The organism is Leptotrichia trevisanii DSM 22070, from assembly GCF_000482505.1.
GTDB classification, from domain to species: Bacteria; Fusobacteriota; Fusobacteriia; order Fusobacteriales; family Leptotrichiaceae; genus Leptotrichia; species Leptotrichia trevisanii.
In genome coordinates, this window is sequence record NZ_AXVL01000022.1 from 1 (window position 1) to 57,671 (window position 57,671).

A 57,671-nucleotide genomic window follows, 5' to 3' on the forward strand; every position below is an offset into this window, starting at 1 on the left:
TTATTACTAGACTTTCTGTATAATGTACATCTTTACATCTCTTTGCATAAGCACGTAAATCCTGCTTTATTTTTCTGATGTTATTTGTCATTTTTTTACCTCTCCTTATATTTTTTTATAGTAAAGTTTTAATTCACAAAATTAAAAAATCTGTTATTTATTATGATTGATATGAAATTAAAAAATAGTATTTTAAATATGATAAAATTGCATTAAAGTTAATATTCAATATCTCGTATAACCTTAAAGCAATTTTTGATAAGTGATTTTTTAGTGATTTAAAATGATTTTTTTATTAAAATACATTTTTTATTTTAATATCTCACATAAATTTATAATTTTTAAAGCTGTCTAAAACATATTCAAATTAATTTAAAATTCAGACAAAATAATTATATTATTTTTTTTAATAATATACAAATTATTCATCATAAAATTTTTAAATATAAAATAAATTACAAAAATATGATTTTATAACAACAAAATTTCGTGAATACGCTCAAATTTCTTTAGAAGTGAAACAATAAAAACTAAGCAAATTTGAGACTTAATATAGTTTTTAAGTTCCACTTCAAAGGATTTCACTATAACTTTATTACATTTCTATTTTACCAAAAAATTTTAAAAAGTCAATTATTTTTTTCGTTCAAAACATATTTTTCTATTTTTTTTTTTTTGTTTTTCATTATAGAATTAAAATAAAATTTAATAAAAAACGAAAAAATCAACTTTAAAAATTTAAACTTTCTAAATGCTAAGTATTATATAAAAAAAATTTTTAATTTTTTTATATTTCCCTATATTTCATGATAATTCCCTTATCTTAAAATTTTTAAAAAAAATTCTATTTTTTCTATTTGAATTTATTTTTAAATTAAACCAATAATAAATTTATTCTAATAACAAATTCTAAAATTTATTTAATTCTTGTTATTTCACTTTTGATGGATTCATACTAAACTCTATTTAAAAAATAGAAATAAAATTCTATAACAATTAATACTAAACTCCATTTAAATAACGAATTTATTACAAACTTTTCCAACACAGGATAAAACCCTAGTATTTCCAAATAATTAAAATATAATTTTTATTTTTTAAACAGATTTTAGTATAAATTAATCCGTCGGAGCATTTTTCTATGCTGGCAAAATTGTTTGAGCATAATGAGTTTTTTGTCAGTGCAGAAAAATGTCGTAACCATAGGTTATTGCGTAGTAATTTTGCCATAATTTTAATTATTAGGATAAACCTTTACTGCAAGATAAGGATTTTCGGCAATGAGCAATTCTACGAAAACAAGGAAAACAAAAGGTTTTTCTTTAACGTTGGCGATGGTAATATTAACAGCACAAAAGGTATTATCAAATGCAAAATTTTTTATTACAAACATTAAAATCAACTAAGAACTACAAGTTGACAGAGGAAGACAAGGAATATAACTCGGCTATTTCAAAACAGAGAATTTACATAGAGCATGTGAACAGGCATATTAAGAGATTCAGGATATTATCCACATGTTACAGAAACAAAAGAAGAAAATTTATTATGAGATTCTCGTTGATTTGTTGAATTTATAATTTTGAATTGTAAAGTTGTCGAACAGGTCTAATGGATTTAGCATTAATTTAATTTTCAAATAATTTATTGTTTAAATTATTATTTATTATTGACAAGATAGAGAAATGTAATATAAAATTAAATAAGAGGTGAAAATTAATAGACAACCCCTCCTATAATAAATGCATATTTAGCAACTAATGGAGGTATTAAAATGGTTATATTTCAGATTTTAGCTATATTTTTTTCAATTATAATATATTACCCTTTCTTTAAAAAATACGATAATATAAAACTTGAAGAAGAAAAAATATAAATTTTAACGGAGTGATTCTAAATGAGTACAATTATAAAGGAGACAGTCTCAAAAAATATAATTACTAAATCTAAACTACCAGCTACGGATTATGTTATAAATAACTATGTTGGGTGCAACCATGGCTGTATTTACTGTTATGCAGAATTTATGAAAAGATTTACTAACCATACTGAAAAATGGGGAGAATTTTTAGATGTTAAAAAGTTTAATGAAGAAAAATTTGTTAAATATCTTAAGAAAATAAATAGTGATAAAAAAATATTAATGAGTTCAGTTACAGACCCTTATAATCCGTATGAAATAAAGTATAAATCTACAAGAAATATTTTAAAACTTTTTATTCAAGCAAATAATGAACATATTCATTTAGAAATTTTAACAAAATCTTTACTGATTTTTAGAGATATTGATTTATTAAAAAAAATTAAAAATATTACTGTAGGAATTTCATTAAATACATTGAATGACAATTTAAGAAGGCAAATCGAACCTTGTGCAGGAAGCATTAAAAGCAGAATTGAAATTCTAAAAAAACTTAAAGGAGAAAATATACCCGTGTATTTATTTATATCTCCTATTTTTCCGATGCTTACACAATTGGAAGAAATTATTGCTACCTGTAAAGATACAGTCGATTTTATTTATTTTGAAAATTTAAATCTAAGAGGGAGATACAAAAAAATTATTTTAGATTTTATTTCAAAAAATTTTCCTGAGTATAACCAGCTATATCAGGATATCTATACAAAGAATAAAAAAGAATACTGGTATTTACTAATGGAAGATATAAATAGATTATGTGAAATTTATGATATAAAATATAAAACTTTCTTTTTTCATGATAATAAATCAAGTTAAATCTTAAAAAGTTAAAACAAAAAAAAGCACCCCCTTATAAGAGTGCAATATATTTTTATTTTTTATTCAAAAACTTCCGTCGCATTCGTAACTTCATTCCCCAACGCCACATTCAAAGCCACAATTGCCACTTCCAATTGGCTTTCATCAGGCTCGCTTGTAGTTATTTTTTGTAGCCACATTCCAGGAATTGCAATCATTTTGGCAAAAACATTATCCAGATGGTAGCTTGTCCAACGCTGTATTTCATAAGAAAGTCCAGCAACAAATGGTACAAATAGAATTCTTGTTACCAATTTGTAAAATATCATTGTAAAATGTCCTGTTGGAACTTTGAAAAATAAGTCAACTGTTGAAAATACAAGAATACTTATGAACATTACAAGTAAAAGAAAACTTGTACCACATCTTGGGTGAAATCTTGTACATTCCTTTGCGTTTTTAGGTGTCAATTCTTTTTTCATTTCGTAGTTCATAATGCTTTTATGTTCTGCCCCGTGATATTCAAAAACCCGCTGTATATCCTTTAAAAACGAAATCCCATAAATATATCCCAAGAAAAGAACTAATTTTATAACAGCCTCAACAATATTTGCCTTTAAAACACTGTCTTTAAAGAAAAAACCTCCAACAGCTGACGGAAGCCACATAAACACCGCAATTCCCAACAGAACCGATGTCAAAACAGTAAATCCAACTTGTTTATCTGTCAATTTCTCCTCTTCCAGTCCAGCCTGATTTGATGCAAAGATAAGCTCCTTTGTCCCGACAACCATTGCATCATAAAGTGCTATAACTCCTCTCACAAAAGGTACTTTTAACCATTTATTATTTTTTTCAGTAAGTGTTATTTTTTTATAAACAATACTTCCATCCTGCTTACGAACAGCCGTTGCAATAGCCTTAGGTCCTCTCATCATAACCCCTTCCACAACAGCCTGTCCTCCGACAGTCACTTTTTTATCTTCCATTTTTACCCACTTTCTTAATATTCCATATTTTGTTTAACTTTTCTATTATTTCAATTAATATTTTATTCCCTGTCAATTACTGCCCTGTTTTTTATCCGTTTCAATGATTTATTAATGTGTTCAGCCTTGTATTTGCTTACTCCCTTTATTTTAGCAATGTCTGAGGCAGTTGACATCAGGATTGACTGGACATTTGAGAATTCCTTTACAAGAACGTCCCTGTCCTTTTTGCTTATTTTCGTTATATTGCTCAAAAGCCCGTATCCACGTGGCTGTATCTTTTCATCAAGATTTATGATATTTGCATCAAACCCTAGAAGATACACGATTTTTTCATCATCCAGCAACTCTTCTTTAGTCAGGGATTTTACCCTTAATCCAATTTTCTCCGCTGTTTCATCACTTATCTTATAATCCTTTATGAGAGCATCAAAACTTTCGTTTTTGTTTAACATTATTTCTTCATACTGAATTTTTATAAGCCGTCCTTCACTTCCAAGTTCCGCCATATATTCAATCAGTTCCTCCGACATTCTGAAAAGCAGCCCATACATTCTCACACATTCCACAATATCATAAAGTGTTACCATATTGTCAAATTCAAGAATTGACAAGTTCACATGGTTTTTTTCAATCGCAATTGAATATTTTTCAAGAGCCGTTATCGCCTGTGAAGATTTTGTCAGCAAATCCCCAATTTCATTTAACAAATATCTAAATTTCCCATAATATATCGTAATTTTATTCCGTCTTTCAGAAACAGCCACAACCAGATTTCCCTTCTGCTGAGCTATTCTGTGTGCCGCCTGATGTCTTGTCCCACTTTCATCCGTCTCTATCGAATAATTGGGCTGTAATTGAATATTTGCTCCATAAATCGTCTTTATATCCTCTGACAAAATAATCCCACCATCCATTTTGGACAGTTCATAAACCTTTTGTGGCGAATATACCGTGTTCAGTTCAAATCCTCCGCCCATCACATCTTTCAGATTACTAGGATTCCCCAGTACAATCAATGCTCCCAGCTTTGCCTCCTGAATTTTATCTATCGCTTCTCTCAAAGCTGTTCCCGGTGCTACCCTGTCAAATATATGCTCCAATATTTTCTTCTTATTAACTGCCTTTTTTATCATTTCCCATTTCCTTTCGCCTTTTTTTGCTCTGTCGGCTTATCTTATCCTCTCGACAAGTTCACTTATGTTACTTATATAATTAAGTTTTATTTTTGTTTTTTCCTTTTCAAAGTCTGCCTGATGGCTTTTTGGAAGATACACTCCTGCAAATCCCATTTTTTCCAGTTCATTTACCCTATTTTTTATAAATGAAACCTTTCTCACCTCTCCACGTAATCCCAATTCTCCAATAGCTGCTATTTTCTGGCTTATTGGCACTCCCTTTACTGAGGACAGAAGCGAGAAAACTACCGCCAAATCAGAACTCCTGTCATTCAAGTCAATTCCGCCTGGAATATTTATATAAATATCTTTTGAATTTACATCCACCTTCAAGGAACGTGATAAAACCGCACTCAATATTTCCACACGAGTTTTGTCATATCCCTCAACTGTCCTTCGTGGCATTCCAAAATTTGGTGTTCCCAGTAATGACTGCACTTCAAATAAGAATACACGGCTTCCTTCAAAAATTGGCACAATAATGCTGCCAATATTTTTTTCATCCCTGTCGCTTATAAAAAATTCAGACGGATTCTTCACTTCACTAATTCCATTTTCCTTCATATCAAAAATTGAAATTTCATTTGTGGAGCCATAACGGTTTTTTATCGAACGGATAATTCTATAATAACTGTTTTCCTCCCCTTCAATTTGCAACACAGCATCCACCATATGCTCAAGCAATTTTGGCCCCGCCAGTTTTCCATCCTTCGTAACATGTCCCACAATATAAAATGCAATTTCATTTTTTTTAGCAATTTCAATGATTTTTAAAGTAGTTTCCCGAATCTGTGTAACACTTCCGGGAATGGAATTCACATTTTCTGAATAAAGCGTCTGAATTGAATCAATTACAACAACTTTCGGCTTATCCTTTAAAATTACACTTTCGATTTTTTCAATATTTGTGTCATTCAGAATATACAAATTTTCACTTTTTACATTGACACGTTCTGCACGCTGTTTTATCTGTCGTGGCGATTCTTCTCCCGAAACATAGAATACATTTCCAATTTTTGCATATTCCTGTGACAACTGAAGCAGGAAAGTCGATTTCCCAATCCCAGGGCTTCCAGTAATCAGCACAACTTCCCCCTTTATCAGTCCACCTCCCAGCACCCTGTCAAATTCCTCAAAAGGCGTTACCATCCGAAATTCTTTTTCTATTTCAATTTCTGTTATCTTGCTTATCGAAACTTCTTTTGATTCCACATTTTTAAAAGTGCTCTTTATGTCAATTTCCTCTTCAAATGTTCCCCACGAGTCGCAGTTAGGACATCTTCCCAGCCATTTTAATGAACTGTAGCCACATTCCGAGCATATGTATTTTGTCTTTCCTTTTTTTACAGCCATTTTGAGTTCCCCTTTTATTCTTTACTTATTTTATATATTACCAAACTTTTTTAACAAAATTATGTTTTTTGCCTTTTTATTAACTTATAATCATTCATTTCAATTTCTTAACTCTCTCAATCAAACGTTTTTCCACATTTTCCGTTACAAAAAAACTTAAATCCCCCTTATTTAATGCAACTTCCTTCACAAGACTTGAACTTAAGTACAGATATTCTCTTGAAGCCGTCAAAAATACAGTTTCAAATTCACTTTTCGCAAGTGTCTTATTTGTCAAGGTAAACTGCAGTTCATATTCATAGTCTGACAAGGCACGTAAGCCTCTTATTAGAATATTTACGTTTTCTTTACACATAAAATCAACTAATAATCCGTTAAAAATTTTTATTTCAGCATTAATATTTTCTTTTTTCAAGATTTCTTCTATCATTTCGACTTTTTCTTCATCCGAAAACCAGGCTTTTGATTTTGTAGAATTTTTAAAAATTCCTATTATTAACTTATCAAATAAATTTGAAGAACGCTTTATAATATCAATATGTCCCTTCGTTATTGGATCAAAACTTCCCGGATACAATGCCACTTTTTCCATCTTGTTCTCCTGTTTTTACTGCTTTTATTTTTTCATTCTTGCCAGTGCCTCTTTTGCTGCATGTTTTTCAGCTTCCTTTTTACTTTTTCCAGTTCCCACACCATAAATTTTATTATTCCAACTTACAGAAATTTCAAAAACCTTATCGTGATCAGGGCCCTTTGTATTAAGCAACTTGTATTCTGGCATTTTTCTGTACTTCCCTTGAACAAATTCCTGCAAAACCGTCTTATAATCGCCAGTTCCTTCTATTTCCTCAAGTTTGTTTATTTTCCCAAGCAAAAGTTTTAATGCCACATTTTTCGCAGTATAATAATCTGAATCTTTAAAAATCGCACCAATCAAAGCCTCAAACGCATCACCTAAAATAGATCTTCTGTTTCTCCCGCCAGACATAATTTCACCATTGCTCAAATACAAATATTCTCCCAGTTCCATCTCACTCGCAATAGTTGAAAACACAGGTTCACTTATAATTTGACTTTTTAGTTTGGCAAGCTCACCTTCCGTCTTTTTTTCGTAAAGCTCGTAAATATATTCCGTCGTTATAAGATTTACCACCGCATCTCCCAGAAATTCAAGTTTTTCATTGTTAAATCTCCTAGTTTTTTCCGTTTCATTGGAATAGGATCTATGTGTCAAGGCTTCTTCCAGATATTCCTCATTCTTAAATTCATATCCTATTTTCTGCATAAGTTCCTTAGCATCCCTATTTGCACCTGTTTCCATTTTTTCACCTCCTTTATTTTTTTATTATTCACTTTTACACTTTAATTAAGGGGAAAATCAATATTTATTCTCCCCTTAGTTATTTTCAAATATTTTTATTATCTATATTTTCTAAATGCTAAAACTGCATTATGTCCACCAAATCCCAGTGAACTTGACATTCCTACTTCAATATCCCTTTTCACAGCTTTATTTGGTACATAGTCCAAATCACACAATGGATCAGGATTTTCATAATTTATAGTTGGAGGCATAATTCCTTCCGAAATTGCAAGTGCCAGAAATGCTGCTTCGATTCCTCCCGCTCCACCTAGCAAGTGTCCAGTTGCACCTTTCGTAGAACTTACAGAAAGGTTGTATGCGTGTTCTCCAAATACTGATTTTATCGCCTGAGTTTCATTTTTATCGTTTGCAGGTGTAGATGTCCCGTGTGCATTGATATATCCAACTTCCTCAGGTTTGATATTTCCTTGCTCCAAAGCCATTTTAAATGCTCTTGCAGCTCCTTCTCCACCATCAGACGGTGCTGTCATATGGTAAGCATCTCCAGTTTCTCCATATCCCACAACTTCCGCATAAATTTTTGCTCCACGTTTTTTAGCATGTTCCAATTCTTCCAATACTAGCACTCCAGAACCTTCTCCAAGCACAAATCCATCTCTATCCGCTGTAAATGGACGTGATGCAGTCTTAGGATCCGGATTAGTTGATAACGCTTTCAAGTTCGCAAATCCTGCGATTCCTGATGGAGTCACTGTTGCTTCTGTCCCTCCAGCTATCATTGCATCAGCTTTCCCTAATAAAATTGCCTGAAAAGCATCCCCAATCGAGTTCGTTCCCGAAGCACAGGCGGTAACAACTGTCTTATTAGGCCCTTTTGCTCCTATGTAAATCGAAGTATTTCCAGAAGCCATATTCAAGATTGCCGCTGGAATATAAAATGGCGATACTCTTTTAGGCCCTCTAGTAACAAGTTTTTCCACTTCCTGCTCAATTACATCCAGCCCCCCAATTCCAGAACCAATAATTACTCCAATTCTATCCGCATTTTTATCCGTAATTTCCAATTTTGCATCTTCCAATGCCTCTTTAGACGCCGCAATCGCAAATTGTGAAAATCTAGCTATTTTTTTCAATTCTTTTTTCTCAATATAATTTTCAGGCACAAAATCCTTTACTTCCGCTGCAATATGCACTGGATGTTCTGAACTGTCAAACTGTGTAATTTTATCAATCCCACATTCCCCAGCCAATAAATTTTTCCAAGCCTTATCCTTCCCCGTACCCAACGGAGTTACCAGTCCTATTCCTGTAACAACTACTCTTCTCATTAATACACCTCTCATCTTTTATTTTTTTCTAATTCTAAATACAAATTTTAAATTTTATAAAATAAATTGTTATTAATAAAAGGGTTTTTCTTTAATTTTTGTATTTTTTCTTTTTTCAAACGTAAAGGGGATCAGTCATCATCCCCTTTACAATCACGACGTTTTTAATTTAATTACAACAATTGTGATACTGAAAATAATAAGCAAAATTTCGTTAAGCGGGGTTGTAAGGGCATGGCGTCTGATGCCCTTACGTCAAAAGAAATTAAAAAATATAAAAGAAAAAACAATTATTAATCAAAATAATCTATAACATGAAAAAAAACTTTTAACTAATATTTAGAAATAGATTATATTAATTTATTTTATTATTTTAAATAATAATTTTTTTGCAATAAGTTTATTTTAACATTTTTTCATTTTTTTTTCAATAAAAAAGGGGGGAATACCCCCAAAAGTTTTATCTATTATTTAGATTCAATATATTCGATTACATCTTTAACTGTTTTAATTTTTTGTGCATCTTCATCAGGAATTTCAATGTCGAATTCTTCTTCAAAAGCCATGATTAATTCAACTGTATCTAATGAATCAGCTCCTAAATCATCAACGAAAGACGCATCTTCAGTTACTTGATCCTCGTCTACTCCTAATTGATCTACTACTATTGATTTAATTTTATCTAGCATTATAATGCCACCTCCATATTTATTTTCTAGAATTATTATACCAAATGAATTTGAAAAATGCAACTAAAATTTATTAATAATTAAAATTTTCAACTTTAGCTCAATAATTCCATTAATTCCTTATCACTCATTTCAAATAAGACCTTTTCCCCATCTTTGCTTTCCAGCAGATTTTCACTTAACTGACGTTTATTTTCCTGAATTTTTATAATTTTTTCCTCAATTGTACCTTCTGTAACAAGTTTTATAACTTGCACACTTTTTTTCTGTCCAATTCTATATGCCCTGTCACTCGCCTGATTTTCCACAGCAATATTCCACCACGGATCATAATGAATTACAACATCCGCTCCAACAAGATTTAATCCCGTTCCACCTGCTTTTAGCGAAATCAATACAACTTGCCGCTCTCCAGCGTTAAATCTATTACAAATATCCACTCTTTCCTTCGATTTTACACTTCCATCAATATAAAAATACTCAATTCCCATACTTGCAAGCTCTTTTTCAATTTCCTTCAAGGTTCCTACGAATTGTGAGAATATAAGCAGTCTATGTCCATTTTCTGTAATATCTGGCAATAAATCACGCAATACTTCCAATTTTGCCACATCACCCTTGTAATCTTCCTTGAATAAAGTTGGCGAATTACAAATTTGACGCAATTTTGTCAAGATAGCCAATATTTTCATACGATTATTCTCATTTTCATTAAATTTCTTCATTTCACTTTTAGCCTGTTTTATATAGGACATATACAGCTGTTTCTGCTCATTACTTAATGTTACAACCATATTTGACTCAATTTTATCTGGTAATTCTGTAAGAACTTCCTTTTTTGTTCTTCTCAATAAAAATGGAGCGATAATTTCACGTAAATTATGTATTTTAGAAGAATTTGGATTTACAATCGCTTCCTTGTAGGTTTTCTTGAATTTTGTCAAATTATCTAAGTATCCTGGTATTACGAAATCAAAGATTGACCATAGTTCCAGAATGTTGTTTTCTACTGGGGTTCCCGTCAATGCAAAATTTACTTTACTGTTGATTTTCATAACGGCTTTTTTTATTTGAGAAGTCGTTGTTTTTATATTTTGAGCCTCATCCAGCACTACTATGTCAAAATCCCTGCTTTTGTACTCTTCAATATCATTTCTCAAGGCCTGATAAGTTGTTATCAAGAAGCCTTTTGATCTTCTTGAAATAATTTCTTTTCTTTGAGCAGCTGTTCCTTCAATCAGAGTTGGATTTATCCCTGTAAATTTGATAATTTCTTCCTTCCAGTTGTACAATAGCGAACTTGGCACAATAATTAATGCCGAAAAGCCTCTATTTTCCTGATAAATCTCATTTAACAGCGAAATTGTCTGCAAAGTCTTACCAAGTCCCATATCATCAGCCAGAATTCCGCCAAACCCAATATCATACATATTTTTCAGCCAGTTAAATCCTAGCTTCTGATACGGAAATAATTCTACATTTATATTATTTGGTTCAATTTCCTGTCGATTTTTTATTTTATGAAACAAACCCTTAAATTCATCCATTTTCACAAGTTCATCCTGAATATTTTTTGAAATTTGGGCAAGCTGCAGTGCCTTTATTTTAGAAATCTTATTTTCTCCCACTTTCAGATTGGAAATGGAATCTGTAATTCCAACTAATTCTTCAATACTTTTATTGGCAATTTTTACAAGTTCCCCGCTCGAAAGCGTTATGTATTTCTGCTCATTTTTAATAGCTTCCATCACAATTTCCACATCTTCAGTCTTTATTCCCTCAATATCAAAGCTGACATTCAAAAAATTATGTTCCACTTTTTTTATTCCAATATGAACATCAATATTCCGTGCATTTTTTATTTTATTATCCAAATGAATTTTTACCTTATCAGCATGCATTTTGTCAATATATTCCGAAATTTTTCCCAAGCCTTCATAATTCACATTATAAGTATCTTCTGTCAATCCCATATTCACAAAGGAATAACTTTCCACGTGTTTTTTCAGCTCTTCAAACAAGCTCACATTTTTTCTTGGAATAAAATATTTACCATTTTTTTCAACTGCACATACAGTATTCGACAAATTAATTTTTACAAGTTCCTTTTCATCCGTTTCCGTAACAAAAATATCAATATTTCCGTCCTCATCAATATATTCGGCAACATTAATATTTTCATACTCCAGAACTGCCCTTAATTTCTGATTTTCCTCCCAAGGCAGCTGATTAAACAGCTCCATATCCAAAAAATCAAATTTTTCAAAAAATCTCATTTCATTTTTATCCATTTTAAAGACTTTGGTAGTGTCATTTGAAAAAGTGTAAAATGGACTATTTTCAGAAATTTTTTCAATATTTCTCATTATAATTTTATCATTTTCCAGTATAAATAATGGCTCATATGAATTCATTATCTGCTTTTGCTCCCCTAGAAGAATCAGGCTCTTTCCTTTTTCCATAGCGGCAAGCAACCTATTCAAAAGCATTTCATACACCTTTAACCCTTTTTTATCCTTAATTCCGCTATCAATTACACTCTGAATTTCCTTACTATATTCATAAATTGCATGAATTATTTTTTTATTTACCTCATTAAAAAAGTAAGTTTTTGGATTATAGGTAATTTTTGAAGTTATTTCATATTCTCTGTCTTTCACAATTGCTTCGATAAATTTTAAAATATCCTTTACATAGTAAGTTTTCTTTAATCCCGTTTTTAACCGTAAAATATATCCTCGTGCAGTATTTTCCTGATTATAGTCATATCCGTATTTATAGTCGCTGTAACTTCCTTCGTCAATTTCAACTTCCAGTCGCATTTCCTGCTGTTCTTCCACTTCAATATTCTGATTTTCCACATGTAAATTATAAATTTCATTAATTTTCTCAGAAACACTTTCAAGATTTTCCAATATTTCCTCGTTATTTTTAATTTTCTGGGAATTTTGAAAATCCATCTCCACTTTCACATTCCCATCTTTTACAATATTTTCAGCATTTCCTTCAATTATTTCAAATCTAGCTTCCGAACTTTTACTTTTTTTATCAATACTTTGCAACTCATTATTTTCAATATTTCCTATTTTTTCAAAAATTTCACTTGATTTATCTAATTTTTTTATATTCAAATTTTTATCTTTTAATTTTATTCTCTGTCTTGATTTATTCTTATTATCGTTCACCAAATTTTGTTTAACAACTTTTTCAGTTTTAGCTTTTTGCTCTTTTTCCTTAATTTTGGCTAATTTTTTATTATCTTCCTCAAAATCATCCTCAAACATCATCTCAATTTCATCAGTCCCAATAACCTTTGAAATTTTTTCCGAATGATCCGCCATCATCCCCAAAGTTACAACATGTTTACAACAATTTTTTTTGCTGTTCTTGAAAAACATGCAATCACAGTTAGCTTCAACAAATTCCCCTTTTTTTTGCTCCATTGTAATTGATGTCTTACAAAGACTATTTTCCTTATACTCACCTTCCACCGTCAAAAAGTTCCCATCGGCAAAAAGTGCAGTTATATTCCCCAAACTTTTATTATAATATTCCTGTCCAATTACAAAAATACTTGGTGTTATCTGTTTTTTTAATTCTAACGAAATACTATTCTCTCTCATTTCTCTCCCTTACTTTTATTAAAAAAATCTTTTGATTAACAACTGTCCTTTTTTTGAATTACTTACCAAATCAGTTATTTATCAAAAAATTTAACGACATAGTAAAATCTTTTTAACACTAAACCTGAAAGTTACAATTATTCTGTTCAAATTTTAAATTTATTTAGTTTTTATCAGTTTAATTTTACAGAATTTTAACTATATTTAATCATTATTATTGCATTCTCATTATTCCCATAATAATTTTTTCTTACGGAAATTTCTTCAAATCCAATTTTTTTATAAAGTTTTAGTGCCTTCACATTATTTTCATTAACTTCCAGCAAAAATTTATTTTCTGAAAAATTTATATTTTTAATTCCTGCATTTTTATTATCTTTAATCAAATTTTCTATACTTTCAATTAATAATTTTTCACCAAAACCTTGTCCTTGATATTCTTTTTTTATTGCTACCTCAAAAATATCTATGCTCTCTATTGTACCATAAAATGCGACATATCCCAACACATTTTTCTCAATTTTTTCATTTTTGCCCAAATCCGTTTTTTCTTTTTGACTTTTTTCTAAAGTTTTATTTTTATCTTCTTTTTTTAATTTTTCCACAAAAATATTTTCTCCTGTAAAATTAAATAAGCAGTATATCTCATACTGCTCACCTAACATCATTTCAGAAAAATATTTATCCCCAACTCTATTTTTAAAGTTTTCATTATGAATTTTAACCAATTCACTCACAATATTTTCCATTTTATTCTCCATTTTTTCTTTAACTTTATCAAATTATTCTTTAATAATAAAACGAATACACCTATAAATACTCTAAAATTATAATAACCCAATTCTAGTTAAAGGCCACCATCTTACAAGTAATTCCCCTTTAATTCTAGGTTCAGCTACAAGTCCAAAGTATCTTGTGTCATGACTATTTGAAGTGTTATCTCCCATAGCCATATAATAATTAGTATCAAGTGTTATAGTTTCTCCATTTAACAATCTTTTGAACAATTCATCATCATACTTAAAGTCCATAATCGGCATAACCATTTCATCTCTGCCTTCCACTTTTAGAGTGAATGTATAGTACTTGTTAGTTAATACATCATTGAAATTAGCTTTGTATATATCATTGCTCCCAATTATATCTTTAAAGTTTTTATCTGTTTTTATTAATTCCAGGAATTCTTTTCCAGTCAAATTTTTATAACCTTTTCCATCGTAATAACTTTTCCAGTCAGTTTCTGCAACCAAGCCGCCTTTTACTGTTTCATAAAATTTCTTATCAATTGCGATAACTTTGTCTAGCTTTACTTTATCGCCTTTTTTCGGAATATAAATTTTATTATTCATAAGTATTCCTTCAGGCAAATATAATTTTTGAGGTGTTACTCTTTTTAAAATTTCTGATTCTTGTCCATTTATTATCATTGCTCCACCAACTTCTTGAACCTCACGATCACGATATTCTTTTAATTCTTTCTCATATCTTGCTTCTTCAAGTTTATCGTGCTTTTTATCGCCATTATATTCAGGATCTCTTGGTTCCTTGTCAATGTTTGTAATTTTAAATTCAGTTATAGTCATCTTCCCTTTTGCAATTTGTAAAGTATCTCCAGCCGCCCCGACTATTCTCTTTGTAAACATCAGCTTATTTTCCATTGGTTCCTTAAAGGCTATTATATGTCCGACTTTTGGTGATGAAAAATGGTATTTAACCATATTTGTGAAAACTCTGTCCTGAATTCTAATTGTAGGTTCCATTGAACCTGTTGGAATTACGTAATTCCCAATATAAAACATTTGTATAAGCCCTACCAAAATAATTGCAATTAATGCGTTGTCAATTCTCGAAAGTGCTTTTCCAAACGTGCTTCTCTTTCTTTTTTCTCTTTCAATTCTTTCTTCCACTGTAATATTTTCCTTTGGAAATATTTTTTTGAAAATTTCTTCCGCATTTTCATTTTTTACTTTTGCCTCTGTCAATATTTTTTCCAATTTTTTATTTTCATGTACAGCTTCCTTTAAAATCGTCTGTTCATCAATTTTTTCTTTTGGCAGTTCTTTAAATAAATAAATGAGAATCAATGAAATTATAACATTTATTCCCAAGTAAATATGAAAATTCATATCCATAATATTAAACATTAATCTGCTCAGAAATAACATTATAAGATTAAGTAAAAAAATCCATTCATGCTCTTTTCTTAAAATATAAAATACCGTATTTATAATAAACACTCCATAAATTCCCCAAACTTTTATAAAAATATCAGAATCCGGTGTTTTATCTACAATCACAAAAAACACTGATGTAATAATTAACGCAACTATTGTTAAAATATTCCCCGCCGTAAAACTTCCATTATTTCTCCCAAGCGGCACTTTTTGCAATATTTCATCTTCCTTCATTCTTATCCAATGAATAACCTGTTTTTCTTTAAAAAAGAAAAATAATAGAAATAACGATGCAACAAGATAAAATGCTCCCCATAATAACATATTCATAATTTTCCCTCTCCTACATTTATAATTTTTAAATTTTTAAACTCTCTCTAAAACTGAAACAATAAAAATTAAATTTAATAGAAATTATAACATTTAAGTTCATTTTTAAAGTAGTAACTACGGCATTACTGCATTATACATAATTAAACTTTATTTTTTCTAAAATTCTTATTTGCCTAAAATATATTTAATACAGTAAAATTTGTTTTTTTATTAAAATATTAATTTTTAAATTTTAGTCTATATAAAAAATAAAAAGCTAGCATTTTGCTAGCCTTGAAGCTACTTTCTAATTTCTTTAATTCTAGCAGCTTTTCCTGATAAGTTTCTCAAGTAGTATAATTTAGATCTTCTTACTTTACCAATTCTCTTAACTTCAATTTTTTCTACTAATGGAGAATTTAAAGGAATGATTCTTTCTACACCGATTCCTTGCGATACTTTTCTAACTGTGAAGTTTTTAGCAACGCTTCCACCAGAAACTCTGATAACTACACCTTCAAAAACCTGTATTCTTTCTTTGTTTCCTTCTTTTACTTTGTAGTGAACTGCGACTGTATCTCCTGATTTAAATTGAGGTACATCAGCCTTCAAGTAATTTTTTTCTACTAATTCGATTAATTTCTCTTTCAAGAAATTCACTCCCTTCTTTCTAAGACATTCTTTCTATCTATACCAATCCTACTAATTCATAAACTTTTTTTGCTTATAAATTTTATCACAAAATTGGTAGCAACAATAAAAGCGGAATATCCCTTTATTCAATAACTTATTAAGTTTACCATATTTTCCATTAATTTTCAATACAATTACAAAAAATTTTTCAACTTTTTCAAAATTTTTAAAATAATATTCTTTTTTTCTAAGATAAGCCTTTTTATCCTGAATATTTCAAACTCAAAAATTACAGCATTATCAAATCCCTACATTCATTCAATCTTCATTTATAAATTCTAAACAGTTTAAAGTTTTATTTTAATTTCTCAATCCACTCAGCTTCCTTAAATCCAACCAGCACAAAACCCTTCCCTACCAAAAGCGGCCTTTTCAACACCATCCCATTGCTTGCAAGTAATTCAAACTGCTCCTCTTCCGACATTTCCGCCAATTTTTCCTTCAAGTTCAGCTCTTTATAAACATTTCCACTTGTATTAAAAAATCTTTTTAACGGCAATCCGCTTTCTTTATAATATTTCTTAATATCTTCCTTCGATGGTGTTTCTTCCACAATATGCTTATATTCGTAATCAATCCCATTTTCCTCCAGCCATTTTACAGCCTTTTTACAAATTGTACATCTTGGGTAACAATATACTTTATTCATTTTTTTACTTCCTTTCATAATTTATTAAAATTTAAATTCATTAACAAACTGTTGCCCTTTTTAATCAAGAACTTCCTTCAACTCGTCATCTATAACATGAATCATTGGATTTTTGGATATTTCTACCAAATATCCCTTTTTCATCAAGTTTTCTATATGGATTCTCAATTTGGCTCTGCTTATTTCCAGTATTTTTGACAGCTCCTTATCCTTTAGGGGAAATTCAGAAAATATATTATTTTGAATATAAATAAACATTATTTTCTTTTCTGAATCACTTAATGCTAAATTATCCAAATAATCACGTGAAAAGTTTAATTTTTCTATTTTATTTTCCAACATTTCCTTTATACTTTTTTGCCCTTTTTTTATAAATCCCATCATTCCTTTTATAAAAAATGTCACTTCTCCAAAATTTTTAGAGCTGGAAGTGTTTAAAAATAATTTTGAATATTTTTCCTTTTCCGAAAAAATGGCATACGACAATGAAAGTCCTGTAAATATGTCTAATTTTCTGGCTAAATACATTGAAAAAATCATTCTTCCGCATCTTCCATTTCCATCATAAAAAGGATGAATGTATTCAAAATAATAATGTGCAATACAAGCCTTAAATAAAAAACTTATATCCTTTCTATTTGAAAATTTTATTAAATCTTCAATATGCTTTAAGATTATTTCTTCTGTCAAATCTCCCAAATGTATATTTTTAAATCCGTCTGTAATAAACACCGAATTTTTTCTAAATAACTTCCCGTCTAATCTATTTTCAGGATTAATCAAAATTTCTTCATCAAAAATTTCGTCATATATTCTCCGTATTTCCTTAGCTGAATCAATTTTTTCTATTTTTTTTTCAGTAATTTGCTTGTATTTTTTTATAATTCCAGATAGTCTGTCTATTTTTGTAGAATTCATACTGTTATACACATCTTTTTTTGTAGTATGAACTCCTTCAATTCCTTCACTTTTTGTTATCTCATTAATCATAATTTCTCTTATACAATATTTTTGAGCTATTTTTGGCAATTCACCAGATAATTTCAAAATTTCCTTACTATTTTGTATAATCTCATCTTGCAACATCAAAATATCATTTATTGGCAAAAAAAATAATTCAACTTCCTTTAAAACTCTTTCCCCACGTAAAATTGGCAAAATATACAATGAAGTTTTATATACACAAGGATTTTCGAGCCTTTTTCTTAACTCTTCTTCTATATTTACCTTCTGATAATATAATTTCGACAATTCTGAATAATTATTCATAAAAAACTCCTATTTTACATTTTTTTACATTATATATCATTTTTGAAAAAAAATATATTATTTTTTTTATAAATTCAAAATTATTACAAATACTTTTTTATAAAAAACACCTATTCTTTTTTATTTTTTTCTTCCACAATAATCCTACTGAAAAAAATATATGACTCACTATAATAAATATATTTTTTTCTTTTTCAGTTGGAGCAAAAAATGTACTATTGCTATCAGCAAAAATATACTTTATAACAAAATATGTAAATATCATTATCATCACAACTATATTAATTTTAGAATATTTAAGTATTCTTTGTGCCAAAATTCCTGAATAGAATATTAATATTAAAGCCAAAATTAATATTAATGCAAAAATAATATATCCAGATGGGTGTATTACTATTGCAAAAATCAATGCAATTCTTGTTAGTATTAGAAGATTTAAAAACTCTTGAATTAATACATATCCTAATATTAGAATAATAATAACTAATCCTTTCAATAAAAAACTCGATGTTCTATTTTTCATTTTAATTTTGCTCCTTAAACTTTCAAAGTTCAAAATCACTCTCATAATACAAAATCTGATTCATATTCCCTTGCAAAAACTCAATCTTTTCCCTAATTTCTTCAGACACAAACGGCAATTTCATATCCGACAAAGTCTCCTTCAAAGTCTGTGTCAATTTCACAATTTTTACTTTATATTTATCCAGCTTCAAATCATTTGCCATTGATTTTATACAATCTTCCAAAGAGCCAATTTCATCAACTAAATTAATATTTTTAGCTTCAATTCCAAGCCACACTCTCCCTTGTGCAATCTTTTCAAGCTCATCTTCACTCATTCCTCTAGCTGCCATCACGTGTTCCTTAAACTCGCTGTAAACTTCATTCATATTATGAATTAATTTCTCTTTTGAATTTTCTCCCAGCTTTTCAAACGGATTCAGCATATCAAATCCAGCACCTTTTCCAAATCCTTCCAAATTAATGTCTAACTTTTTCAATGTTCCTGCAACTTCAGGATACATCATAACAACGCCGATTGAACCTGTCAAAGTAAAATTATTCGCAAATAATTTTTTTCCAGTTGTGGCAATGTAATAACCACCGCTTGCACATACATCTCCCATTGAAACATATATTGGCACAGTCAATTTTTTTAATTTCTTATATATTTTTTCAGAAACTAAAGCACTTCCACCAGGTGAATTTATTCTTAATACGAGCCCTTTCAAATTTTTTATTTCTTTCAACTCTTCCAGTTTTTCACATACATTTTCGTAAGTAATATTTTTGTTGGGATTTTTCATATCAATAACTCCCTCAAGATTTATCACAGCAATTGTATCTTTCGCCTTTTCCTTCTTATCTTTTGACATCACAATATAATCTTCAATCGAAACTGTATCTTCTTTATAATTTATCCCAATCTCATCATAATCAGCAACACCGTCAATCAATTTATATTCCAAAGCCTTTTTCGTCCCAGCAAAAATCAAATTTCCGTTCAATATCTCATTTTCAATATCAGCCCCTCTTTTGCTTTTTACCAGTTCCACAAAATCTTCAAAAACTTTATCCTTTATATTTTTAATTGATTCCTTTTTCTCTTTCGACATTTGGTTAAGGCTATATTTTTCTCCAGCCACTTTGTAATCACCAATATGAAGTACATTCATCCTTATACCAAACTTTTCCAGAAACGACTTCAAATAAAATTCCTTATGCAAATATCCTCTAAAAATAATAGTTGACTGTCTTGTGTCAAACATAAAAATTTTATTTGCAAGCAGAGCCTGTCTATATCGACTTTCCTCAAAAAGCGTCCCTATCGCCACAACTTCCTTATTTTTTCTAATCTTATCAAAAATTTTAGAAACTTCTTCCAGCTGTGAAAGCGTCAAATTCAACTTATCCATATCAATAATCACTTTTTTTATATTCTTATCTTTCGCAAGATTATTTAATCCTTGCAATATTTGATAATACGATAATTTCTCTTTCCCCTTTAATGCCGGCATAGCCACATCTTCCTTCAATTTTTTTACATCAAATACAACAGTTTTTACCTTTTTTAAAGGCAATTTCTTCTTATTTTTTACTCTAAGAATCTTCTTCACAAAAATTAAATTTAAAATTACACACAAAATAAGCATTATTACTATTTCTAACAGCATTTTCAAAATAAACATCATATCAACTCCCTTTTTAAACCTACAATTCAATTAACAATTTTTTTAGTTCATTCATTTTATCCCTCAACTTAATAGCTTCCTCAAAATTAAGCTCCTCAGCCATTTTTTTAATCTGCTTGTCGAGTTTCTTAATTTCCTTTTCCACCTCTTTTTCACTCTTATACTGCTTAATTGCTTTGTTTGCTTCATTTTCTTTTTCAACTTCATAGTCTACGATTGACTCTGCAATTTCTCTTACGATTGATTTTGGATTGATGTTGTTTTCCAGATTGTATTTTTCCTGAACTTCACGCCGCCTGTTTACTTCATCAATGGCTTCCTGCATGGAGCCTGTAATTCTGTCAGCATACAGGATAACATGTCCTTCTACATTTCTTGCGGCACGTCCCATTGTCTGAATTAAAGATCTTCTGGAACGTAAATATCCTTCCTTGTCTGCTTCCAAAATTGCCACTAATGAAACTTCTGGAATATCCAACCCTTCCCTTAACAAGTTTATTCCAACCAGAACATCAAATTCACCTTTTCTCAAGCCTCTTATTATCTCTGTTCTTTCTAGCGTATCGATGTCAGAGTGCATATATTTTACTTTTATTCCATATTCCAAATAGTAATCTGTCAGTTCTTCTGCCATTTTTTTTGTCAAAGTTGTAACTAAAATCCGTTCTTTTTTTGCTGTTCTTGTTTTTATTTCATCCATCAAGTCATCAATTTGATTTTTTGTTTCACGAATATCGATACTTGGCTCCACAATTCCTGTTGGACGGACAAGCTGCTCTACAATTTCACCATTTGAATGTTCCAGCTCGTAATCACTTGGAGTAGCTGAAATATACACAGCTTGTGGAACTTTTTTAAAAAATTCCTCAAATTTCAACGGACGATTGTCATAAGCACTTGGAAGCCTAAATCCATTGTCAATTAAAGACTGCTTTCTTGCCCTATCTCCCTTATACATCCCATTTATCTGTGGAACTGAAATGTGCGACTCATCCAGAAATACGACCAAATCCTCTGGAAAATAGTCAATTAACGTATCAGGTGCTTCTCCTTCATCCTTTCCAGTCAAGTACCTAGAATAATTTTCCACACCTTTACAATAGCCAATTTCCTCAATCATTTCCAAATCATATTTCGTTCTTTGCTCAATTCTCTGTGCTTCCAGCAGTTTTCCTTCTTTTTGGAAAAAATGCACTCTTTCTTCCATTTCCTTTTTTATTGCCTCGAACATCACTTTTGTATCTTCATTTGTCAAATAGTGAGTCGCAGGCATTATTGTGATTCTTTTTATATTTCTAATTTTCTGTCCAGTAAGCGTATTAATCTCTGAAATGCTTTCCAAATCATCTCCAAAAAATTCAAAACGGTATCCTGTATCCTGATAAGATGGATGTAAATCAAGAATATCACCTTTCACACGGAATTTTCCACGCTCAAAGGCAATGTCATTTCTCTCATATCTAAGTGAAATCAGCCTTTTTATAAGCTCATTTCTTTCAAATCCTGTTTCCACATCAATCGGAATCGATCTCTTTTTATATGCCTCTGGCGATCCCAATCCATAAATTGCCGAAACCGAAGCCACAATAATAACATCTCTTCTATTCAAAAGTGCTGCTGTTGCTGCATGCCGCAATTTATCAATCTCATCATTAATTGAAGAATCCTTTTCAATATACGTATCAGTTTGCATGATATACGCTTCAGGCTGGTAATAATCATAATAAGACACAAAATATTCAACAGCATTTTCAGGAAAAAATTGCTTGTACTCATTATAAAGTTGTGCTGCAAGCGTTTTATTCGGTGCCATTATCAAAGCTGGACGATTTATTTTTTCAATAACATTCGCAACTGTAAATGTTTTTCCCGATCCCGTAACCCCAAGCAAAATCTGATCTGTAATCCCATCTTCCAAGTTTTCCACAATTTTTTGGATAGCCTGAGGCTGATCTCCAGTCGGCTTAAATTTTGAATGTATCTTAAAATCCATCTCTATTTTTCCTCCTTTCAATACAAACCTTTTGGTTATTTATAAAAGTTTATAAACTCTCAAATAATACAATTTTTCATTTTTGATTTTTTTATTTTTTATTACTTTCTGACAAGCCCCTGCTATAGTAATACTAACCCCCATTTAAATAACGAATTTATTACAATCTTTTCTAACAAAAGATAAAAAACAATTTAGTTGAATAATTATGAATTAGTTATCAAACAACCTTATTATAAAAATTTATTCCTATTTTTAAATAGGGTTTAATATAAAGATTGTTATTATTCAATTTTTATAATTATTTAATATAACCTAAAAATAAAATTATTTCCCATAACCCATTTCATCAAGAAATTTCTTATTTTTTCTCCATTTCTTCTTAACTTTCACCCACAATTTTAAATTAACCTTCAAATCAATCAGATGCTCAATTTCACGTCTAGCCTCTATCCCAATTTTCTTGAGCATAGCCCCATCTTTTCCAATAATAATACCTTTTTGACTATCCCTTTCAACATAAATATTTATATCATATTTCCTAATTGCAGGCTTTGTTTCTACATTAATAATCTCTACAGCTACACTATGAGGAATTTCATCTTTCGTATGATGTAAAATTTTCTCTCTGACTGTTTCTACAACGATTTTATTTACTGGTAAATCTGTATAATAATCTTCTGGATAAAACCATACATCATTTGACAAATATTTCTCGGCAACTTCAAATATCTTATGAATCCCAATCGCATATTCCGCCGTAAGAGTTATTATTTCATCAAATTCTCCCAATTTTTCACGAATTTCCTTTTTCTTCTCCTCAATTTCCTCATCCGTCATTTTATCAATTTTGTTAATAACAAGTACAATTGGTGTATTTACACTTCTCACATTTTCATTAACAAATATATCCCCAGTCGAAATTTCCTGTGTCCCATCCAGCATAAACATTATCAAATCGACATTTTCAAGAGCTTCTAATGCCACATTAGTCATGTGTTCCCCAAGTAAATGTTTAGGTTTGTGAATCCCTGGCGTATCTACAAATATAAACTGATTTTCTCCAATATTTACAATCCCTTTTATCTGATCCCTAGTCGTCCCAGCCTTATCCGACACAATTGCAACCTTTTCTTTCACAAGCTTATTCATAAGCGTCGACTTCCCAACATTTGGACGTCCGACGATTGTTATAAATCCTGACTTCATTCTTTCTCCAATTCTATTTTTTATATTTTTTTAACAAATTCCGATTTCAGCTTCATCGCACCAAAACCATCTATTTTACAGTCGATATTATGAATTCCATCATCAATTAATCTTATATTTTTAACTTTTGTCCCTCTCTTCAAATCTGATGATGTACCTTTTACTTTCAAATCCTTAATAATTGTAACGCTGTCTCCATCCTGCAAAATATTCCCGTTTGAATCTTTCACAACGTTTTCATCACTGCTTTCTTCCCCATTTTCAGCCCATTCATAAAAGCATTCTGGACAAACTAGCATATTTCCATCCTCATAAACATATTCTGATCCACATTTAGGACAATTTGGTAAACTCATACTTTATATTCCTTTCAAATTTTATTATTTTTTATTATACCACGAAACAGAAAGTTATAAAATATGTTTATCATTATAATTTTCATTTATAGTAATGATATTTTAAAATCAATCTCCAAAATTATTTTATTGTTTCAGTATTAAAGGAGCTTGAGTACATATCAATTTTTGCAGTAAACAACGGCATTACAAAAAATGTTATAAAAAATAATATTCCATAATATGCAAAAACCGTCCATAATGGTGCTTTTCCATTAGTACTCATCTGTAAAAGCGGAATTTTGCTTCCAGCGTGAATAAATCCCTCAAAAGCCTTAAAAATAATTTCTGTAACAAAAACAATCGGGCTGTTAAATAAAGATAATTTAAAAATATTTAGAAGCACAATAAAAAATAAACATTGTATAACAACTGTTCCGATTGGTATTCCCACAATATTTAATAAAAATGAAAATAATGGCAGTTTTTCAAAATAATATAAAAATAATGGAATACTCGTAATTTGTATTGTTAAACTCAAAAATATCAAATCTACAGTATTTCTCAAAACCTCGTTTTTTATTTTATCCAAAATTTTTTCCTGATAAATTTTCTTAAATTCAGGATTTACAAATATTATTGCCACAACTGCTGCATATGAAAGCTGCATTGAAATATCAAAAAGTGAATACGGATTTAGCACAATTATAACAATAAACGATATTAACAAAGATTTTTTACTATCTTCCTGCTCAAAAAGAATCCTTGCCAAAATCATCATCGCTCCCATAATATAAGCACGTAAAATTCCTGGCGAGAATCCAATTAATGCACAATAGAAAGTTAGTGCCACAAGTGCCATCAGATATTTAAACCTATACCCTAGCGAAAATCCATCCAAAATTTTCACAATTCCAATAACAACTAGACTTATATGAGTCCCAGAAATTACAATTAAATGAGCCAGTCCCGTGTATTTGAACTTATCCTTCATATCCTTAGAAACCTCTGCCTTTTCTCCCAGAACCGCAGCATGTGAAAAAGCATACAAATTTTCTTCAGTTATAAATAAATTATCAAAAATCTCCAAAATATATTTACGGACGACATTTAATCGTGATTCTTTATATCCCAGCAGTTTCCCTTCAATCTTAATATTGCCATTTTTATTTACAATTTTCCTAATTTTGTACCGCATAAGGTAAAATCCATATTCAAGCCCCTTCTTATTCTCAATGCTCGCCTGGTTTTTCAAATATTTGTTATTAACCTTCAAGACACTTCCACGATTTCCATCAATCTTCACATAAAGTGTCTTTTCTCCAGAAAGTTCTCCCTTAAAAGTAACAAAATTCAGATAAAACACAAACAAAAAAATCCCTGCCAAAATTAAAATTCCAAATTGCCAAGTTCTTTTCACTTCTTCAATTCCAACTTGCATATTAAAAAATTTTACTAAATTTTGTTTTCTGCGTGAAAGTTCGGATTTTATATACTTTTTCCTAGTCTCTTTCTCCCTCAATTTTTTCATTTCCAGAATATATTTATCAAATTCCTTATTTTCAAATTTAGTTACATTTTCTTGAGTTTCATTGCTTCCACTATTTTTACTTATTTTTGTATTCTTATATTTTTTAAAATCTTCTTTTCTATCTGATTTTTTTACAATTTTACGAAATCTTATATTCTCAAAATCTCTTTTTTTATTATTTTGTCCAGTTGTTGTATTATTCTCAACATTTCCCCCATTTTTCATCTAAATTTCCTCCTCCCACAAGTTAGCCTTTGAATAGTCATCCGAAAGATTAATCGGCTTTTTAGCCCTGTAAATACTTATAATCGGATATTTTGCCGCATTTATTGTGTTTGTAGAAATTCTGTAATAAATTTTTTCTCCCTTTTTATCCATCAAATAAACGGAAAATCCTTTTTCAAAATTTCCTTCATTTGTAGTACGTCTTCTAAAATCAGCATTTTTATTAGAATTATTTGTCATATACGATAAGTTTTGAGAAATCTCCATTTTATCAACAATATCCTTTTTTCCATTTTTCTCGTCCAAAAAATAAGCTGTCTTTTCAGATATTTTAAAATCCAGTACATATTCCTTCCTGTTGTGCTGTGCATACTGCTGAATTTTTCTGATAAACTGGCTAACATTCCTCTTTTGAATTGCAAACTCCTGATTCTGCCTCTGTCTCTGCAAATTCACAGAAACCACCATAAACAAAATCGCCATAATTGAAATGTATAACAAAACCTCAATGAGTGTAAACCCCTTGTTATTCCCCTTTATTCTCATTTTTCCCCCTTTTAAAAAACTATTTTTATACAAAATTTAATTTTTAATTAATATTATTATACATCATTTTTTGAAAAAATCAAATATTTTTTACAAATAAAAAAATTCCCTACTTAATAAATAAGGAATTTTTTTCGTAGTTTTTTACTCATTTGAATTTTGTTTTATTTACATTCTAATCTAAATATAAAAAATTAATTTTTACTTTTTGTTTCACTTGATTTGACAATACACCTAATTCAAAATTTTAATCATATAAATAGAAATCCATTATTTGTAATAGTTCCCTAGAATTATCATCTATACTTTCATTTGCTAATACATCCTTTATTTCCTCTTGCAATTTCATTCTTTCATTTTTAAATTCTTCCTTTTTTTCGGCATCATAAGCCATATGTGCCATTCTTCCTATTGCTGAAAATCCGAAAGTAAAATAATTAAAAATTGTTATAAATCGTTTTTTCTTTTTAGTTTTTTTAAATTTCATATATTTTTTATCAATTGAACTTACGTCTAGATTTTCTTGTTTTGCTGATTCAAAAAACTTTTCTAGCCTGCTTACACTATTTCTTGAAAATAATTCTAATCCATGTTCTATTAATTCCTTTACTTTTACCATTTATCTTCCCTTCAATTTATAAATTTACAAACTTTTCTCTGCTTCATCAATAGTCTTATAACCTTTTTCCAGTACAATATTTTCCAAATTATTTTCTGCCAAGTTGACCTTATTTGTAACACAGCTTTGGATATACTCGTAATATAATTTCAATGTTTTTACTGAATATGACGATAATTCTCCCTTCAAATAAGTTTCAATTGAAGTATAGTTCGGAGTGTCATATTTTGAGTATAAGGGACGCCCTTTTGAAGTAACTTTTGGATATTTTTTTATTATTTCTTCTTCCCAATGCAAATAAATTTCTACTATTTTTTGCACCAATTCTTCTTTCTCCTGCGAGATTTCGGGCAAGTAACCCTTAATTATTTCATATTCCTTTGGCGAACTGTATTTCATCATTCTAGCATATTTATCCTGAACAATGTTTTCACCACGATGTTTTGCCAAAATCAAGTCTTCCAGATAACTTTCCAGAATTTCATCAGGCAATGTTTCCCATTGACTTCTTCTCATAATTTCAAATTCCTGCGGATTATCCTGACATTCTGCTCTTCCTTCCGTATGATGCACATTTTGAAAAAATTCCCATTCCCTTTTTAAGATTTGTCGAATAAAACTTTCTTTTTTACTAATTTCTCTTTCCATTTTCAATTCTCCTATTTTAAAATCCAATATTCTTTAATTTTGTTGATTATTTTTAAAATTTTTTATTTTAATCCATCGCAGGGTTCCAGTTTCTTAATTTTTCATCTTCAATTTTATTTTGCACAAAAGGCCCATAATCCTGTAAAAAGTCGCTTGTTAACTGTCTTGGAACAATATCTTGATTTTTCATTTCCGAAATTACATCAGCACTTATTTCTTCAATAATTTGAAATTTTCGATTAATCGCACCAGTTGGCAATTTTACCAGTTCTTCAATTAAAAAATAAGTTTTTTCGCCTAAAATTTTTAAATCTTTTAAGGCTTTTGGCATCCATTTGTAAAAAAGTTTATATTTTTTATTTAATAAAAAAATCATATGTATCGCCTCATTTATAAACTCAGTTTCCGCAAGCCTTGCTGCCACAATTTCATTCCTTTTCATGCACCGCAAATAGTTATACTGCCCAGATTGTGCCATTTTCATACATCTTGTGGCAATTTTATTAAGCCGTATATCTTCTGGAAAATATTTTTCCAAATCATTTCTAATTTTCGTAAATTTTCCCAAATTATCCATAAAAATTTCTCCATTAACCGCCGTTGCTAGCAATTCTTCTGGAATTAATCGCCATTCATACAAGTTCTCAGGCACCTTGATGTCTCCTAAAAATTTGAAAAACCAATCCTCCATATTAAGAACTCCACGCCTTCCATCCCCAAACTCACTCACATTCAATGCTCTAAATCCCAAAAACTCCTTCGGCAATTCATTAAGCCTTTTCTGCAAATTTAGTCCATATTTTTCATAATCTTCTGAACTCAGCCAAATACAGCAGGACGGCCCAAAGTCATGATCCTGCGAAATTTCATCATCAAACCCAAAACACTCCGAACCTTCTCCCGCAAGTCCAGCCGCCATTTTTTCAAAAACTTCTGGAAATTCACTTTTTATAACTGGAAGATAAATTTCTTCGAAATATTTTTTTGAAAGTTCCAGTCCTTTTATTTTATTTGAATCCATTTTTTCTCCTTCTTCCATCTAAACCATTTTTTCCTTCACAACTTCAATATTTTCCAAAATATTTTTGTAATTATTGCTTTCTTTACCAAACGTCTTTTCACAAATTTCAGCACTTTCCTCAAATAATTCCAATGCTTTTTCATATTCATTTTCTGCAAAATAAAAAGTCGCCATATTGTTAAGGACTGCCGCATACAAGTTATGAGTTTTTCCAACTTCCTTCTCGATTAGTTCCAGTGATTTTTGCAAGTATTCCTCTGCTTTTTCTTTGTTTTTTACTTTCAAGTAAGGCTGTACAAGATTACTTAATGTAATCGCATACTGAATAGGATTTTCTCCAACTTTTTCCAGTACCCTTAGACTTTTTTCCTGTAATTCAATCGCTTCCTCGTATCTTTCAAGCTCCTGATAAAATAAAGCCAAATTATTGCACACGCTCGCATAAACATAGTCATTTTGCAAATTATTATTTTCATAAATTTTCATAGTATTAAGGTACATATCTTCAGTTTCATCATATTTTTTCATAAATCTGTAAACTTCGGCTAGGTTAAGGCTGCAAGTCGCATATGGAATACTGTCTTTGCCGTACTTTTTCTCAATAAAGCCTTGTGCCTTCAGCAAAGCATCTTTCGCTGTGTCAAACTCCCCAACATATTTAAGAGTTCCCCCAACTTCATTCAAAATTTTAATATTTTCATCACTTTCCTCACCAAAAACCTCTTCTGTAAGTTCTGCTAATTCCTTTAACACTTTAACCTCTTCCACAACATTCCCCTGCTGCATAAGTTCTTTTCTCAAGTTTGTCAATTCGTTTATTCTGACTTTTTTTTCAAATATATTTGACATTTTATATTTCTCCTTTATCTTAAATTTATTGCTTAACTTTGGTATTACAAAAATATAATTTGAATACATTTCAATTTTAAATTTATTATTTCTAACAAAAGTTTACCATACAAAATTGCAATCTGCAACAATATTAAAAATAATTTTAAGACTTTAAAATAGTTTTACTATAAAATAAAATTATGTTGTTGAAATAAAAAAACTCCTATTATATAATTAAAATAGATTAAATATTTTTAGAGGAAAGAAGGAAAGATAAGATGAATAAAGAAAAAATTGATTTTAAGTATCATCATATAAAGCATTATAAATATCAGGCACAATCAAAGAAAACTTTGATAACTTCAATTTTACTGACACTATTTTTTGCTTTAGTTGAATTATTTGGCGGAATATTTAGTGGCTCGCTTGCACTTATTTCAGATTCATTTCACATGTTTTCGGATGTAGTTGCACTTTTGTTCAGCATTATTGCGGTATTTTTTTCAGCTAAAAAGCCAAACAAAAATTTTACTTACGGATTTTTGAGAATTGAGATAATTTCTGCATTTATAAATGGACTGGCTCTTATGATAATATCGGTTGGGATAGTTATTGAAGCTATAAAACGGCTTTTCAATCCAGAACATGTTGATTTTTTTACAATGTTCACAATTGCAGTAATTGGGCTTCTAGTTAATATCATACTTATGTTTGTACTTATGAGAAGTTTGAAAAAAGAAAAGAATCTTAATGTAAAAAGTGCTTTGTGGCATTTTTTAGGCGATACATTAAATTCTGTCGGAGTCATAATTGCTGCGGTTATTTTGAAATTAACTAATCTTGTTATTTTTGACATAATAATAAGTATGATTATCAGCGTTGTTATTTTCACTGGAGGGCTAAAAATTGCAAAAGAGGCGTTTTTTATTTTAATGGAAGCTGTCCCGAGCCATCTGGATATTAACGAAATTTATGATAAAATTTTGACAATTGACAAAATAAAGGATATTCATGAATTTCATTTGTGGAATATTTCAGAAGAGAACATAAGTATTTCATTTCATATTTTGCTTGATGAATACAATGGAGTAAATGATTATGAAATTGTAAATAATGTGGTAAAACTCCTAAAAAATGAATATGGGATAGAACATGTAACGGTTCAGATTGAAAATCCTGAAATAAATCCACATCTTTAATTATACTTTTAACATAGTAGAAAAAAAAACATAATTTTCAAATCTTCCAATTTTGTCTGATTCGTCAATTATGTTTTTCATTTAAATATCAGCTTTGCTATCTTCTTGTACAAGATTTTTCAATACCATTAGGCCCTCTATAAATAGCATCTTTTCCACCTTTAAAGAATTCGATATTTCCATTTTTGGAAACATATCTTGATCCACTGCCTGATACTGCCACTTTAAGGTTATAAACGTTTCCTGCTTTAGTCACCACTCTGGCAGCGTTTGTTGCCGGATATGAAACTGTTATTCTTTCAGAACCGCAAGTATATGATTCTGAAGCCACTCTTCTTGCAGCAGGTTTTTTACCCGTTCTTCTCTTGGCTGTTGCAGCAAAGCTCATTCCTCCAATTAATGTCATTACAGACAATACTAACATAGATTTTTTCAATAATTTCATCTTTACCATCTCTTTTCTTCAAAATTTATTTCAATACGAAGTATATCACCTAAAACTGTTAAAATTCTTATAGAAACCTATTAGTTAAAAATGAAACTACAGTAAAAATACTTAATTATTTAGCCTATTAATTTTAGATTTTATTTTAAATTATCCGTATGTCCACCTAACAAATTTTCATATTTTTTCAAAAATTTTCCAACATATCTCATCAAAAATGCCGATCGGGCCAATGAAAATACTATAAACGATAACCATAAACCATGATTTTTATACATTGATGTTCCAGTAAAATAAAAAATTAAAAATACTATCAATGCCTGTATCATTGAATTTCTTATATATGCTGTTTCTGTTGCTCCTGTAAAATTTCCATAAATTACCAATCCAAAACTTACAACTAGCGGGAATATAAGCATCCATATTTTATATTGGCTTGCAATATTTATAACTTCCATATTTTTTGTATAAAATAATAACAGCTTTTCTCCGCCAAAAATAAATGCTGTACTCAAAAACAATGAAATTGCGATACAGAACTGGATTGATTTTCCCATTACCCATTTTAGTTTTCTAAAGTTTTTCTCGCCTATGGCTATGCCTGAAAATACACTCGAAGCATTGGCAAAACCGTCAAAAATATATGACATCAGATATTGAACCTGAAATAATATAGAATTTGCAGCCAATATGATTTTCCCATTTTGTGCAGCTTTTTCCAAAAATAAATTTGTTGTTACCAAAAGACATATTGTTCTTATTACCAAATCCAAATTTACCGCTCCAACCTTTTTTATTTCAGCTTTATCAAATACTTTACTCAAATTCACATTGTGTAAAATTTCCTTTGCTGAAAAAGTTCTTAAAATAATAAAAACTGATAAAACTGTTGTCATTATTTGTGAAATGAGCGTAGCAACTGCCACTCCTGCAACATCCATTTTCAAAACTCTTACAAAATATAAATCCAGGGCAATGTTCACAATATTTGTCATAAGCTGCAAAATCAAACATTTTTTTATTTCCTTACGTCCCATTATCCAACCTAAAAATGTATAATTCAGCAATACAAACGGTGCTCCCCATATCAAAATATTAAAATAAACCGATATATATTTTGTAGTTTCCCTGCCAGCATCAAAAAAATATATAAATCCCCACAAGATCGGCTTTTGAAAAAGGACAAACAAAATTCCCAGTAAAATGGAAATTAACATAGGACGTACCAGAACTGTAATTTCCTCTCTTTTGTTATTTTCCCCAAAAGCCTTTGCAGAATATCCCGACGTGCTGACACGCAAAAAACCAAATAACCAATAAATTGTATTAAAAATCGTTCCACCAAGTGTAACTCCACCAATGAATACTGGATTTGACAAATTTCCTACAACCGCTGTATCAACTGAATTTAATAGCGGAGTTGTCAATGTTGACAACGTAAACCCCAATGCTAATTTTAAATATTCCCCATTTCTATGCTTTTCTATATTTACACTTCTTTTCATTTCCCTCCTACGTTAACAGAATTACTCAAAAAATGAAATTAGATTATTTTTAATAATTTTCAGGAAATAAAATTCTTTCTACACCTTCAATTATAATGTGTAAAATCATCATGTGAACTTCCTGAATCCTGTCTGATGTTTCTCCAGGAATTATGAATTCATAATCACATACTCCCTTCAATTTTCCACCATCTTTTCCAAGTAATGCCACTGTTTTTAAATTTCTTTCCTTAGCTGATTTAACAGCTTCAATTATATTTTTAGAATTTCCCGAAGTTGAAATCCCAAAGAAAAAATCACCTTCCTGCCCAAATGCTTCTACTCCTTTTGCAAAAACAAAATCAAATCCATAATCGTTTCCAACACACGTGATATGTGAAGAATCACTAATACTTATGGACGGCAACGCTTTTCTGTCTTTTCTAAATCTCCCTGTAAATTCTTCAGCAAAATGCATCGCATCACAGTTACTTCCACCATTTCCTGCAATCAGCGATTTTTTACTATTTTTATAGGCTTGTGCCAATTCCCGCGCTATTTTTTCTGTCTTTTCAATATTTTCATCATTTTCCACAAATGTCTTTACAGTTTCAAAAGCTGTTAAATACGAATTTCTTATATTTTCTTTTAACATAATTTTCCTCCCAAAATTTATTTATAAATTATCTGTTTAAATTACTGCTTATTCTTTACCGAAAACAATGCTGGAGTAATTTTATAATCCTTCACAAATTTTACAAATTTGGAAATTCCTGTTTTTTCACCATTTTCACGAATATAGACGATTTGGAACTTATCTTCGGATTTTTCAAAGTTATGAATAACTTTTAATGCCCCTTTTTCGATTTCCTCATAAACGCTGTAATATGGAAGAACTGCAAACCCAAGTCCACTTTTTATAAGGTTTTTCATCGTTTCAATGCTTCCATTTATGACGATTCTGTTTTCCAGATTAAATCCTATTATTTTTTCAAACAAATCCAGATATTTGCTTGTCAACACAGTATCCCGCTTTAACAGCTGCATTTCCTTCAATTCCTTGTAATCTGTTATTTCTTTGCCTGCCACAACAACAAATGGATATTCCTCAGTTTCGATAACCTTTATTTCCTTATCCTCAATGAAATACTCTTCCATTAGTGCAATGTCAACTGTCCCTTCCTTTAGATGTTTTACAAGCGATTCACGATTTTTGATATACAAATCAAATTCAATTTCAGGATTGTGCTTTTTAAATTCCACCATAATTCTTGGCAACACAGGTTCTCCAATATTATGAGTTGCTCCTATGCAGATTTTTCCCTTTCCATAATGTGAAATTTTTTCCATTTCCTTTTCCACCCGTAAAATCTTGTCAAAAACATCCTTTGACATCCGATAAAGCTCTTTTCCCGCAAAAGTTAATCTAAAATTTTTAGAATTTCTTTCAATAAGCTGGATTCCTAATTTTGTTTCCAGTTTTTTTATTTGTATTGATACCGCAGATTGACTTATAAATAAATTTTTTGCAGCTTTAGTAAAACTCTTTTCCTTGCATGCCTCAAAGAAAATTTTTAAATGATGTACATCCACAGTTATTTCTCCAATCATATATTTTTTATATTATTATAACTCATACATATATTTTTGTCCAGTAAATATGACATTGGAAGAATAAAATAATTCATTAAAAATTACTTTGATTAATGATTGGATTTCTTTTTTAAATAGCTTATAATTTTGTTCAAAAAATTTTGGAACTTGTTTTAAAATTCACGAATATTATATCATTATTTATTTTGATAATCAAATTATTTTTGTTTTTTATAAATATATTCAAATTATGCTGACAAAACTCATTTGAACAAAACAGACATAATTTTCAAATATATCCTAAACATTTTTATTAATCAAAAAAATTATAGAAAAATCATTTATTTAATGTTAAAATACAAATATTAACATAGTTAAAATTTATAAAACTTAAAATCAGGAGGAAAAATGGTAGAACAATTATTTAAGGAATTATCTTTATTGGAAGAAATTGAAGCAATCGCATTGGGAGGTTCACGTGCGGGAGAAAATTATGATGAAAAATCAGACTACGATGTGTACCTTTATGTAAATTCACCAATTAACGAAGAAAAAAGAAAAAATATTCTAAAAAATTTTTGCAGTTATATGGAAATTGGAAACAGCTTTTGGGAGTACGAGGACAACTGTGTCTTAAACGACGGAATTGAAATTGATATTCTTTATCGAGATATGGAAGATTTTATGAAAGGAATCGAAAGAGTCGTTATCGAATGCCAACCAAACAATTCCTACACAACTTGCATGTGGCACAATCTAATTACCTGTAAAATCCTATACGACAAAAACGGAACTCTTGAAAAATACAAAAATAAATATTCCATAAATTATCCAAAACAACTAAAAGAAAACATCATAAAAAGACAACTTCAATTAATCGACTCTGCAATGCCGGCATATCCGAAACAAATAAAAAAAGCTGTTGAACGAAAAGATTTTGTCAGCATAAACCATAGAATAACAGAATTCCTAGCTTCATATTTTGATCTATTATTCGCAATTAATGAAGTAACACACCCTGGTGAAAAACGATTAATCCAATTTTGCAAAAAGCAGTGCAAAATCTTACCTGAAAACTTTGAAGAAAACTTAAATTCTCTTTTTTCACATATGTATTCAGAAGAAAATCAATCTTTATTAGTAGAAGATATACAAAATATTGTAAATAATATAAAAAAACTAAAATAAATTTATAAAAAGAAAAAAATTTGACAATAAATGAGAATTTTGATAACATCTACAGGTAGAATAAAAAAATTGAGAAAGAAGGAGAGTATATGTCAAGTATTATAATTCCAAAAAATTATGATCCAAAATACGGGATTATGGAAACAGAAATCGCTATAAAAGCAGCAAAAGACTATTTTGAAAAAGAACTTGCAAAAGCATTGGACTTAACAAGAATTTCAGCACCTATGTTCGTTAGAAAGAATGCCGGGATTAATGACAACTTAAATGGCGTTGAACGTCCAGTGGCATTTGAAATGAAAGAAATGCCAGACACAACATTGGAAATTGTGCATTCACTTGCAAAATGGAAAAGAATAGCACTGAAACAATATGGGATAGAGGCTGGAAAAGGGATTTACACAGATATGAATGCCATTAGAAGAGATGAAGATTTGGATAACACTCACTCAATTTATGTGGATCAGTGGGACTGGGAAAAAGTTATTTCAAAAGAAGATAGAAATTTGGACTTTTTAAAGGAAACAGTAAAAAAAATATATCAAGTCTTTTTAAATACAGAAAAAGAATTGACAGACAAATTTAGTAAATTTGAAAAATTTTTACCAAAGGAAGTAACATTTATCACTTCTCAAGAGCTGGAAAATCTATATCCTGAATTGACTCCAAACGAAAGGGAAGACAAATTTGCAAAAGAAAATGGAGCAATATTTATTATGCAAATTGGAAAAGTGTTAAATTCAGGACAAAGACACGACGGGCGTGCCCCAGATTACGATGACTGGGAATTAAATGGAGATTTGATTATGTGGAATCCTGTTCTTGACAGAGCACTGGAATTATCATCAATGGGAATCCGGGTGGACAAAACCGCTTTGGAACGTCAATTAAAAGAATTAAACCTGGAAGAAAGAAAAAATCTTGATTTTCACAAAATGCTTTTAAACGATGAATTACCACTAACAATCGGTGGAGGAATCGGACAGTCAAGAATCTGTATGTTTTTATTACAAAAAGCTCACATTGGAGAAGTTCAGGCTTCAGTTTGGACTCCTGAAATCGTAAAAGAATGTAAAGAAAACGGAATCAATCTTTTATGGTATTAAGATAAAAAATCTGAAATGTAAGAAAAAAAGTGAATTACTAATTAATTTTAGTTTTTCACTTTGTTAGAAATAATCTATATATTAAAATACCATTCAATAAATTTTGGAAAACTATTCCATTTTTTTATTTCTTTTTCTTTTCCTAATATTAAATGAACAACTTCTTCAGTTTGAGTATTATAGAAAAATCCATTTTCTCCTTCAAAATTATCCAAAGGAATGTAATCATTTGTCAATCCTAAAGATTTATTGACTGAATATAAATTTTTTAATAAATCTGTATTAACCAAAAACCAGCCTAACTGATAAATTTCCTTTCTTGAACTGTAAAAAGCGGGACCTTCTTCTGCATGTAAATAAAATTGTATAAAATCACTCTTCATGTCAATATTTAATTTCGATAAAGCCTCTCTATATTCGATACTTTCATCCTCATACCAGCAGTTTCTTTCTTTTAAAAAAGTTATAATTTTATTATTTAGCATATCATCTCCTATAAAAATTTTATAATATTCTATAATTCTGAATCTGAACTTAATTCTAAAACTTCATCTAAATAGTATTTTTTACCAAATCTAGAGAATACAATACTTTATTTATAAAAAATTTTTAATCTACCACTATTCATTTATTTCCCGCAACTTTCAATAAACTTATCAAAAATCTCCTGCATTTTCTTATTCCCACGAACTGCCATCATTTCAGGATGCCATTGTACTGCATAAAAGAATTTATGATTTTTGTTTTGAAAAGCCTCTACTATTCCATCCTTTGCTTTTGCAATAGCAGTCAAGCCATTTCCCAAATCTTTTATCATTTGATGATGGAAAGAGTTTGTTCTAGTTTTTTCTCCAAAAATTTCAAATAAAATATTATCCTTTTCAATATTTATATCGTGTGTAGGCAAGTCAGGAAGCCACTTTTGCATATGATTAACTGTCGTTCCTGTATATTTTACATCTTGATACAAACTTCCGCCAAAATAGACATTTGCAATTTGCAATCCACGGCAAATCCCAAAAATAGGCTTTCCAGTTTTCATAAACTCATCTAAAATTTCAAGCTCAAATTTATCCCGCTCTGGTGTAATGCTCCCAACTTCCTGCAGACAGTCCTCTCCATATAAAATCGGATCAGGATCTCCTCCTCCAGAAAGTAAAAGCCCATCTAAATGCTGAATTTGTTCCCTTATAACTTCCATATTTTCTGTTATTGGCAAAATAAATGGTATTCCTCCAGCATTTATAACCGCCTTACTGTAATCCACAGAAACTATCGTCTTGTGATCATTTAGTCTGTTTGGGTTTAATTCCAGCGAAGTAGTAATCCCTATAATTGGTTTTCTTTTATTATTCATCTATCAAATTCCTTTCTTTTCCCCGTTTTTATTATTACTTTTTATTTAAAATTTCTCACTCTTCCAAAAAAGTCAATGAAATTTTTATAAGTTACCATATCAATTTCATTTTGAGAATATCCTCTCTTTTTCAATGCTTTTTCTATATTCCTCAATTCTGTAACGTTATTCACCCCCAAAAGTCCCTCATGTGCATCACCTTCTGCCTCATAATATTCTGAAAAATCAAGTCCAAATCCAACTTTATCCAGTCCAATTTTCTCAGCCACATATTCCAGATGATTTAAAAGCATTTCCAGATTTTTTTCATTTTCATTTCGACTGACAAAATTGTGGTAACTGTTCATTCCAACCATTCCTCCTCGTTCACCGATACATAAAATTTGATCATCAGTTAAGTTCCTCATTGACGGACAAAGGCTTCTGGCATTTGAATGTGAGGCAAAAAAAGGCTTTTTAGAATGTTTGGCAATATCCCAGAATGTTTTATCGTTGGCATGCGAAACATCAAGCAGGATTCCCAACTCATTGATTATTCTCACAGCATCAATTCCAAGTGAAGTCAATCCCCTGTTTTTATCTCCGCTCTGGCCTGTTGCAAAAGCGTTTGTTTCATTCCAAGTCATTCCAATATGTCGCACACCAAGCTGATTTAATAAATAAATATAATCAAGTTTATCTCCAATCCCTGGAAGCCCTTCTATTCCAAGCATCACTCCAAACTTTTTATCTTCTTCCTTAACATTTTCCCAATTTTCAAAAATTTTAAAATCAGATGGCTCTTTTATAACCTTTATCAAATCTCTTGCGTGATACAATTCCTCAGTCATTGCTCGCAAATCTGCAAAAAAATATTCTTCAGCATTCTCCACTTCATTCACATTCAAATATATTACAAAAATTCCTCCAGAAAGCCCTCCTTTCAAGAATTTTTCCTTATATTTATTTCTAATAATATCCTTATTTCCCTTCTGATATTCCCAGAAATTATCTGTCCACACATCTGCATGCATATCAAAAAACATTAATTTTTCCTTCTTTCTATGTAAATTTATTTTAATTATACTCAAAATCAGTTTTTATACTTTAAAATATTTTGATAAATAACTACTTTTATAGATAGATTTGTTCTAAAAATAATTATTTGAATTAAAAAAAACGAATAAATATGATTTTTTTATTTTTTAAAATAAATTTCAGGCTTATTTCCATTAATCTCCAAAGTGCATTTTGCCCCCATCGGCATTGTTACCAAATCAGGCTTTTCATGTCCACTTTCAAGTCCATAAATTACAGGCTTTTCATAATCCTTGAAAAAATCTTTTAAAAAATCCATTAACTCATAATTTTCTCCATAAGTATTTTCACAGCCCGCAAAATTGCCTAACAAAACCGCATTACAGTCTTCAAATTTTCCAGCATATTTCAAATGTGTCATCATTCTATCAATTCTGCTGATTTCCTCTTCAATTTCTTCAATAAAAAATATTTTCCCTTTCGTATCAATTTCATAATCTGTTCCTAAAGTTGTAACAATTATCGAAAGATTTCCGCCAGTCAGCTCTCCATTTATTTTTTTATTTTCAAAATCTTTTTTATACAAAAGGAGTGTTTCTTTTTCTTTTCCAGTTTTTTCATCTGTTGGATTCTCAAATTTCCACTTTTCGCCTTTTTTCTTATTCAAAGCATTCAAAAAAGACTTTTTCGTAAATTCACTAAAATCGTTAAACATATTCGATTTTACCATAGGCCCATGAAAAACTCCCAAATTACACTTCTGATTGAAAGCAATGCTTAAATTTGTAACATCGCTATAACCCACAAAAACTTTAGGATTTTTCTTTATCAATTCATAGTCCAGCTTATCCAAAAGTTGCGAAGCACTAAATCCGCCCTTCACACAAAAAATTCCTTTAACTTCATCATCAGAAAAAGCCCTATGTAAATCTTTTATCCTAATTTCAGGCGTTCCCGCCATATATCCTCCAATATTCTCAAAAAGGCTCTCCCCCAGCACAGCCTCAAAACCTAAGTTTTTCACAACTTCCTTGCATTTTTCAATATCTTCCTCAAAAATAGGAGAAGAAGTGCACACTAAAAACACTTTATCTCCTTGTTTTAATGGTTCTGGAAAATTCATTTTCAAACTCCTTTTTTATTTTTTCAAGTTTTTATCTTTATAATTGATTATATTGTTGTTTATTAATACTATTCCCAGTTTAAAAAGCAAAAATTATATTTTAATTATTTGAAAATAAATACCAGGTTTAATTCTCTACTAAAAAGATTTATAATAGATTTGTTATTTAAATGGTGTTTAGTATAAAATAGTAAAAATCAATTAAAAGTTAGTATAGCTATTATAAATTCTAATTTCTTTTTTTAAACAGGATTTAGATAAGCAATATTTTAAATATTCATTTTATCAATTTCAATTTTAAAAACAACCTTTGTAACAATTTTTCTTATATTTCCAGAATTATCATTTTCAGAAACATTAAGTTCAGGCTTATGCACATCATTTGGCAAAAATACGAGCACATCCCCAGTTTTCATAACTACATCAAATGCTTTTTCACCTTCCAGAATTACCAAATCCTTTTCAGAATCAAAGCTCTTAACTTCCATATTCCGAATATCACTAATTGCAACTTTTTCAGTTCCATTAATCATAATTTGTACATCCAAATATTTTTTATGGCTTTCCCAAAATTTCTCATTTTCACTTTTTGTAAAATATTTTCCTACATTCATTTTAATGTCATTATATCCTACATCATAACTTCCATGTACAAGCGATAAAATTTTATTCTCATTTTTTTTCGCAAATTCAATGCAAAATTGAATATCCTTTGCTAAGCTCTTGTTCTGTACTTCATCATTCATATTTGTAAAAATCATCTTTTGCACTCTCCTTCAAAAAAATCACAGCTAATTCTCAACTGTGATTATACCCTTTTTTATTAACAATTTCAATAAAAAAAACTTATTTAAAACTTTGTTTATAGCATTTCAATTATCTTTATTTTTTCTAAGATTCCTTTTTCCAAAATAATTTTATCAATCTCAGTTTTCAAATTTTCATCATAAAAATTCTCAATCACGGCAAATTCACTATTTCTATCCAAATTTTTATCCCAGAATCTTTGAAAGTATGGACGTAAAAATTTGTTTATTTCAAGCACAGCCTTATTTTCCCCCTTATTTTCCACGATATTTTGCAAATGCTCTAAAACAAGTGATTTTGTTTCATCAAAAGTTTGAATCGTGTTTATTTTACCACTCTGTAGAAATTCCCTTGTTTGTGGAATTAACCAAGGATTACCGATTATGCCACGTGAAAGTATTATGCCATCAAGATTGCAGGGGGTTATTTTTCGTTTTATTTCGGAAAGTTCAAATAAATCGCCGTTTCCAAAAAACTGTATATTTCTTGGCATTTTGCTTAGTTTTTCAACAATTTCCCAGTTGGCAGTTCCAGAATACATTTGTTCTTGAGTCCGTCCGTGAACACAGATAAAATCAAGGTTATGCTTATTTGCTAAATTTAAAAAAATTTCAGGATTGTCAAAATCCTTATAGCCAACACGTATTTTTATTGAAATTTCAGCACCAATATCTTGCGTTTCCAAAAGAACCTGATTAACTAAGTTATAGTTTTCAAGAAGTGCTGAACCAGCTCCATTTTTTACGATTTTAGGCTGCGGACATCCCATATTTATATTAATTTTTCTAAATCCAAAATTTTTCAGTTTTAAAATTCCTGAAACTAGCTCATTTTTATCTCCACCAAAAATTTGTGTGCCAGTTTTTTCCTTATTATCACACTTCAAAAGCTCGTTTATCGTAGTATCATTCTCACGATTCAATAAATTCGCATTTACCATTTCTGTAAACAAAAAGTCAGGCTCAAACTTTTCAAGTATCTTTCTAAAGGAATAATCAGTAGTGCCAGCCATTGGGGCAGTGTATATTTTCATTTTCTCTCCTGTTTTTTGTTTTACATTATATACTTAAAATGAAAAAAAATCAAATGTGGTAAGGCATCAATTTCAATAACTTTTGAACGTTTTAAAACAGAAAGTTATTTACTTTAAAATTTTGTATAATAAGTTGTTGACTTTTTTGAAAACGCATGTTATAATCACAATGTAACGAATAACAGAATTTCATTTACTGTTATTAAGTTTTAACATATATATTCTTTAAAGGAGAGGATTACTATGAAAAAAAATAAAAAATTAATGTTACTCGCAATCTCGCTACTTGCTTTGCTAAGTTGTACAAGTAATAATGGAAAAGGAAACCTAAAAACAGGCATTGGCGGAACTATTAGAAACAGTGGAAGCGGAAATGGTAAAGGTTCTGGAAATCCAACAGTTACCAATCCAACTTCGCCAGGTTCTCCAGCTAACCCAGCAAACCCAAATCCTACAGTGCCATCAATAAGCACGAATGCAAGATTTCCAAAAATAAATCTCAGTGCAATTCCTAATTCAAAATTAGACATTTTTGCATATAAAATTGCTGGAGAAAAACTTGACGCACCTAAAACTGCCAGCAAAACTCACTATGAAGTCAAGGACAGGGAAGTTGGATTTTACCTGAACCGTTCAGCTACAAAACCGCTTACTATAGCTACTTCAACAACAATGGATGTAAAAGCAGGTGGAGGAGCAATGGCATTTTTTGAAGGAAACAGCGTTTATAATGGAAACACACACTTTTTTACAGATCCTCAGGAAGCCGTTAAGCATTACTTGACAAAACTTATACACAATGCTGAAAAATTGACATTCAATATGGAACCTAATTCGTATTTATTCGTACTTAAAGGCGTAGAGGTAGAATTGTCTAAAACTGATGTTTCAAATCTTCTTGCCAAAATTCCTGCAAATCAAAGGCCGACAATTAATGGTACTGGCTATAAATTAGTTAAATTTGATAATTCCAGACTTTTTGTAGACAAGGATGTAAACTTGGATGATCCTAACGACTTGTATAATAAAGTAGATGTTACAAATTCTACTTTCACTATTAATTCTGGTAAAACAATTACTGGAACAAAAGACAATCAAATTGGAATTAAAGGACTGTATGGATTTGAATATGAATTTGTTCCAAACGATATGAACTATAACCGTGGTACTATCAATATGAAAGGTAGCAACTCAATCGGAGCATACGGTACTGCGTCAAACTTTAATAACCTTGGAACAATCTCAGTTGGAAAAAATTCAGCTGCAATTTACTGGAGTGCAGAATCTGAATTTGACTACGGACTGCTTGGGCCTTCTGCTCCTATTCCGCATAATTCTGCAAGAAACGACGGAAATATTCTGCTTGGTGAAAATTCCACAGGAATGTATATGGACAAGCCTTACTTTGACAACAAAGGATTTATTGCAAATTTAAATAATGGAAAGATTGAAAGTACAGCAGCCAATGTAATCGGAATGTGGGCAAATGTCCGTAACCAGAAAAAAGATCCTGCAGCTTCAGATACTCCACAAGATGTAATTGGAAGTGTTGGAGAAATCAATCTTTACGGAGATAAGTCAATTGGAATCTATGCTGGCGGAGATGGTGCCTATAATGCAGAAAATCAAAAATATTATGGTTCTAAAGGAAAAATCAGAATAGGCGATTCATCTGACAGAAACAACCCAAGCATGGGAATGTACAGTGATAATCCAAATGCAAAAATGATAAACAACGGAATTATAGAAATCGGTAAAGATTCAATCGGTATGGCAGGAATCAACGGAAATACTTTAGAAAATAAAGGAACTATCAACATCACTAAGGATGGCGGTATCGGAATGTACTTGGCAAATGGTTCTAAAGGTACAAACAGCGGTACAATAACGACTGTTGGAACTCCAAAAGACGCAATCGGTGTAGTTGTAGGAAAAGATTCTGAATTCACAAATACTGGTAAAATCCACATTGAATCTGCTGGCGGTGCCGGAATTGTTGTTGCTGGAGGAATAATTAAGAATTATGGAGATATTGAAGTTAGTGGTGGTGCCGTAAGAGACCGTGTAGACAACACAAGAACTATTAAAGTTCTCTCAAACAAAACAAAACCAATAAATGGGGATTTAGGTGTTTACGTAGATACATTAGGAAAAACAAAACCAATTGAAGGGCTTTCTAACTTAGTATTGAGAAGTGCTGACTTGTTAATCGGTGCAGAAGCTACTGAAAAAACTAACGCTACTGAAGTTACAGTTGGAAGTAATGTACTTGATCCATTTAACAAATCTATTCAGTCAAGCAATATTGCAAACTGGAATGTAAAAACTGGTTCTTTAGTATGGGAAGCTGATTCAGAAATTAAAAATAACAAAATAGAAAAAGTTACTTTGAAAAAACAATCCTATGCAAAATTTGCAGATAGTGAAACAACTGCAGAAGTGGCTAATGGGCTGGATGAAAAATATACTGGAACTGCTGTAGATTCAAAAGACAAACAAGTATTCAATTACTTAAATACATTGAGCGACAGAAAAGCGTTGGCAAGAACTTACCGTGAAATTAATGGAAGTCAATATATCAATGTTCAACAAAGAATTGCACAGACTGATGATATTTTAGACAACAAACTTTCTGCTTTACAAAGAGAAAATGCTGATAAATCTGGACATCATGTTTCTACTTTCTTTAACAGGGATAAATATGAGGCAAGAACGCCAGAATTAGCAGATTCAAACAGCTCAGCTTACGGAATTTCATATTTATTCAATAATGCTGATGCAAAACAGGGAATTTATGCTGGAACAGTTATTAACAACTTCAAATTTAAAGACAGTGGAAAATCAAAAGAAAATGTAACAATGTTTAAATTAGGTGCTTACAAGACATTTGACTTAAATAATCTTGAGTGGACTTTAAGTGGAGATGGATTTGTTTCTAAAAACGATATGAAGAGAAGATTTGTAATCGGAAATAATGTTTATGAAAACAAGGCTAACTACAACGCTTACGGATTTGCAATCAAGAACGAATTAGGAAAAACTTTCCAAGTTGGAGAAAATGTTACAATTAAACCTTACGCTGGTCTAAAACTTGGCTATGGTAAATTTTCAAAAATTAAAGAAAAAGACGGAACTTTAAATATGGAAGTTAAAGGAAGCAATTACTATTCTGTAAAACCATCTGCAGGAGTTGAAGTTGGATATTCCACTCCAATTACAGAAAACACTAAATTCAAGGCATCTTTAGGACTTGGCTATGAACACGAACTAGGAAAGGTTGAAAGCAAGGTAAACGAAGCTAAATTTACGAATACAAGCACTAAAATCAACTTAAAAGGTGCAAAATACGAAAGACGTAGAAACTTCAAGAGCGACGTAAAAGTAGGATTTGAAGCAGGAAACTTTAATTTTACAGTAAATGGTGGATATGATACGAAGGATAAGAATTCTCACGTTGGTGTAGGACTTGGTGTTTCATTCTAAATTTATTTTATATTTGATTTTAAAACAGGGACAGGATAGTATCTTGTGTCTGTTTTTTTATATAAAAATTTTTTAATTATATTCAATTCTGCATAAAATGTGAGTTTGCAAAAATCAAAGAAATTTAGATTTGAATAATCGTGTAATTATATTAATTATATTGACTTTTTTAAAATTCATAGTATAATGAATATCGAAGAAAAACATAATACGTTACTAATAATTTTATAAATTATAGAAAATCTATGAAAATAAAAACTTGAATTTTAGAAACGAACAAAGGCAATGGTTAAAAATCAGAACAAAGAAAATAGAAAATTCAAATAACAGTGAAGGTGGAAATCCTGGAACAGGAGGAAGATCTGATGCAAACATTGAAATAATGACTTATCAAAAATTTACAAAAGGCAGGTTAATTGAATTTGCAAGAATGCATGACAATATGGATTAAAAACTTTAAAAGAAAGGAGCTTGTATAATGTAACTATATTATACAAGGAAAAAATAAAAATGAAAAATAAAATTTTAATATTAGGAATGCTGGCTCTAATGTCAGTAAACGTAAATGCTGGATGGATAAAATATAGAGATAAAGCTATAAATGAATTAAAATATGCTATAAAAAATACCAATACTCAGAATTACAGCAATTATCAAAGTTATTATTATGATAATGATAGCTATGATGATGATTATGATGATAGCGACAGCGATTATGACGATGATCACGATTGCGGCTGTGATGATGGCGACTACGATTATGATGACAGTGATGACAGCTATTACTATTATTAGTATTGTTTTTGGATAAATGAATTCAAGTTACAGGTACATTTTACCACTTCCATACTGCACATAATTTTACACTTTTATTAATTTTTAGTTTCAGAAGCTAAAATTTTAAATTAATACTAAACCCCATTTGAAAAATAAGAAACATATGTTATTTATTTTCTAGCAAACCCACTATTTTAATGGGGAATAGTATAAGATAAATAAAATTAGGGAGGATGATTTACTATGAAAAAAATATTATTTTTATTAGCAATATTACTTTGTTCATTTACAATAATGGCAGATTTTGAAGATGAACCAATTGAAATTCAATCAGGCTATTGTGAAGGAAGGGGAAAAATTTTAAATAGAGAAGAAGATCTTCCATATGTAGGAATTACAACTACATATTCGCTATGTCGAATTAATGGTTTACGATATAAAAATATCAAAGTGATAAGAGAAGCTAGAATTGTTGTTCCAAAACGTGGAGGTTTTGATTTAAAATCAAGAGAAGATTATACTGATGGATCATTTTGCATGCAAGTAGATTATGATAACAGGATTTTAAGAATTTTCCATCCTTTAGACGAGTTGTGTGAAGGAATTGAAAGAGAAAAAAGATAATAAAATTATTTTAACAGGGACAGGATTTTGCCCCTGTTTTGTATTAAAATTTATTTCATTTTTCTTAATAAATCTAATGTTTTTTGGGGAATAGAGCCATTTCCTTCCATTGCCACCACTATTGGCGGGAAGTTTTTCGGAAGTGCCAAATCTTCAATTCTATTTTCCACATCTAATGTTATTTCGTTTTCTTTTCTTGCGGATATTTTATTTTTTGTGTCAGGATCTATTATTATTAATGAAGCTAATGCCAGTAAATCTACATATTCGCTAGCTTCCAAAATTTTATCAGCACTAGTTATGTCTCCTGCTCCAATTAATAATGCTCTACCGTCTATAACGGATTTTATAACTTTATTAATTGATTGCCCTTTACATTGTCCTAAAGCGGCTTTACTGGCATAGGCACGTTTTCCCCAAAGGAATGTGTGAATGTAATCTACTCCCAATTTTACAACTTCATTGATTAAGTATAAGCTGTCATCAAGTAAATATCCAATTTCTTCTCTGTGAATTTCTTCAGGTGAGAGCCTGTACCCAAATGAAATCATTTTCATCATCCCTTTACATTATTTCAAATTTCATTATTATTATAACTCGAAATTCAAATTTATCAATTTTTCACTAAAACATCTAATTTCTCAAGATAAAATATTTTCAAAGTGAAAATAAACTTAAATAATAGAATAATATAGTACGATATATTGAAAATATATATTTTCTTATTAAGGAGGAGTCAATATGAAAAAAGTATTAGCAATTATCTTGTTGTCAGTATTGACAATGGTTTCTTGCACGACTGCCACTGATGGAACAAGAAAAGTTAGTAAAACTGGAATCGGTGCAGGAATTGGAGCGGCTGCCGGAGCTGTAATTGGGCAGGTTATTGGGAAAGATACGAAAGGAACGTTAATCGGTACAGCTGGAGGGGCTGCAGTCGGAGCGGCTATTGGAAATATTTTTGACAGACAGGAAAAAGAATTAAGAAATAAGTTAAAAGGGACAGGTGTGGATGTTAAAAGAACTGGTGAAGGTGAAATCAAATTGACAGCACCTGAAAATATTACTTTTGACATAAACAGTTACGTAATTAAGCCACAATTCAGAAATACTCTAGATTCAGTGGCAACTGTGCTAAAAACTTATCCTGACTCAACAATCGTAGTTTCAGGACATACAGACACAACAGGAAATGACGCAATTAATAATCCACTTTCTGTAAATCGTGCAAGTTCAGTAGAATATTATCTTGAATCACAAGGTATTTCGAGTTCAAGAATAACTTCACGTGGTTATGGAAGTAAACAGCCAATTGCAAGTAATGCAACAGAAGCTGGAAGAGCTCAAAATAGAAGAGTAGAAATTGCTATAATTGCAAATCAAAAATAATTAAATAATTTTTAGGGGTTTTTTCAAATTAAGTTTTGAACTAACTCCTTTTTTTAAGAATTTTTAGAATGATAGTCAATCCACTTAAAAATTAGAACAAAAATATGTAAAAAAATGACTTGGCTATAGATGCAACCTAACTTTTTTACTCTCATTTTAAACTAAAATTACTATAAAATTTAGGAGATTTTTATGAAAAAAAATATAGTATTAAAATTTATGCTGTTACTTGGAACTTTATTAAGTTTCATATTAAATGCTGGAAATAAGGAAAATTTTAACAATTTTGAAAAATTTTCATTCAGGATGTCAAATAATCCAGATTATATAAGCTACAGAATAATAACAGGCAATGGAGATAAGTATCCTGTGCAGCTGAATGTGGGAAACTATCTGGCTTTTATGCCTTCGAGATATGCAGCAGTCAATGTTTATGAATTTTTATCTGATACCTTGAAAAAAGATTTTAAAATTATAAAAATAAATAAAAAGGGAAAAATAACGGATCAGTCTAAAATTATAAAATATTCTGCAAATGATTTTTTTCTAAACTATAAAGATAACGTGGATTTTGAAAAAGCTGAACTAAAATCACTAGGAATGGTGTTTGCAGGAGTAAAAAATGTAGGAACAGGAGAATACAAGATAACTGCTTATGGGAACAAGGGAATTTCTGGAGGAATTGACAGTAAAGGGCTAAATTGGTTAAACTTGGCGTTTATTCCGACGAATTCAGCATTTTATATAAAAACGACTGGTGATAAAAGTTTAGTGTGGAGTCCAAATCGTGATTATAACAGTATTCAATACACATTTTCAGTTGAGAATGGAAAAATAGTGGCCGTGGATAAAAAAGGAAAGCATTACTTAACTATCTATCAAAAGAGTGATTCATTGTTTGTAGATATGACAAAATATAGTCTTGAATTTCGTGTAAATCAGTCTGAAAATCAGCTTGAATATTGGATAAATCATAAATTAAAATATGTGGAAAAATATCAAACTATATAAAAATCTAGTATTTTTAGATAATTGAAATATAATTTTTTAGTTTTAATAAATCGACGGAGCTTTTATTTGTTCAGCTACGATTGTTTGACGACTGGAAGGAGAAGTTTCGGAGTTGGGCAAATAAAAGTCGTAGTCTAGCCATAGGTTATTGCGTAGCAATCTTGCCACAATTTTAATTATTAGTATAAATCTTTACTGCAAGATAAGGATTTGCGGCAATGAACAATCCTGCAAAAGAGGGGATTTTACTCCCCTGCCATTTCTTTAGACTTTTCCGTACAAGCCTTAACGGCTTCCATTACAGTTCCTCTAAATTTACCATCTTCCAGCACTTTCAAGGCGGCAATTGTAGTTCCTCCTGGAGAAGTTACCTCATCTTTCAAAATTCCTGGATGTTTTTTTGTTTTAAGCATCATTTTGGCTGAACCTAACACCGTTTGGGCAATAATTTCATAAGCCCTGTCCCTTGGCATTCCTTCCAGTACCCCGCCATCCGCAAGAGCTTCCATAAATACGTAAACATAGGCTGGTAAAGAGCCACTAATTCCTGTATAGGCATGCATAAGTTTTTCCTCAATTTCAATACTTTTTCCAAAACTATTCAGTAATTTAAAAATCATACTTTTTTCATTTTCCTGAATGTTATGATTAAAAGAAACTGCCGTCATTCCTTCCATTACTTGGGCAGGCGTATTTGGCATAGTTCTAACCACTTTTTTGTCAGTCCCAATAATATTTTGAATAAAATTAATGCTAATTCCAGCGGCAATTGACAAAACAATAGTTTTTTCAGTCAAACCATCTTTTATTTTTTCCAATACTTTTGGAATAATATTTGGCTTTACAGAAAGAATGAGAATACTGCTTTCTTTTGCGATTTCATTTTCACTTTTCGCTCTTTTCACGCCATATTCTTTTGATAACTCTTCAATTTTCTCCTTGTTTAAATCAAAAATAGCTATATTTTTATTTTCAAGAAAGTTTGAAGCTGTAACTCCCTTCAATATCGAACTTCCCATATTTCCTGCTCCAATAATTCCTAATTTCATTTCAAACCAGCTCCTTTTTTTATTATTTTATTTAAATTATTTGTTATTTTTAAAAATTTTTTTACTTCTTTTGTAAACAGTTTCGCTGATTCCTAATTTCAAATTTACAAGACAAGCCACTACAAAAAAATAATCCGAAAGTCTATTTATATACTGAAGTCCAATTTTATTTATCCCTTCACCTGACTCAATTACAGCTATCATCTTTCTCTCCAAATTCCGCACACTTGTCCGCATCATATGAAACATGCTCGAAATCTTACTTCCTCCTGGAATTATAAAACATTCAAGTTTAGGAAGCAGGGGAATATATTCATCCATTCTTTGCTCAAGCCACTCCACATTATCAATTTTCTGCTTATATTCCCGCAAGCCTTCTGGTACTGCCAAATCACTTCCACAGTCAAAGAGCTGCTGCTGAATATTTTCACACTCTTCACGAATTTCTTCCAAAACACTATTTAACTTGTCATTTTCACGAATTTCAGCCACAATAACTCCAAGCAGCGAACATACCTCATCCATCGTTCCATAGGCTTCCACTCTCACATGAGTCTTGCTCACACGTTCCCCTCCAGCAAGTCTGGTAAATCCTTCATCACCATATTTTGTGTATATTTTCATAAGTTTTAATTTCCTTTTTTCAGTTTAATTTTTAGTAAAATTTATAAATTATTTATTAATAAGTTTCGCATTCTTCCGATACTCCTCAATTTATTTTATCAAAAATTTTAATCCCCTCTTCAAACATCATCGTTTTCTAATAACCCCACTACCTCAATATGCGGTGTCTGCGGAAACATATCCACAGGAGTAACTTTCTTTAAGACATACCCATTTTCAGCCAAAATCTTCACATCTCGTGCAAAAGTGGCAGGATTGCAGGAAATATAGACAATTTTTTCAATTTTATTTTTTATAACACTTTTTAGGGCAGTTTCCTCAATTCCTCGCCTTGGCGGGTCAAAAACTATTGCTCCAACATTTTCTCTCTTCAAAATTTTTGGCAGTTCCTTCTCAACTTTTCCATTTACAAATTCTACATTTTGAATGGAGTTTTCATAAGAAGTCAGTTTTGCAGCAAGTGTTGAACTTTCGACACTTTCAATTCCAATAACTTTCTTTATGTTTTTTGAAAGCATCATTGCAATGGTTCCAGTTCCTGAAAATGCATCAATTACTGTTTTTTCATAGATTTTATCAGTATTTTTATTTTCTTCATTCAAAAACTTTATTGCAACATCATAAAGTTTTAGTGCCTGTTTTTTATTAATTTGGAAAAATGAATTTGGATAAATCTTGAATTTTAATCCTTCCATTTCCTCTTCCAAATACTGGCTTCCAAATAAATGGACATTTTTACCTAAAATTATGTTATTCTGTTCAGTTTTTACAGAAATATAGATTGATTTTATGCAGTCATTTTCATCATACATTTCTTCCAGCACTTTTGAAAGCTGATTATACTGCGAATTTTTATTTACGATAACAACTATCATAACTTCATCTTTTTCATTATTTCTAACCATTATCTGCTTCAAAAAACCAGTATTATTCACTTCATTAAAAACTTTAAATTCCTTTTTTGTACCTGCAAAACTATTTACTTTCTGCAAAAATTTATCAATAATTATTTTGGCAATTTCTGATTTTAGAAGACTTTCTTTAGCTGAAAATACATTGTGGGACTTTCTTGAATAAAATCCCGTCTGAATAACTCCATTCTTTTTGAAAAATGGCTCAGCCGTCTTGTTTCTATAATTAATTTTTTTATCACTTCCAATAATTTTGCTAATTTTTACCTTTTTCAAATCAATTTCAGCAATCTTTGTCAACACTTCTTCAAGCATTTTATCCTTATATTCAAGCTGTTTCTCATATTTAAGCATTCCAAAATCACAGCCATCAAAATCCTCAAAACTAATTTTGGACAAATCCTCAATCCTGTCCTTTGATGGTTCAATTATCCTAGTTATAAGCCCTCTTGCATACGATTTTTTTACCGAGATAATTTCCACTTCCAATTTATCTCCTGGAACACTCATCGGTACAAATACTGTAAACCCAGCAATTCTTCCAAGTCCTTCTCCACCAAACACTATTTTTTCTATTTGAATTTCCAGTTTTTGCCCAACTTCATAATTATTTTTTATTTTATTCATCTCATTCCTTTTTTTATTTTAAATATTCTAAAATATTTTTCAATTGCAATCCCATTCCGATTTTTAAACTTTTCTCATCAATATTAAATTTTGGATGGTGCAAATCATAAATCAAGCCTTTTTCTTCCACTCTTGTTCCCAGTCTAAAAAAACATCCAGGAATTTCATTTAGGAAATAACTAACATCTTCAACATCCATTCTAGGCTGTTTTATTAATTCCAGGGCATTTTCGCCGTATAAGTCAACAATATTATTTTCTACTTTTTTTGTCATTTCTTCGTCGTTAATTACAGGAGCATAGCCACGCTTAATATCAATATTTATTGTTCCGCCTAGTGATTCTACAAATTTAGGCAAGTCTTTTTCAATTGTTTCAATTATGAATGTTCTTGTTTCTTCAGACATTGTTCTTGCTGTACCCCTCATTTCCACTTTATCACAGACTACGTTGTCGGCAAAGCCTCCGTTGAATGCTCCAATTGTAATCACAGCTTCTTCTCTTGGATCAATTCTTCTGCTTACTATTGATTGCAAGTATTCCATAACTTTTGCTCCGATTAATATTGCATCAACTCCTTTGTGAGGCAATGCGGCGTGGGCAGAAGTACCATTTATCGTAAGGTGTATTCTTGCTGACGAAGCGTGTGCCTTTCCATATTTTATTCCAATTTTTCCAAGTTCTATTTCTGGAGCCATGTGCAATGCAAAAAATGCATCTATTTTTCGATTTTTATCACTTTCAAATTTTAATGCTCCACTTTTTATCATTCTATCTGCGCCGCCAGTTGTTTCTTCCGCTGGCTGGAAGAAAAATCTCACAGTTCCATGCCATTTATCCTTATTATCTGCCAAAATTTTTGCTGCTCCAAGCTGAATAGTTGTATGTGCATCGTGTCCGCAAGCGTGCATTTTCCCAATATTTTTTGACTTATATTCAACTTCATTTTCTTCCAAAATTGGCAGTGCATCAATATCTGCACGAGTTGCAACTGTCTTATTTTCTATATTTTGCTTATCATTATAAATTGTCGCAACAACTCCTGTATTTATAATCTCAGAAAATTCAATTCCATTTTCCATTAAAAAATTTTTTATAAATTTACTTGTTTCAAATTCTTCATCCCCAAGTTCAGGATTTTCATGAATAACTCTTCTGACTTTTACCATTTCATCATAAATTTTATCAACATTTTCTTTTATAAACTCATTTATTCCTCGTGAATCCATTTATTCTCACTTCTCTTTCTAAAAAATTACATAATTTTATTATATCAAAAAATACTATCTTTGTAAATTTTTGAAAAATAAATAGACTTGTTCGAAAACTATATGTCTTTAAGATTTGATAGAATAAATGTTCTGAAGCAAAGAGGCTTAACCCCTTGTGAAAATAAAAAAAACTTAAATTGTCAAATACATCTATAAATAACTTTAATATAATTTTTATTTTTTTAAAATAAAATCTCTAGCCTTTTCAGCAATATTTTTTTTAGCAAAAAATATTTGTATAGAATCAAAAGATTTATTAAGAGTAAAATTTAAAGAATAATAATTTCCTCCTTGACTAAGAAATTTATCAACTTTCACATCATAAACCCAAGAATAAGGGATTATATATGCGGGATAAACACAAAACAAATATCTGCTTCCAAGTTTTAAATCACTTTGCAACATTATTCCAGTTCCAACTATTCTATCAGAATTAATAAAATCTTCTTTTGCATAAGTTAAAAGGTTACCCTCATCTAAATCATCTAACATTTTAAAAATTCTTTTATTTTCTTTCTTTCTCATAAACAATGCAAATAATAATAGAAAAAGTATAACAAACCATAAAAAAATTGGAATGCCGAACTTAATAAACACAGAAGTCATAGGGCTTATGGAAAAATCAGGATACTCCTTTACAAATTCCAGTTCTTTAATATACTCTAAATATCCACCAAATAAAATATATACAGTGTCTACTATTAACAAAAAAATTTCTATACAATAAATCGGGTTTGCCGCTCTTTCTATTTTTAATATGTTATAAAAAAATTCACGTGGCCCCAGATCTTTTAAATTCTCATCAATTTCTACGAATACAGTTTTTCTCATTATTCTTTTTCTTGCTGCTAAAGCAAGAAATATTGATAAAATAAAAATTAAGGGTATAAACATTATCTCGCCAATCATTCCAAACATTGTCATTTAAAACACTTCCTTTTCAATATAAAATATTGTCATTTCTGCACAATCAAAATAATAGTAATTTATTTAAAAAACTCTATATCTCTAATTTAATCATATTTAACAGTATATGGTATAGAATATTCTTTTAAAATAGGCGTTAATTTCTGTATTTCATCTAAAACCATTTTTTCAGTAACAATAAGTGAAATTTTACTTGTCTGAAAAAAACGTTTAACCACTTTTGCATTTTTCTTATAAATCCTTATTTGCCCTCTGTAAGAATTACGAATACGAGTACAGTAAAATTCTACATAATCGATGTCAAAAAGCGGGATTTTTTTTGTAGGTATAGAATTAAGATGTAAGTTTTCATTTTCTACATAAAAACATTCCATTGTATTTTTTCTGACTATTAAATATATAAGAGTTGCACTAGAGATAATAAGTATTACCAGTTGTAGTATTATCATACTAATAATCATTTTATATTCCTCCTTAAATATTTACACATAATCTTATCTTTTAAATCTTATTAAATTCATCGTCTACTAATACTTCATATTTTTTGAAATACTTTTTCAATAGAATATAATCGCTTGTTTTTATATCCATCTCAACAAATATATTCTTTTTTCTATCTAAAATTTGAATAATAGGAATATTATACTTTCTTCCTTTCTTAAATTCTTTAGTATAGAAATTAATAAAATTTATGTTCTCAATTTTTATAGATTTTATTTCATTTTTATTATATAACAGAGTAATCTCTTTATTACTTATATTTAACGAATATTTTTTATACTTAAGCATTTTTAAAAGCTCATAAACTCCATAAATTGTAAAAACAATCAATGGAATAAGATAAAGAATATCTTTATATTCCCCTTTCTTATACGTTTTAACAAGAACAATAGGTATCACAATAATAAATATAAGAAGTAATAAAATATTCGAAAATAAATCAAAATTACTAATGAAAGCTTTAACTTCAAATTGATCTGAAAGTTCTAAATTTCCAAGAGTTTTTAATTTATTTTCTGTATTATAGATATCTAAGCTAACTAGAGGTAAAGTTATCATAAAAACTAAAATACCCAAGATAGAATATGTTAAAATTATCATTTTTATATCTGAACTTCTATCTAAAAATATCAACTGAATTAAAAAAATAACTACAAGTACTAGAAAAATACTCAGCATTATTTTTCGTGCTTTCTTTTGCCTTGCTAAATTTGGAACAAAAAGATTCAATTTTTCATCAAAAATATAGCCCCGTTTATCCGTATTTTCTCTATTAGTTTCAATGTTTTTCTTAAAAATTAAATTATCTGTATAATTTTTAGCTTCTAATAAAGACATATCCTTATTTTTATGAAGAAAAGCAACTGTTTGTAATTTTTTATTTTCATTAACCAAAGAAGATAAATTTTTTTCATCTTCTTCAGAAACAGATATATTTTTTTCATAGTGTTCATTATTGATTTTTTTATCAATACAATCCTTAGCTTCTTTTAAAGTCATTTCTGTTTTATCTTTAACAAAGACAATAGCATCTATTTTTTTTCCTTGTTCAAGTAGTGAAATAATATATTCTTCATCTTTTTCTGATAATTCCACAGTATTTTACCTCTTCTTTATTAAAATTCTTTATATTGATTATCTATTGTTACATTATAATTTTCAAAATATTTTTTTAATGAATAATAATCAGTAGCACTTATAGTCATTTCAAGAAGCTTTTTTTCTTCACTATCAAAGATTTGTAAAGTAGGATTTCTATCCCTTCTTCCTCTTCCACGAGCAATAGCATAAAATTTAACATAACTTATATTATCTGTTGTGATATATTCTTTTTCATTATTTTCAAAATATATTTTTATTGTTTTTCCAATTATGATTAAAGAATATTTACTATTTTTAAATTCTTTAAAAAGTGCATAGAAATTATAAATAGATGCCACAATGGCAAAAATTAAATAAAAAATATATCTAGTTGAAAATTGTTTTAATATATTAGGATGAAAAAAAAACATAACAATTAAAAGAACCCAAATCATTATATATGCAAAAAATCGTCTATTTTTTAAAGCTTTTATTTCAAGATCTTTTGACAATTTTAATCCTTTAATTTCTTCTAACCTTTTCTCTATCAGATGAATATTTATTTTTAAAACAAGATATATAGCTAAAAAAAGAAAAAATATTACATGGGTATAAGCTAAAAATGATCTTTTCTCATAAGAAATTTTATTCCAAAAATATATTTGTATTAAAACAGCAACAAAAGATATTAATGATAAAATCAAAAGTAATTTTGCGAATTTTTTTTGTCTTGGTAAATTAGGAACATACATATTTAACTTTTCATCAAAAATATAGCCCCATTTTTTAGGTTCATTCATTCTATAAGCCTCCAAATATTATTTTTTTCTAATAAGAATAAAAGCAGAAATTATCACAAGAGTAATACCTAAAATGATACCACTTAATCCAATAACTTTATATAATTCAATATATTTTAATAAGCTAACATCAGAATTTTGAAGTCCAATATGAGCAACATAAAGAAAAAAGAGCCCAAAACAAAATACTAAAATTCCACTAGCAAATAATAATATATGCCAAGGAAATGAATAATCTTTTTTTGTTAAACTTTTCTTTTTAAAAGGAAAAGTACTATATGAATTTTGATTTTCAGGAGCATTTATTCCTGCATCTTCAATTAATTTTATACTTGTTATATAGCTTGTTCCAAAAATTCCTTTTCCAAAAGTACAAGAAAATTTAGAGCCAAGTTTATCTATAAAAATTTTGTGTTTCCACATTCCAGTAGAATACAAATCTGGAGAATCTTTAAATTTAAAAATATAGATATGTCTATGCCTTCTTCTGCTACCTTTATAAATAGTAAAATAATCTCCTAAAACTACTTCTTGCGTTTCTCTATTGTGTATAAAAATCCTATCCACTATTTTAAAGAGTATAGCCCAAGATATAAAAAGACTTGGGATAAAAATATATAAAGGTGAATTTTCTAATGTTATTATGTTTGATTTAACAATAATATACCAAATGGGTATGGCAAAAATAACAGTTGCTATAGAAATTGAAATAAAATTATAACTTGTATTATAATCAATATATGAATTACCACTAGCACGCATTCCTTTACTATGATAACATAATCTTGAAATT

General features: G+C 29.8%; 55 protein-coding genes (1 of these 55 running past the window's edge). 11 read left to right on the forward strand and 44 right to left on the reverse strand.

The genetic code is table 11. The annotated features are described in order from the left end of the window. Window positions 1-1,368 precede the first annotated feature (1,368 nt). Together K324_RS16625 and K324_RS0105720 are read left to right on the forward strand one after the other, a co-directional pair. Window positions 1,369-1,572, forward strand: a complete 204-nt coding sequence (locus K324_RS16625) for a transposase family protein (RefSeq protein WP_084533570.1) — start codon at window positions 1,369-1,371, stop codon at window positions 1,570-1,572. Between the two features lie 325 nt (window positions 1,573-1,897). Continuing rightward, window positions 1,898-2,737, forward strand: a complete 840-nt coding sequence (locus K324_RS0105720; RefSeq protein ID WP_026748309.1) for a radical SAM protein — start codon at window positions 1,898-1,900, stop codon at window positions 2,735-2,737. A 62-nt stretch (window positions 2,738-2,799) separates the two neighbouring features. On the opposite strand, the gene K324_RS0105725 is transcribed toward K324_RS0105720, so the two are convergent. From K324_RS0105725 to K324_RS0105840, 24 genes are all read right to left on the reverse strand, one after another. After that, entirely contained in the window at window positions 2,800-3,708 is a 909-nt protein-coding gene (locus tag K324_RS0105725; protein ID WP_026748310.1) for a DUF1385 domain-containing protein, read from the reverse strand. A gap of 62 nt (window positions 3,709-3,770) precedes the next feature. After that, window positions 3,771-4,844: a DNA integrity scanning diadenylate cyclase DisA gene (gene disA, locus K324_RS0105730; RefSeq protein ID WP_026748311.1), complete on the reverse strand. Its 1,074-nt coding sequence runs from the start codon at window positions 4,842-4,844 to the stop codon at window positions 3,771-3,773. Window positions 4,845-4,880: 36 nt separating this feature from the next. Then, complete coding sequence (radA, locus tag K324_RS0105735) at window positions 4,881-6,239, reverse strand: DNA repair protein RadA (RefSeq protein ID WP_026748312.1); 1,359 nt, start codon at window positions 6,237-6,239, stop codon at window positions 4,881-4,883. Between the two features lie 94 nt (window positions 6,240-6,333). Beyond that, on the reverse strand, window positions 6,334-6,831 hold the full coding sequence (gene coaD, locus K324_RS0105740; protein WP_026748313.1) for a pantetheine-phosphate adenylyltransferase: 498 nt from the start codon (window positions 6,829-6,831) through the stop codon (window positions 6,334-6,336). 24 nt (window positions 6,832-6,855) lie between these two features. Continuing rightward, window positions 6,856-7,560, reverse strand: coding sequence for a ribonuclease III (rnc, locus tag K324_RS0105745; protein WP_026748314.1), 705 nt, complete (start codon window positions 7,558-7,560; stop codon window positions 6,856-6,858). Between the two features lie 98 nt (window positions 7,561-7,658). Further along, the gene (gene fabF, locus K324_RS0105750) at window positions 7,659-8,891 is read right to left on the reverse strand and encodes a beta-ketoacyl-ACP synthase II (RefSeq protein ID WP_026748315.1); all 1,233 of its coding nucleotides are present in this window, start codon (window positions 8,889-8,891) and stop codon (window positions 7,659-7,661) included. Window positions 8,892-9,358: 467 nt separating this feature from the next. Then, a complete protein-coding gene (locus K324_RS0105755; RefSeq protein ID WP_026748316.1) occupies window positions 9,359-9,580 on the reverse strand; it encodes an acyl carrier protein in 222 nt (73 codons plus the stop codon). A 95-nt stretch (window positions 9,581-9,675) separates the two neighbouring features. Then, window positions 9,676-13,203 carry a DEAD/DEAH box helicase gene (locus K324_RS0105760; protein ID WP_026748317.1) on the reverse strand — a complete coding sequence of 1,176 codons (3,528 nt, stop codon included), beginning with the start codon at window positions 13,201-13,203 and terminating at the stop codon, window positions 9,676-9,678. Window positions 13,204-13,397: 194 nt separating this feature from the next. Next, window positions 13,398-13,952 (reverse strand): GNAT family N-acetyltransferase, encoded by a 555-nt coding sequence (locus K324_RS0105765; protein ID WP_026748318.1) that lies wholly within the window; start codon window positions 13,950-13,952, stop codon window positions 13,398-13,400. 78 nt (window positions 13,953-14,030) lie between these two features. Next, the gene (lepB, locus tag K324_RS0105770; RefSeq protein ID WP_026748319.1) at window positions 14,031-15,707 is read right to left on the reverse strand and encodes a signal peptidase I; all 1,677 of its coding nucleotides are present in this window, start codon (window positions 15,705-15,707) and stop codon (window positions 14,031-14,033) included. A gap of 282 nt (window positions 15,708-15,989) precedes the next feature. Then, window positions 15,990-16,340, reverse strand: coding sequence for a 50S ribosomal protein L19 (rplS, locus tag K324_RS0105775; protein ID WP_026748320.1), 351 nt, complete (start codon window positions 16,338-16,340; stop codon window positions 15,990-15,992). Window positions 16,341-16,677: 337 nt separating this feature from the next. Beyond that, window positions 16,678-17,031 (reverse strand): arsenate reductase family protein, encoded by a 354-nt coding sequence (locus K324_RS0105780; RefSeq protein ID WP_026748321.1) that lies wholly within the window; start codon window positions 17,029-17,031, stop codon window positions 16,678-16,680. Window positions 17,032-17,091: 60 nt separating this feature from the next. Then, the gene (locus tag K324_RS0105785; RefSeq protein WP_026748322.1) at window positions 17,092-18,300 is read right to left on the reverse strand and encodes a Fic family protein; all 1,209 of its coding nucleotides are present in this window, start codon (window positions 18,298-18,300) and stop codon (window positions 17,092-17,094) included. 97 nt (window positions 18,301-18,397) lie between these two features. Next, complete coding sequence (locus K324_RS0105790; RefSeq protein WP_248615360.1) at window positions 18,398-18,823, reverse strand: hypothetical protein; 426 nt, start codon at window positions 18,821-18,823, stop codon at window positions 18,398-18,400. Window positions 18,824-18,845: 22 nt separating this feature from the next. Next, window positions 18,846-20,492, reverse strand: coding sequence for a signal peptide peptidase SppA (gene sppA, locus K324_RS0105795; protein ID WP_026748324.1), 1,647 nt, complete (start codon window positions 20,490-20,492; stop codon window positions 18,846-18,848). A gap of 22 nt (window positions 20,493-20,514) precedes the next feature. After that, a complete protein-coding gene (gene uvrB / locus K324_RS0105800; RefSeq protein ID WP_026748325.1) occupies window positions 20,515-22,488 on the reverse strand; it encodes an excinuclease ABC subunit UvrB in 1,974 nt (657 codons plus the stop codon). 327 nt (window positions 22,489-22,815) lie between these two features. Beyond that, window positions 22,816-23,697, reverse strand: a complete 882-nt coding sequence (gene era, locus K324_RS0105805; protein ID WP_026748326.1) for a GTPase Era — start codon at window positions 23,695-23,697, stop codon at window positions 22,816-22,818. A 20-nt stretch (window positions 23,698-23,717) separates the two neighbouring features. Beyond that, window positions 23,718-24,053, reverse strand: coding sequence for a zinc ribbon domain-containing protein YjdM (locus K324_RS0105810; protein ID WP_026748327.1), 336 nt, complete (start codon window positions 24,051-24,053; stop codon window positions 23,718-23,720). 121 nt (window positions 24,054-24,174) lie between these two features. Then, entirely contained in the window at window positions 24,175-25,788 is a 1,614-nt protein-coding gene (locus tag K324_RS0105815) for a ComEC/Rec2 family competence protein (RefSeq protein WP_026748328.1), read from the reverse strand. Further along, window positions 25,789-26,334, reverse strand: a complete 546-nt coding sequence (locus tag K324_RS0105820) for a type II secretion system protein (RefSeq protein WP_026748329.1) — start codon at window positions 26,332-26,334, stop codon at window positions 25,789-25,791. 247 nt (window positions 26,335-26,581) lie between these two features. Then, window positions 26,582-26,953, reverse strand: coding sequence for a hypothetical protein (locus K324_RS0105825; RefSeq protein ID WP_026748330.1), 372 nt, complete (start codon window positions 26,951-26,953; stop codon window positions 26,582-26,584). A 24-nt stretch (window positions 26,954-26,977) separates the two neighbouring features. Then, the gene (locus K324_RS0105830) at window positions 26,978-27,601 is read right to left on the reverse strand and encodes a DUF4125 family protein (protein WP_026748331.1); all 624 of its coding nucleotides are present in this window, start codon (window positions 27,599-27,601) and stop codon (window positions 26,978-26,980) included. A 67-nt stretch (window positions 27,602-27,668) separates the two neighbouring features. Further along, window positions 27,669-28,622: a DUF4037 domain-containing protein gene (locus tag K324_RS0105835; protein ID WP_026748332.1), complete on the reverse strand. Its 954-nt coding sequence runs from the start codon at window positions 28,620-28,622 to the stop codon at window positions 27,669-27,671. 18 nt (window positions 28,623-28,640) lie between these two features. Continuing rightward, the gene (locus K324_RS0105840; protein WP_026748333.1) at window positions 28,641-29,471 is read right to left on the reverse strand and encodes a tetratricopeptide repeat protein; all 831 of its coding nucleotides are present in this window, start codon (window positions 29,469-29,471) and stop codon (window positions 28,641-28,643) included. A 260-nt stretch (window positions 29,472-29,731) separates the two neighbouring features. Between K324_RS0105840 and K324_RS0105845 the strand changes: the two genes are divergently transcribed. Beyond that, entirely contained in the window at window positions 29,732-30,652 is a 921-nt protein-coding gene (locus K324_RS0105845) for a cation diffusion facilitator family transporter (protein WP_026748334.1), read from the forward strand. A gap of 97 nt (window positions 30,653-30,749) precedes the next feature. Here the strand turns inward: K324_RS0105845 and K324_RS0105850 are convergent, their stop codons facing one another. The 4 genes from K324_RS0105850 to K324_RS0105865 all read right to left on the reverse strand — a co-directional run bounded on the left by K324_RS0105850 (window position 30,750) and on the right by K324_RS0105865 (window position 34,174). Then, complete coding sequence (locus tag K324_RS0105850) at window positions 30,750-31,097, reverse strand: MliC family protein (RefSeq protein ID WP_026748335.1); 348 nt, start codon at window positions 31,095-31,097, stop codon at window positions 30,750-30,752. Window positions 31,098-31,237: 140 nt separating this feature from the next. Continuing rightward, entirely contained in the window at window positions 31,238-32,602 is a 1,365-nt protein-coding gene (locus K324_RS0105855) for an MATE family efflux transporter (protein ID WP_026748336.1), read from the reverse strand. A 49-nt stretch (window positions 32,603-32,651) separates the two neighbouring features. Next, window positions 32,652-33,236 (reverse strand): D-sedoheptulose 7-phosphate isomerase, encoded by a 585-nt coding sequence (gene gmhA / locus K324_RS0105860; protein WP_026748337.1) that lies wholly within the window; start codon window positions 33,234-33,236, stop codon window positions 32,652-32,654. Between the two features lie 41 nt (window positions 33,237-33,277). Continuing rightward, window positions 33,278-34,174 (reverse strand): LysR family transcriptional regulator, encoded by an 897-nt coding sequence (locus K324_RS0105865; RefSeq protein ID WP_026748338.1) that lies wholly within the window; start codon window positions 34,172-34,174, stop codon window positions 33,278-33,280. A gap of 408 nt (window positions 34,175-34,582) precedes the next feature. Between K324_RS0105865 and K324_RS0105870 the strand changes: the two genes are divergently transcribed. Together K324_RS0105870 and asnA are read left to right on the forward strand one after the other, a co-directional pair. Then, the gene (locus K324_RS0105870; RefSeq protein ID WP_026748339.1) at window positions 34,583-35,362 is read left to right on the forward strand and encodes a nucleotidyltransferase domain-containing protein; all 780 of its coding nucleotides are present in this window, start codon (window positions 34,583-34,585) and stop codon (window positions 35,360-35,362) included. Window positions 35,363-35,451: 89 nt separating this feature from the next. Further along, window positions 35,452-36,468: an aspartate--ammonia ligase gene (gene asnA, locus K324_RS0105875; RefSeq protein ID WP_026748340.1), complete on the forward strand. Its 1,017-nt coding sequence runs from the start codon at window positions 35,452-35,454 to the stop codon at window positions 36,466-36,468. Between the two features lie 74 nt (window positions 36,469-36,542). On the opposite strand, the gene K324_RS0105880 is transcribed toward asnA, so the two are convergent. The 6 genes from K324_RS0105880 to K324_RS0105905 all read right to left on the reverse strand — a co-directional run bounded on the left by K324_RS0105880 (window position 36,543) and on the right by K324_RS0105905 (window position 41,805). Continuing rightward, a complete protein-coding gene (locus K324_RS0105880) occupies window positions 36,543-36,953 on the reverse strand; it encodes a hypothetical protein (protein WP_026748341.1) in 411 nt (136 codons plus the stop codon). Between the two features lie 143 nt (window positions 36,954-37,096). Next, on the reverse strand, window positions 37,097-37,825 hold the full coding sequence (locus K324_RS0105885) for a gamma-glutamyl-gamma-aminobutyrate hydrolase family protein (protein WP_026748342.1): 729 nt from the start codon (window positions 37,823-37,825) through the stop codon (window positions 37,097-37,099). Window positions 37,826-37,866: 41 nt separating this feature from the next. After that, the gene (locus K324_RS0105890) at window positions 37,867-38,850 is read right to left on the reverse strand and encodes a dipeptidase (RefSeq protein WP_026748343.1); all 984 of its coding nucleotides are present in this window, start codon (window positions 38,848-38,850) and stop codon (window positions 37,867-37,869) included. Between the two features lie 152 nt (window positions 38,851-39,002). Continuing rightward, entirely contained in the window at window positions 39,003-39,965 is a 963-nt protein-coding gene (locus tag K324_RS0105895) for a S66 peptidase family protein (RefSeq protein WP_026748344.1), read from the reverse strand. 269 nt (window positions 39,966-40,234) lie between these two features. Beyond that, the gene (locus K324_RS0105900) at window positions 40,235-40,726 is read right to left on the reverse strand and encodes a NanQ anomerase/TabA/YiaL family protein (protein WP_026748345.1); all 492 of its coding nucleotides are present in this window, start codon (window positions 40,724-40,726) and stop codon (window positions 40,235-40,237) included. A gap of 101 nt (window positions 40,727-40,827) precedes the next feature. After that, window positions 40,828-41,805: a tRNA dihydrouridine synthase gene (locus tag K324_RS0105905; protein ID WP_026748346.1), complete on the reverse strand. Its 978-nt coding sequence runs from the start codon at window positions 41,803-41,805 to the stop codon at window positions 40,828-40,830. Between the two features lie 243 nt (window positions 41,806-42,048). Here K324_RS0105905 and K324_RS0105910 point away from each other — a divergent pair, with 243 nt between their 5' ends. The 4 genes from K324_RS0105910 to K324_RS0105925 all read left to right on the forward strand — a co-directional run bounded on the left by K324_RS0105910 (window position 42,049) and on the right by K324_RS0105925 (window position 46,689). Then, window positions 42,049-45,288, forward strand: coding sequence for an autotransporter outer membrane beta-barrel domain-containing protein (locus K324_RS0105910; protein ID WP_026748347.1), 3,240 nt, complete (start codon window positions 42,049-42,051; stop codon window positions 45,286-45,288). Window positions 45,289-45,547: 259 nt separating this feature from the next. Further along, window positions 45,548-45,739 carry a hypothetical protein gene (locus tag K324_RS0105915; RefSeq protein WP_026748348.1) on the forward strand — a complete coding sequence of 64 codons (192 nt, stop codon included), beginning with the start codon at window positions 45,548-45,550 and terminating at the stop codon, window positions 45,737-45,739. Window positions 45,740-45,798: 59 nt separating this feature from the next. Continuing rightward, window positions 45,799-46,083, forward strand: a complete 285-nt coding sequence (locus K324_RS14390; protein WP_036095236.1) for a hypothetical protein — start codon at window positions 45,799-45,801, stop codon at window positions 46,081-46,083. 225 nt (window positions 46,084-46,308) lie between these two features. Further along, window positions 46,309-46,689 (forward strand): hypothetical protein, encoded by a 381-nt coding sequence (locus K324_RS0105925; protein WP_026748349.1) that lies wholly within the window; start codon window positions 46,309-46,311, stop codon window positions 46,687-46,689. 50 nt (window positions 46,690-46,739) lie between these two features. On the opposite strand, the gene K324_RS14395 is transcribed toward K324_RS0105925, so the two are convergent. Beyond that, window positions 46,740-47,240, reverse strand: coding sequence for a beta/alpha barrel domain-containing protein (locus K324_RS14395; RefSeq protein WP_211231546.1), 501 nt, complete (start codon window positions 47,238-47,240; stop codon window positions 46,740-46,742). Window positions 47,241-47,430: 190 nt separating this feature from the next. Between K324_RS14395 and K324_RS0105935 the strand changes: the two genes are divergently transcribed. After that, on the forward strand, window positions 47,431-48,078 hold the full coding sequence (locus K324_RS0105935; protein ID WP_026748350.1) for a YiaD family glycine zipper/OmpA-like lipoprotein: 648 nt from the start codon (window positions 47,431-47,433) through the stop codon (window positions 48,076-48,078). Window positions 48,079-48,270: 192 nt separating this feature from the next. Further along, on the forward strand, window positions 48,271-49,089 hold the full coding sequence (locus K324_RS0105940; protein ID WP_026748351.1) for a hypothetical protein: 819 nt from the start codon (window positions 48,271-48,273) through the stop codon (window positions 49,087-49,089). Window positions 49,090-49,334: 245 nt separating this feature from the next. Here K324_RS0105940 and proC read toward each other — a convergent pair whose 3' ends face one another. From proC to K324_RS0105985, 9 genes are all read right to left on the reverse strand, one after another. Next, window positions 49,335-50,138, reverse strand: a complete 804-nt coding sequence (proC, locus tag K324_RS0105945; protein WP_026748352.1) for a pyrroline-5-carboxylate reductase — start codon at window positions 50,136-50,138, stop codon at window positions 49,335-49,337. Window positions 50,139-50,174: 36 nt separating this feature from the next. Then, window positions 50,175-50,762, reverse strand: a complete 588-nt coding sequence (locus tag K324_RS0105950; RefSeq protein WP_026748353.1) for a cob(I)yrinic acid a,c-diamide adenosyltransferase — start codon at window positions 50,760-50,762, stop codon at window positions 50,175-50,177. A gap of 119 nt (window positions 50,763-50,881) precedes the next feature. Next, window positions 50,882-52,300: a 23S rRNA (uracil(1939)-C(5))-methyltransferase RlmD gene (gene rlmD, locus K324_RS0105955; RefSeq protein WP_026748354.1), complete on the reverse strand. Its 1,419-nt coding sequence runs from the start codon at window positions 52,298-52,300 to the stop codon at window positions 50,882-50,884. A 13-nt stretch (window positions 52,301-52,313) separates the two neighbouring features. Then, complete coding sequence (locus K324_RS0105960; RefSeq protein ID WP_026748355.1) at window positions 52,314-53,528, reverse strand: M20 metallopeptidase family protein; 1,215 nt, start codon at window positions 53,526-53,528, stop codon at window positions 52,314-52,316. A gap of 216 nt (window positions 53,529-53,744) precedes the next feature. Next, window positions 53,745-54,494, reverse strand: a complete 750-nt coding sequence (locus K324_RS0105965) for a hypothetical protein (RefSeq protein WP_026748356.1) — start codon at window positions 54,492-54,494, stop codon at window positions 53,745-53,747. 89 nt (window positions 54,495-54,583) lie between these two features. Continuing rightward, window positions 54,584-54,958 carry a hypothetical protein gene (locus K324_RS0105970; protein WP_026748357.1) on the reverse strand — a complete coding sequence of 125 codons (375 nt, stop codon included), beginning with the start codon at window positions 54,956-54,958 and terminating at the stop codon, window positions 54,584-54,586. A gap of 40 nt (window positions 54,959-54,998) precedes the next feature. Further along, a complete protein-coding gene (locus K324_RS0105975) occupies window positions 54,999-56,093 on the reverse strand; it encodes a VanZ family protein (RefSeq protein WP_026748358.1) in 1,095 nt (364 codons plus the stop codon). Window positions 56,094-56,113: 20 nt separating this feature from the next. Continuing rightward, window positions 56,114-56,878, reverse strand: a complete 765-nt coding sequence (locus K324_RS0105980; protein ID WP_026748359.1) for a hypothetical protein — start codon at window positions 56,876-56,878, stop codon at window positions 56,114-56,116. Window positions 56,879-56,896: 18 nt separating this feature from the next. Beyond that, window positions 56,897-57,671, reverse strand: the 3' portion of a protein-coding gene (locus K324_RS0105985; protein ID WP_026748360.1) for a hypothetical protein. 164 nt of this gene lie beyond the right edge of the window; 775 of the gene's 939 nt are visible here — the last part of the coding sequence; its start codon lies off the right edge, out of view — the gene reads right to left on this strand; its stop codon occupies window positions 56,897-56,899.

Bases quoted from the DNA above. Each gene is read 5' to 3' on its own strand.
- K324_RS16625 (WP_084533570.1), top strand. From the start codon at position 1,369: ATGCAAAATTTTTTATTACAAACATTAAAATCAACTAAGAACTACAAG.
- era (WP_026748326.1), bottom strand. From the start codon at position 23,697: ATGAAGTCAGGATTTATAACAATCGTCGGACGTCCAAATGTTGGGAAG.
- K324_RS0105935 (WP_026748350.1), top strand. From the start codon at position 47,431: ATGAAAAAAGTATTAGCAATTATCTTGTTGTCAGTATTGACAATGGTT.
- K324_RS0105755 (WP_026748316.1), bottom strand. From the start codon at position 9,580: ATGCTAGATAAAATTAAATCAATAGTAGTAGATCAATTAGGAGTAGAC.
- rnc (WP_026748314.1), bottom strand. From the start codon at position 7,560: ATGGAAACAGGTGCAAATAGGGATGCTAAGGAACTTATGCAGAAAATA.
- K324_RS0105820 (WP_026748329.1), bottom strand. From the start codon at position 26,334: ATGAGAATAAAGGGGAATAACAAGGGGTTTACACTCATTGAGGTTTTG.
- K324_RS0105830 (WP_026748331.1), bottom strand. From the start codon at position 27,601: ATGGAAAGAGAAATTAGTAAAAAAGAAAGTTTTATTCGACAAATCTTA.
- K324_RS0105870 (WP_026748339.1), top strand. From the start codon at position 34,583: ATGGTAGAACAATTATTTAAGGAATTATCTTTATTGGAAGAAATTGAA.
- K324_RS0105960 (WP_026748355.1), bottom strand. From the start codon at position 53,528: ATGGATTCACGAGGAATAAATGAGTTTATAAAAGAAAATGTTGATAAA.
- K324_RS0105825 (WP_026748330.1), bottom strand. From the start codon at position 26,953: ATGGTAAAAGTAAAGGAATTAATAGAACATGGATTAGAATTATTTTCA.
- K324_RS0105980 (WP_026748359.1), bottom strand. From the start codon at position 56,878: ATGAATGAACCTAAAAAATGGGGCTATATTTTTGATGAAAAGTTAAAT.
- K324_RS14395 (WP_211231546.1), bottom strand. From the start codon at position 47,240: ATGATTTCATTTGGGTACAGGCTCTCACCTGAAGAAATTCACAGAGAA.
- K324_RS0105725 (WP_026748310.1), bottom strand. From the start codon at position 3,708: ATGGAAGATAAAAAAGTGACTGTCGGAGGACAGGCTGTTGTGGAAGGG.
- K324_RS0105970 (WP_026748357.1), bottom strand. From the start codon at position 54,958: ATGATTATTAGTATGATAATACTACAACTGGTAATACTTATTATCTCT.
- K324_RS0105890 (WP_026748343.1), bottom strand. From the start codon at position 38,850: ATGTTTTTTGATATGCATGCAGATGTGTGGACAGATAATTTCTGGGAA.
- K324_RS0105790 (WP_248615360.1), bottom strand. From the start codon at position 18,823: ATGAAAAATAGAACATCGAGTTTTTTATTGAAAGGATTAGTTATTATT.
- K324_RS0105965 (WP_026748356.1), bottom strand. From the start codon at position 54,494: ATGACAATGTTTGGAATGATTGGCGAGATAATGTTTATACCCTTAATT.
- K324_RS0105950 (WP_026748353.1), bottom strand. From the start codon at position 50,762: ATGAAAATATACACAAAATATGGTGATGAAGGATTTACCAGACTTGCT.
- K324_RS0105780 (WP_026748321.1), bottom strand. From the start codon at position 17,031: ATGAATAAAGTATATTGTTACCCAAGATGTACAATTTGTAAAAAGGCT.
- radA (WP_026748312.1), bottom strand. From the start codon at position 6,239: ATGGCTGTAAAAAAAGGAAAGACAAAATACATATGCTCGGAATGTGGC.
- K324_RS0105815 (WP_026748328.1), bottom strand. From the start codon at position 25,788: ATGAAAAATGGGGGAAATGTTGAGAATAATACAACAACTGGACAAAAT.
- sppA (WP_026748324.1), bottom strand. From the start codon at position 20,492: ATGTTTATTTTGAAAATGCTGTTAGAAATAGTAATAATGCTTATTTTG.
- K324_RS0105760 (WP_026748317.1), bottom strand. From the start codon at position 13,203: ATGAGAGAGAATAGTATTTCGTTAGAATTAAAAAAACAGATAACACCA.
- rlmD (WP_026748354.1), bottom strand. From the start codon at position 52,300: ATGAATAAAATAAAAAATAATTATGAAGTTGGGCAAAAACTGGAAATT.
- K324_RS0105940 (WP_026748351.1), top strand. From the start codon at position 48,271: ATGAAAAAAAATATAGTATTAAAATTTATGCTGTTACTTGGAACTTTA.
- uvrB (WP_026748325.1), bottom strand. From the start codon at position 22,488: ATGGATTTTAAGATACATTCAAAATTTAAGCCGACTGGAGATCAGCCT.
- K324_RS14390 (WP_036095236.1), top strand. From the start codon at position 45,799: ATGAAAAATAAAATTTTAATATTAGGAATGCTGGCTCTAATGTCAGTA.
- lepB (WP_026748319.1), bottom strand. From the start codon at position 15,707: ATGAATATGTTATTATGGGGAGCATTTTATCTTGTTGCATCGTTATTT.
- K324_RS0105900 (WP_026748345.1), bottom strand. From the start codon at position 40,726: ATGATTTTTACAAATATGAATGATGAAGTACAGAACAAGAGCTTAGCA.
- K324_RS0105765 (WP_026748318.1), bottom strand. From the start codon at position 13,952: ATGGAAAATATTGTGAGTGAATTGGTTAAAATTCATAATGAAAACTTT.
- K324_RS0105835 (WP_026748332.1), bottom strand. From the start codon at position 28,622: ATGGATTCAAATAAAATAAAAGGACTGGAACTTTCAAAAAAATATTTC.
- K324_RS0105850 (WP_026748335.1), bottom strand. From the start codon at position 31,097: ATGAAATTATTGAAAAAATCTATGTTAGTATTGTCTGTAATGACATTA.
- K324_RS0105855 (WP_026748336.1), bottom strand. From the start codon at position 32,602: ATGAAAAGAAGTGTAAATATAGAAAAGCATAGAAATGGGGAATATTTA.
- K324_RS0105910 (WP_026748347.1), top strand. From the start codon at position 42,049: ATGAAAAAAAATAAAAAATTAATGTTACTCGCAATCTCGCTACTTGCT.
- K324_RS0105905 (WP_026748346.1), bottom strand. From the start codon at position 41,805: ATGAAAATATACACTGCCCCAATGGCTGGCACTACTGATTATTCCTTT.
- coaD (WP_026748313.1), bottom strand. From the start codon at position 6,831: ATGGAAAAAGTGGCATTGTATCCGGGAAGTTTTGATCCAATAACGAAG.
- K324_RS0105895 (WP_026748344.1), bottom strand. From the start codon at position 39,965: ATGAATTTTCCAGAACCATTAAAACAAGGAGATAAAGTGTTTTTAGTG.
- K324_RS0105885 (WP_026748342.1), bottom strand. From the start codon at position 37,825: ATGAATAATAAAAGAAAACCAATTATAGGGATTACTACTTCGCTGGAA.
- K324_RS0105880 (WP_026748341.1), bottom strand. From the start codon at position 36,953: ATGCTAAATAATAAAATTATAACTTTTTTAAAAGAAAGAAACTGCTGG.
- K324_RS0105845 (WP_026748334.1), top strand. From the start codon at position 29,732: ATGAATAAAGAAAAAATTGATTTTAAGTATCATCATATAAAGCATTAT.
- K324_RS0105785 (WP_026748322.1), bottom strand. From the start codon at position 18,300: ATGAATAATTATTCAGAATTGTCGAAATTATATTATCAGAAGGTAAAT.
- proC (WP_026748352.1), bottom strand. From the start codon at position 50,138: ATGAAATTAGGAATTATTGGAGCAGGAAATATGGGAAGTTCGATATTG.
- K324_RS0105810 (WP_026748327.1), bottom strand. From the start codon at position 24,053: ATGAGTTTACCAAATTGTCCTAAATGTGGATCAGAATATGTTTATGAG.
- asnA (WP_026748340.1), top strand. From the start codon at position 35,452: ATGTCAAGTATTATAATTCCAAAAAATTATGATCCAAAATACGGGATT.
- K324_RS0105720 (WP_026748309.1), top strand. From the start codon at position 1,898: ATGAGTACAATTATAAAGGAGACAGTCTCAAAAAATATAATTACTAAA.
- disA (WP_026748311.1), bottom strand. From the start codon at position 4,844: ATGATAAAAAAGGCAGTTAATAAGAAGAAAATATTGGAGCATATATTT.
- gmhA (WP_026748337.1), bottom strand. From the start codon at position 33,236: ATGTTAAAAGAAAATATAAGAAATTCGTATTTAACAGCTTTTGAAACT.
- K324_RS0105925 (WP_026748349.1), top strand. From the start codon at position 46,309: ATGAAAAAAATATTATTTTTATTAGCAATATTACTTTGTTCATTTACA.
- fabF (WP_026748315.1), bottom strand. From the start codon at position 8,891: ATGAGAAGAGTAGTTGTTACAGGAATAGGACTGGTAACTCCGTTGGGT.
- K324_RS0105840 (WP_026748333.1), bottom strand. From the start codon at position 29,471: ATGTCAAATATATTTGAAAAAAAAGTCAGAATAAACGAATTGACAAAC.